This window comes from Propioniciclava sp. MC1683, assembly GCF_014164675.1.
Classification (GTDB): domain Bacteria; phylum Actinomycetota; class Actinomycetes; order Propionibacteriales; family Propionibacteriaceae; genus Propioniciclava.
In genome coordinates, this window is the sequence record NZ_JACJFX010000012.1 from 1 (window position 1) to 56,510 (window position 56,510).

The window sequence follows — 56,510 nt, forward strand, 5'->3', positions numbered from 1 at the left end:
CCGACGGTCCCGTGCTGCGCACGGCTACGGGCCGCTACGCGGCCCGTCTGGACGGTCACCAACGTCGCCTGCGGCGCCGCTAGGTGCCGCAGGCTAGGGGCCTGGCCCTCGCCGGCTCCTCGCGTCCCCGGCTCCCGCAGCCCCTGGTGTGCCCGTTCTGGGCATCCACACTTACGCGCTGTTTACTGTCGGAACATCCCGATACAGTGATCACTGTTAGCAACTGTTTGAAAGGAGCCGCCCCCATGGCCACCCCCTGCCCCACCTGCGTCGAGCTGACGCACGACGCCGAGCTCCCACGCCAGCCCGAGGAGCCCTTCCCCACCCGCTGGTGGCACTGCGACCGCTGCAACAACCATCTGGAGCGCTATCGCGGTGAAGCTGACGTCACCTGCCGCTGCGGGGCCAGCTACAACGCCTTCGGCCAGCGCCTGCGCGACTCCTGGCGGGAGAACCCATCGTGGAACCACCCTGAGGTTGGCCTCGACGACCTCGAGGGCTACGAACGGGCCTGCGTGGCCGCGGAGCGCTACTAGAAGCCCCCGCGCGAGCAGGGGCCGACCGGACCCCGCTCGCGCGACAGCGCCCCTCCTCGAGGTCTCCCCGGATGGGGCCTGAGGAGGGGCGGACAAAGAATCGAAGAGAAGGAGATCAGGATGATCGTGGTCAATCTGAACAAGAGCTACCCGGAGTTCGCGGCCGCCCTGGGTCAGTCAGGGAAGAAGGATCCCAACGAGATCTTGATGCGGGATCTCAGGCCGTTGGCTGCGATCACGGCCGGAGACTGGTTCCGCATCACCGATCTGAGGGCGCGGCAGTACGGCGACGTCCTTGTCGGGTGCTTCGCAGCTCAGGTGGTGTCGATCTACCACATCGTCGGGTGGGAGCAGCAGCCGGATCAGACGATTCGATTCGAGGTGAAGCCGGCGATCGAGTGGGCGGCGATGCTGGGCACTGGGCAGCCTGGAGGCCCGTGGAAGCAAGGCGAGGCGCGAGGGTCTCGGTTCGTCGACAGCGCGAGTTATCGCGAGCGCTACGAGCGCCCCACGACGAAGGGTCGGGACACGGCGTCCTGGAAGCGCCTGACGGGTGAACTGGTGCTGAGGCACCAGGGGCTGATCGAGCGCGAGCCGATTCCGGTGGAGTCGGTGGCTCATCCGGCGCACATGACCGTTGAGTGGCCCGGGATCCCGCCGATCGGATTGCAGTTCACCTCGACGGGGATCCTCGAGATTGAAGTCCCCCAAGGACTGCGGACCAGGGTGGTACACGCCAAGGACATCACGGCATCCGATCAGCAGATCGCGGCCAAGCTAGGGGTCTCGGTCAGCACGGTCCGCCGCTGGAAGCGCCGCTAGGTGACGGGTAGGGCCGGCTGCAGGGGTTCGTCGACGTGGTCGGCGTGTTCCAAGCCAGAGTCGCTGCGTACGACGCTCGCGCCGCGCTGCAGGACGTCTCCACAAGTGCTGCAGGTGCCGACACCGTCGTCCTCGACGGTCTCCAAGGTACGAACGTGTTGGGGTCGTGCTGATGCGCTCATGCCCAGAACAGGTGTGAGCGCGTGACCATCACCCCAGTTCTCGCTCGCGCTGTTTCATCTCATTCATGCGGCGGAAGTCCTGGACGTCCCACCCTTCGTCGCGCAGGGCATTGACCAGGTCGTCGTCCGGTACCCACCGCGAAGTACAGGTGATGACGACGCATGCGTGCGCTCCTTCAGGACGGAAGCTCAGCTCGGGAACGTGTTCGATGTGCTTGATTATCAGAGTCAGCTCAGAGTTCAGTAGTGCGGGGCTGAGGTAGCCGGGCAAGAAGTGGTCGTCCTTGGCGGGGGGGATAGCGAAGAACGCCCCCTTGGTGGAGAACGTGACCTCGAGGTCAGGGTCGTCGTTACCGGGGCGTGTGTAGAAGATGTGTGCGCGGATGTCGGCTTGGTACTTGGCCACCGCTTGGGGGGGGTGTTGTCATGCCATCGATCATGCACCAGGTGGGTGTCCCACTCCATCCCCTCAACTGGAGGTGTCCAGGATGTCCGTCACTTCGGCGTCGGGGGCAGCAGGGCCGAAGTAGTTGAGTTCCAGGTCGCGTGCAAGGAACTCGCTGAGGCCCTCGTCGCCGCCGTTGATCCACGCCAGCTGGGCCTCCCGCATGGCCTCGGGGCCGAACCGGCGGCTGACGACTCGGTTGCGGATGTCGTTGCTGACGCGGGAGTTGAACCGGATCTTCAACGAGGTGGTGCTGTAGGCGCGGTCGAGGGACTCGTCGCTGTTGGCCAGTCGTGTTGCGCGGACCTCGCGGCGGATCTCCTCCTGGTGGGCCTGCTTGGGGCGGGACTGGCCGGTGAGCCAGCGTCCGATCGTGCGCCCGGAGACGCCTAGGGCGCGGCCGGTGGCCTCTCGGTCGATGCCGCCCTTGGCGTTGCGGGCTGCGATGTACTCCAGCTGGCCGCGGAGGTCCCGACTGCCAGGCATGTCGGTGGGGCGCTGCTCGTGGGTGAACAGCGCCCCGATCGATGCACCGGTGTCGTGGCCGCCAACCCATGCCGGCCGGCGGCTCTCGGACCGCTCCGCGGCTTGGAGGGCGTGGAGGCCCTTGGGGCTGTGTTCGCCGGCCAGCATGCGTCGCACGGTGTCGCGGGAGACGCCCAAGCCGCGGGAGGCGCCGTGGATGCTGGCCGTGCCGTCCTCGGTGGTCTTGAACAGCGCATGGATGCGGTCGCTGATCGACGGTGAGTCGGGCATGGCTTAGGCGTCCCAGTTGGTGCCGTGGTCGGTGATGAGGCGCATCACCGAGACCGGGCGGGCGGCGTTCTGGTTGGCGGTCAAGGCGTCGAGCCAGCGGTCGATCGCGATGAAGCCCTTGGGCTTAAACTTGCCCAGCGCACGGCTGGTGAGGGAGTCCTTGTCGGTGCCGGGCCACACGTCGGCGGGGTCGGTGGAGGTGCCGAGGTACACCACGGCGTCGGTGTCGCCGATCGCGACCGGGACCGGCTGGGCCGGGTGGTTGGTGTGGAGGCGTTCGACGGCTCGCAGGGTGTTGGTGGTGTGGTAGCCGACGATCTCGGCGCGCCAGTGCGGGTAGTAGCGCTGGGCGGCTTGGAGGGGGTCGCGTCCGTTGGTCTGGGCGAGTGCTCCGATTCCGCCGGCGTACATGCCCTTGTAGGCCCGGCTGGCCACCAACGCCTGGGCGTGGGGGTCGCCTTCGTGGGCGAGGCGGTCGAGCGCGTCTCCGGCGTCGCGCATGGTTGCCTGCCACTGCTTGAGCTGGGGGCGGCTCTCGGCTTCGGGCCAGGTGTAGGCCTCGAGGATCTCCACGTCGATGTCGTGCTCGAGGAGCCAGCTCAGGCGTGCGTTGCAGGTCCATCCCGAGGTGCCCTCAGGCTGACCGGCCGGGTTGAGCGCGTCGAAGCCACGCAGCCATGGCAGGGGCTGGTCGGTGAGCGGCGCGAGCCGGTAGATGCCGGCGATCTTGCGCTCGAAGGTGGTGCCGTGCGGATGGTGGATCGGATCGCCACTGCCGAGGATCGCGTTGCCGGCCGAGGCGAGGTAGGAGCGCCGGCGGTCGAAGACGTGGGCGAACCCCGAGCCGTGCTCCTCGAGGAATGCTTCGACGGCGTCCTGGTCGAACCATTGCGGGTTGGCGCCGGCGTCGTTCAGCTCGATGTCGGGGATGGTGACCGCGGGCATGCCGTGCGTGGTGGCGTAGGCGATCGACTGCAGCCCGGTCTGGCTCGGAGTCACAGACCAGGGGAACTTCACGGTGCGGCACCACACACCCAAGCGCTGGGCGAGTTCGGCGGGGGTCGGGTCGCCCAGGAGCAGCGCGTCGTAGCGACCGTTGCCCCACGTCATGCCGGTGATCACCGCGCTCTGGTTGCCGCGGTAGAGCTTGATCCAGGGCTTCTCGACGGCCCCAGTGACGTTCCACCCTGCCGCGGTGGCAGCAGTGAAGAACTGCGTCTGGCGCATCGTGCGCAGAGCGTCCTCGGCCTCGTCGATGGACTCGATGGCGACAGACGGCAGACCGAGCTGCTCACACATCGCCGGTGCCAGCCAGACGCGAGCAGCTTCGGGGCGATGGTTGCGGTTCCCGCCCCACCCGATGCGGTTGGTGGCGGCCCACTCGACCAGGTCGCCGGCGTGGGTGATGTGTGCCGGCGGCTGGATGCGCGTGCCGTTGGTGAGCCATCCACCGTCGACGTCGAGCACCACGCTGTCGCTGACGAACCGCTCTCCTGACGGTCCCGGAGGGGTGGTGGGGGCCGGCTTGGCACTGGGCAGGGTCACCGGCTTGGTGCGATTGGCCACCGTCTCGGCGCACTCACCCATGTGCAGTGGCAGCCCGGCCAACGCCTGCCCAGCGGGCTCGGCGCACACCACGCAGGGCTTGTGCTCCGGCAGGTGGGCCCAGGTCTCGGAGGCCGGGGCACTGACCTGCTGGCGGGCACGCTCGGCCCGGGTTGAGGCCTCCCAGCAGTCGGAGTGGATTGGCAATCCGTCCACCTGCAGGCCGGAGGGCTTGCTGCAGATCGTGCACGGCTGGCTGGGGTCCAGCGGGCTGCTCCATCCCTCGTGACCACCGCGGTCGAAGAGTCGGCTCGTGGGCACGTCGGACTCCTTACGCGCGCTATGTGTGATTGCACCTGTTACACCTGTTGCACCTGTTACAGGCGTAGTCACTGGCATATTGGCACCTGTTGCAGGGAGGGGGGTTTCCTGTTGCAGGTGCTGCTCGGGGCCTGTTGCAGGAGGTGTGGGCGGCTCGGCGGTTGGATCGTCGACCATCTCGTCGGGGATGAACAGGCGGTAGCAGCGGATCATCTTGCGGGCAGAACCTCGGCCCAGCTGCAGCAAGGACTGGAAGGTCGTGCCGCGGCCCTTCTTGGCGCTGCTGGAACGCACCAAGATCTCGTCGGCCTCCAGCTGCTTGGCGGCCAGGGACAGGTTGATGCCGGCGTCTTCGCCGAACCGCGTCCAGGTCCCGGGCATGACGCACACCGAGCCGTCCCGGTCGAGGATCCCGTGGATGGTGGCCAGGATGCCGTGGCCGGGGAGGGGTTCGGCGTTGGAGTCCCCGAACGGGCGGGCCTCGGCGTTCTCGAGGTAGTCGTCGATGCGTGGCCACGCAGCGGGCATGGACACCATCGACTCCGAGATCAGGGCCAGCAGCCGCTCTGCCTCGGTCTCGGGTGCTGCCCACTCCGCAAGGTACTCGTCGATTGCGATGAGGGTGGACTGGGTCAGCTGGTCGCCGGTGCCGAGCAGGTCGTCGATCATCAGGCTGCCAGCGAGGTGGGCCAGCAGCATGCGTGCCACGTCGGCAACATCCCCCTCGGGCAGCGGCCGTAGCTCGTGGGCGGCTCGGAGGTAGTGAGATGCCTTGGCGGTGTCGATGGTCTCGGTGATCAGAAGCCCGAGGTGGCCGTAGCAGCCGTTCAGCAGGCCCCGGGGCTTGGTGGGATCGCTGTTGATCAGACGCAGGGCCTGCTCGGCGTCCGCAGTGATCGGGGCGTCCAGCTCCACCACGCGCCGCGGGATGCCCTGGTTCTCGCCGGAGTCGATGCCTTCGGTGAGGCGAGCGTTCGAGGTGGTGAACAGGATCCCGTGCCAGGGCGCCCCGATGGAGGCGCGGCCGGCGCGCAGGTCGGTGCGAGCCCGGCTGACGCCCTCGGAGACGCTGTAGATGATCTGGGCCCACTGCTGCTTGGACATCTTCGCCAAGCCGCCCTCGTCGCGGTAGATGGGCAGCATGCCCAGCTCGCCGAGCAGCTGGGGCAGGGCCATGTGAGAGAGGTTCCACGGACCGAACAGGGACCCGGCGTTGCCCTCCTCGATGGAGTTGCCCCAGATACCGGCAGCGACGCGGAGCCCTTGCGTCTTGCCGCGCTGGGCGGCGCCGGTGACCGAGAAGGTGTGGGACTTCACCCCGAGTGCGTGCACGAACGGGGCGATGGCGGAGGCACCCATCATGTGGGCGAGCTTCGGCGCGGCCGCCGTCTCGGCAACGATGGCCCGCCAGCCCTCCAGACCTTCGGTTCGCTCAACCTGAGGGTGGGTCTCGAAGTACTGGTCCGGCTTCTCGGCGGGGACGTCGATCCGGCCGGTCTCGGGGCTGAGTCGGGGGGTCGACTCGCACTCGGGGGCTTCCTTGGCGTGCACCGTGATCGCGGTCGCGACGGCTTGGATGACCTTGGGGTCATACGACAAGGCGATGCCCAGCGCGTTGGCCCACGACCCTGACCGGAGGGCGTCTGCGTTGAAGGGCACCGGAGTGTCGCCGGCGTTCATGGCCAGCATGTACGACATCGACGTGCGCTGGCCGCGGCCGTCGCGCCGGATGACCCGGGCGGTGACGTGGGGCAGTTCGGCCATCCAGATCCACTCTCCGGGGAGATCTTTGGTGCCGCGGCGGTAGCGGTAGACGCCGCGCTGCGTGTTGGCGCCGTCGTCGTAGCGCCATTCGTCGCGGTCGGTCATCTGGATCCGGTGGGCAGGCACGCGCCGGTGGCTGCTGGTGGGCAGGAGGATAACGTCGGCGTCCGGCTGCTCTTCGTTGTCCTCAGCGATGTTCAGCAGCTCGACGAGGTCGTCGTCGACGGTGGCCTCGCAGGAGCGGTAGATCTCGGCGACCGGGCCGGTGGCGTCGGCGATGATGGCGTCCAGCTCGACGATGTCGTGGGGGCGGGCGCCCACGAGTCCGGTGAGCTTCTCGCGGAGTCCGTGGAGTGCGCGCAGGTGGTCTCCGGCCTCAAGCGCCCAGCGGTGTGCCAGCCTGCGCCCCTCTGCGGCGCGCTTGGGCGCATTGTCCTGGTCGGCCAGCGATCGCTGCCAGTGAGCAGCCGACTCGCGGGCCACCTCGGCAAGATCGCGCATGCGGTGGGTCTTGTTCTTGCCTCCGCGCGCGATCGCGAGGAGTTCCAGCACCTGCAGCTGGGTGACGTCGACGAGGACGAACTGCTCCAGGTCGAAGCCCGCAGCCAGATGGTCGTAGGCGTCGGACTTGGGAGCCAAGGTGGCGGGCAGCCAGTAGGTGACGCTGGCAGCCACACCCTCCAGCAGCGGACCAACGATGAGCGCCCGACGGAAGCCGACGGCGTCGCGGTCGCACACGATGTTCACGTGGGCGTCGCGCAGATCTTCGGCATCGTCGGCGGTGAAGTTGAGGGCCCCGGAGATGTTCGTGGTCGCGGTGCCGCCAGCGGTCTGGATGGCCTTGGCGTCCTTGTGGCCCTCGGTCAGCCACACGGGCAGTTCCTGCAGGACAGCCAGATGGACCTCATGGGGGCACCACAGCGGGACCCGGAGGCCCTCCGGCTTGGTCTTCTGGGTGCCGCCGTGCCCGTCGGTGTACTCCTGGTAGAAGGTCTTGTGGGTAACGGGTGACCCGTCGGCCCCTCGGAGGACCTCCTCGAGCCGGACGCTGGCAGCGACCACCTCGCCATTGCTGTCGATGTGCTCGTAGCGGTCCGTCTCGCGCAGCTTGACCAGGACCTCGAGGGTGGGTTCTTCCGGCTGCGCGATCAGGCGCGGCAGCGGACCCAGCCGGCGCGGCTTCTCCCGCTGCTCCCGCTGGGTGCGCTGCGGCTTCGGCTTCCCCTTGTTCTCAGCGCAGAAGTCGTGGATGTAGCGGCCGTGGTCATCAGGGATGGCGCGCTTGCCGCACACCTCGCACTCGCCGAGCGGCTCGTCGTAGACGTCGTGGGGCTCCAGTCCGAGGGCCGCCGTGATGTCGGCTTCGGTGCACTGCTGGGAGAAGCAGTTGAGCAGGGTGCGGCGCGTGTCGGGCATGTACCGAAGCGACAGGCTGGGGTGGAGGTCCTTGTGGCAAGGGCAAGAAGCTGTCGCGGTGTCCCCCCGCTTCTTGACCCTCTCCAAGCGCGCCAAGATCCGGTCGAACGACCGGTCGTGGGCGGTAGAAGGCGTGCTCATGCAATGCCCCCGGCACGCCGATGTCGGCAGGGGTACTGGACCGCAACCCGATTTCGGGTACGCTGAGCGGCAGTGAAGCCGGTCACGATAGACCTCCACTTTGAGGGACTCCCCTTCCAGCCGCCAAGCATTCGGGGGGGTCCCTCAGTCATTGTCTGAGGGGTGTGCTTACGCGCTGAGCAGGTCCCTCCTCTCGACCAGGACGTCAGCGTCGTCGAAGTGGTGGCGAGCCGCCAGGCGGGCTCGGATGTAGTCACTGAGCGTGCAGCCCAACTGGCCGGCGTTGCGCACGTAGACGGTGTGGTGTTCGACAGGAACCCGGATCGTGGTTCGCTTGCCCAGTCGCGAGTTGGCTTGGACGTCGGGGAGTCGGATGTCGAAGACGGTGATCTCCGGAAGGACCTCGCGGATGTACGAAGGCACGTCGAGGTCGTGATCCCGCGCCAGCTCGGCGCAGAGGTACTCCGAGAGTGCGAGCTGGCGGAGTTCAGCCTGGCGGAGGTACTCCGCCAGGTGCTCAACTGGCAGCGCTGCGATGATCGTCTTGCGATCGCCGCGAGGCGTTCGACCAGTCTTGCGCCCTCCTGCGATGGTTGCCATGGGATATGCCTACCGCAGGCGAGATTCAGAAACCGCGAGCGACACGCCAGATTCTGAAACATCCACCGTGCGCCTCCCCATTCCGTCCGAAACTCACCCATGCTGACAACAGGTGTCTGGCTGTGACCGGAACCGCGCTCCCCTGCCCGAGTGATTGTTTGGCCAGGCACTCCATGCGGTTCCTAGACTCGCCCTCAAGGCGGTCGCAGCGGTGCGACGTGCCCGTAACCGTAGAGAGGATCTGCCTGACGTGTCACGGCTGACTGACCTGATCGCCCAGGCCAAGGCGAAGGATCCGACCCTCGGTGCGGACTTGGAAGCCGAGATCCGGGTGCTGCAGGAGCGCCGGCCGTTCGGACTGAACTTTGAGCGGCACCAGCCGGAGGCCGTCGAGCTACCGGGCAGGGCCGTCCGCAAGGGCGACAAGGTGCGCGTCCTGCCCCCGCGGGGCCAGACCCAGCGCGGGAACCAACGACTGTGGCGGGTCAACCGCATCAACTCTGTGGACGGTGAACGGATCGCTCACCTGGAGCACGCCGGCCCGGCCGACACGGTCGAGACACAGACGGTCCTCGTGGACGACGTGGTGGTCGTTGCCGAGTTCCGCGACCCCATCTACCCCGGCCTCCGGTCTACCGGCCAGGTTGAACGTGGCGGCGCGGACGAACCGTTCCACACCGTCATCAATGCCGAGAACTACCACGCACTCCAAACCCTTCTCTACACCCATCGCGGCCAGGTGGACTGCATCTACATCGACCCGCCCTATGCGACGGGCAAGGACGACTGGATCTACAACGACCGGCACGTAGACGCGGATGATCTGTACAGGCATTCGAAGTGGCTCGCGTTCATGGAACGTCGGCTTCTGTTGGCCCGTGAGCTGCTGAGGGACACAGGCGTCATCATGGTTGCGATCGGGGACGACCAGCACCACAGGTTACGAATGCTCTTGGACCAGACGTTTGATGAGAGCAACTTCATCGCGAACATTACTTGGCAAGGGAGCGGGAAGAACGACTCTCGATTCACTTCGGGCGGGGTCGACTACATGCTCATCTACGCCAACAATGCCTCGGTGCTGCGAGAGGCAAACGTGCGCTGGTCGGAACCTAAGCAAGGAGTCGAGATCCTTCGGCGGTGCGCCGCGGAGGCGTGGGCACAGGCTGAGGGAGACCCGTCCAAGGCCACGGCGGAGTTCCGACGACTTGTTCGCCCCCACCGTTCCGAACTGGAACCCGCCGTCTATCGGTACGACCAGATCGACGCGCGAGGGCGCGTTTTCCAGGCCGACAACCTGACATCCCCCAACCCGCGGGCGAACCTGAGATACACGCTGACCCACCCCATCACAGGGGGCACCATCCCATTCCCAGAGAAGGGTTGGCGCTATTCGCGGGACACGATGGACGCACTCATCGCTGACGACCGAATCCTGTTCGGGCCTGACGAAACCACCAGACCGCGATACAAGCGGCTCCTCGACGAAATGGAGTCGAGGGTGCCGTATGAGACCTTCACACTCAGCCGCATGCCCGCCTCAAACCGGCTTGCAGGGATACTTGGTGAGAAGCGATTCCCGTACCCCAAAGATCACACGGTTCTCATGCGATGGCTGGGCATTGTGGCGGGAGATGACGCGATGATCTTGGACTACTTCGGCGGATCAGGCACCACCCTGGAAGCGGTGGTCCGACTAAACGACATGGATGGGGGGAGTCGCCGGTGTGTGCTCGTCACCAACAACGAGGTCGGCGCCAAGGAGGAGCGGAGTCTCCGCAGGGCTGGCTTCCGTAAGGGCGACCCGGAGTGGGAGGCCAAAGGCGTGTACGAGTACGTCACGAAACCCAGGGTCAGCACCGTGGTGTCGGGCGTGCGGCCCGACGGGTCGACCTACGACGACACCGTGGCCGCGAACGTGGAGTTCTTTGACTTGACGTATGAGTCGCCGTGGCGGGTCGCGCGTAACCGTGACTTCGTGGTGATCGCGCCGTTGCTGTGGCTGCGCGCCGGCTCGCGGGGACGGCGGATCGACACCGTGCCGGAGCAGGGCTGGGACGTGGCCGACACATACGGGGTGCTGGTGAACCTGGACGCGGCCAAGGACTTCACCCGCGCAGTGTCAGACACCGATGGTGTGGGGTTGGTGTTCGTGGTCACCGATGATGACCGTCGGTTCCAGATGGTCGCCAAGTCGTTGCCGGAGACGGTGGAGGTGGTGCGCCTGTACGAGTCGTACCTGCGCAACTTCGAGATCAACACGGGCAGGCGGTGACAACGTGCGGTACACCCTCAAGGACTACCAACAGGACGCGGTGCGCGACATCTTGGGCAACCTGGCCGAGGCGCGGGAGATGTTCCACAACCCGAGGTTGCGGCGCACGTCCCAGTTCGCGCTGACGGCGACGACGGGTGCGGGTAAGACGGTCATGGCCGCGGCGGTGATCGAGGCGCTGTTCTACGGCCACGACGAGTTCGGGTTCGAGCCGGACCCGTCGGCGGTGGTGCTGTGGTTCTCCGACGACCCGAACCTGAACGAGCAGACCCGCTTCCGGCTGCTCGCAGCGTCCGACGAACTGAACCACTCCGACCTGCGCGTGATCGCTCATCCGTTCAGCGAGGAGAAGCTCTCCCCCGGCAAGGTCTACTTCCTGAACACCGACAAGCTCACCCGCACATCTCGACTCACCCGCGGCCACGACGCCGGCGACGAGGACAACCAGATCCCCGATCTGCGCGCGTCCGTTCGTCCGGACCTGCAGGGGTTCACGATCTGGGACACGCTTCGCAACACGATCGAAGACCCAAACCTCACCCTCTACATGGTGCTGGATGAGGCTCACAGGGGGTTCGGGACGAAGGCGTCGGCGGACAAGCCGACCATCGTGCGACGACTCGTGAACGGACACGGCGACGTGCCGCCCGTCCCGGTCGTGTGGGGCATCTCCGCAACAGTGGACCGGTTCGAGCAGGCCATGAAGGCCGCGGAGGTCGCGGAGTCCCGGCGCGGCCTGGACCGGGTGCAGGTGGACCCGGCCAGGGTGCACGCCTCCGGGCTGTTGAAGGACACGATCGTGCTCGACATCCCGGCAGAGACCGGCGTATTCGACACGGTCCTGCTGACCCGCGCCACCCGCAAGATCAAGGACTCCACGAGTGCCTGGGCCGAGTACGCCGCCACGCACGCCGACCAGACCGGAGACGGCACCAAGACCGACCCGGTCGTGCCGCTCATGGTGTTGCAGGTGCCGAACACACCCGACCCCGACATGGTGGCCCGCGCATTGGACGTCGTGTTCGACGAATGGCCTGAGCTCGGTGGGGACGAGGTCGCGCACGTCCTCGGCGACCACACCACCCAGGCGTACGGGCCCTACGCGGTCAGGTACATCTCGCCGGAACGGGTGCAGGACGACACGACCGTGCGAGTCCTCATCGCGAAGGACGGCATCTCGACCGGGTGGGACTGCCCCCGCGCGGAAGTGCTGATGTCGTTCCGGCCGGCGAAGGACGCCACCCACATCACCCAGCTCCTGGGTCGCCTCGTGCGCACTCCACTGGCGATGCGCATCGAGGGCAACGAGGTCCTCAACAGCGTGGAGTGCATCCTGCCGTTCTTCGACCGGAAGACCGCCACCCAAGTCGTGCAGATCCTCACCGGCGAGCTCGACGGGTTCCCCGACCCGACCGGCCGGCGCGTCCTGATCCGCCCCGAGACCATGACCCCCAACCCGGACGTGCCAGAAGCTGTGTGGGATGCGCTCGTCGAACTCCCATCCCAATCGCTGCCACGCAAGGGCGCCAAGCCGGTGAAGCGGCTTACCGCCCTCGCGCACGCCCTGGCCGTCGACGGACTCAAACCCGACGCCGGCGCGGCCGCCCACCAGGAGATGCACGCCGTCCTGAACGGTGCCGCGGCACGACACAAGGACAAGCTCGACACCGCCGTCGCGGAGATCTGGACCGTGCACGGCGAGGAAGTCGCCGGACGCTACGGGCAGACCGGGGTTTCGTTGGACAGGTTCACCGAGGTCGCCGACGACAGGGCGATCCGGGACGCATTCCGACAGGCGGGCCGGGTGTTCTCACCTGACCTGGCCGGCACGTACGTGGACGCCCTCGCCGGACCGGACGACGACCAGGACGATGACGGCCTACGGGATGCGTACGTGACCGTTGCGGCTCTCGCGCTCATCCCCGAGGTCGGCGACGACCTGGACCGGGAAGCGGCCAAGCTCACCACGAAGTGGTTCGACGAGTACCGCGTCGCGATCAAGGACCTCACCCCAGAACGGCAGGCCGTCTACAACGACATCCGCGCCATGGCCGTCGACCCGCAACGCATGGACCTCACCCGGCCCAAGAACGCGCTCGTGGAGACCTCCTACCCCCCGAAGAGCGCAGACGAAGAACCAATCCCCATGCCGTCCCGAAGCCAGCACCTCCTCGCAGACGCCCAGGGCCAGTACCCAGTCGGAACACTCAATGACCTGGAGCTGGAAGTGCTCGACAAGGAGCTGAGCCGCCCAGGCGTCACTGCGTGGTACCGCAACCCCTCGCGGTCTGCACAGGACTCCCTCGGGATCGCGTACAAGGACGCTCGAGGGACGTGGAAGACGATGCGCCCCGACTTCGTCTTCTTCGACCAAGCCGGCCTGGACCAGACGGTCAGGGCCTCAATCGTTGACCCCCACGGCCACCACCTGTCGGATGCCCTGGTCAAACTGCATGGCCTGGCAGCGTTCGCAGCTGAGTACGGCGACGAGTTCCACCGCATCGAAGCCGTCGCCAAGGTGGGTGTCGCCACCCGCGTACTCGACATGAAGAGCGAAGTCGTGAGAACCGCGGTCTTCAACGCCTCCGATGCCCAGACCCTCTACGTCTCACACGTGGCAGGCACCTACTAAGTCAGGCCGCTACCTCACACCGGATGGGGTGTTGCCAGGCTCATCCTCGTGTGGTGGGAGGGCGAGCCGGACGGGGTCAGCCCGGGGTCTCGGGCCTCGGGGGGATGAGCAGGATCTGGTTGTCGTTGACGTAGATCGCCAGCTCGTCGGTGGTCGGGGCGTTGGTGTCGATGTCGATCACGAGTCGCTGGCGGGGGTTGCCGTCGGAGTCGAGGGCTCGGTAGGCGGTGACCTGGGCTGCTGCCAGGGTGAGGGTTGCGTAGTGCTGGTCTGCGTCGCCAGGTCGGATGCTGGCGGTGATGTTGTCGGGCATTCGGTGCTCCTTCTCGCTCGTGGCGGGCCGGTGGGGCGACCTTGGGGCCGCCCCACCGGCGGGGGTTGGGTCACCACCAGTGGTAGTTCGTGGCTTCCGGGAGGGTGACAGGTCGGCAGCACGCCTGGCACATGTCGGTCAGGGTCTCCGGGTCGGGGGTGCCTTCGCCGACGTGGAAGTCGAGGGCACCGTCTGGGGTGGCGATCCGGTAGGGCCGCCAGCGGGTCTCGTGGTCCACCAGGTAGTAGCCGTCTTCCTCCCGGCTGGTGGCTTGGCAGTGGGGGCAGGTGAGCAGGATGCCGTCGTCGTCGAATGAGACCGTCACGGGCGGATGGTCGGCGTCTTGGACTCGGCCGGGGATGAGTTGGTAGATCGCCCACAGCTGCTGGGGGGTCATCTGGTCCAGCAAGCGGGCGACCGTGTCGTAGTCGGCGGCCTCGTAGAACAGGTCGATGGTCTGGGGTTCGGTCATGGCCGTCACTCCCCCGGCTGGAAGCCGGTGATGTATCGCGCGCCGGGCGGGTTGTTGAACGCTGCGGCGATGAGGCGCGCTGCGGCCGGTGATGCGCCCGCGAGGGCTTCATCGCGCGCAGCCTCCCAGTCGGCCACGTCCCAGCCCGCGCCTGCGTCGATGCACACCACTGACGCCTCGGGGGCGGGGTAACCGTCCAGGAGCACGGACACGTCGTCGCTGGCGTCGGGATCCCGAACCACGATCACCTCCACGGGCGGGGCCGGTGCTTCGGTTTGCCCGATCGTCAGTTCGTACTGGGTGGTGTAGCGGCGGTCCCTGGTGCGAAACGTGATGCCAGCGACCGAGTCGGCCAAGGCTTGGTAGAGGCACGACGCCTCGCCTTGGTCGAGGTCGGACGGCTCGGGCAGCGCGTTTCCGGCGGCGTCCTCAACTTCGACGAGGGTCAACCAGTCGCCTTGGTCGCTGTCTTCCAGCACGAGCACAGCCGCGCCAGGGACAAGGGCTCGGGCGCGCTCGGCCAGCAGGTGTGCTGCGGCGTTCATGTGCCCGGCCAAGGCACGGTCATGGACAGCACCCCATTGGCGGCACAGCTCGTCCAGGCGTTCGAGATCAGTCATCGTTCTACCCCTTCTCGGGTTCAGCGGGAGGGGGCTTGAGGTCCCTCCCAGGTACCTCCCACGGTACGGGGTCCGACTGACACTTCACCCGCTTCAACCACCACCCCACTACGGATGGGGTTTGCCGGCTTCGCCCTGGCGCAGCGGTGCCCGCGCCCCGGCGCGAGGCCGGGGCGCGGGCGTCACGGTGGGTGTGTCAGGGCATCCCTTGGGTGGGGCTGATCCCGGCGGCGGCGAGGGTGAGCATCAGGAAGGCCATGGGCTCCATCGGCTGGCGGGTACGCCGGAGCCGGTCCTCGGTGACGTTGAGCAGCGCGCCCATCCCGTTGGCGTAGGCGGTGACCGCGAGGCAGTTCAGGACGGGGGCGGCCTCGGCGTCGGTCAGGCAGGCGGCCAGTTCGGTCAGGCGCTCGATGCGGGAGGCGTCGGCGACCAGCCGGTCGCGCATGCCCTCCACGCAGGGCGTGGGAACGGGGTCGGCGAGCATGATGCGGTCGAACAGCATCGGATCGCTGAGGGCGTGCACGGCGTCGGCCACGTCGTCGTCGCTCATGGCCGACACCGGCTCGGTCAGGAGCCGCTCCCACAAGGTGGCGGCGTTCGGCGCGACCGGCGTGCCCTGCGTGCGTCGGAGGGCCACCAGCGCCGAGATGGAGTCCGCACGCGGCCCGGGTTCGATGCTGCGCTCCACGTCATCGCGGCGGCGGGCGTGTCCGGTCCCGGCCATGGTGAGGATGTCCGACGCGGACGGGGCCGGGTACACCGTCGGGTCCCCGGCGACCGTGAAGACGGCGCTGCCGTCGATCTGGCTGCCCGTCACGGTGATGTTGAGCATCACCGGAATGTGGTCACCCATCAGGTGCATGGCAATGGAGTCACCGACGGCGTCCTCGTCGGTGGTGGTGGTGCAGTAGCGAACCAGCAGCACGGACTCAGGGCGCGCGCGAACCACGGCATCGGCCATGGCCGCGCACTGCTGCTCGGCCACGTCCTCGGGCATGGCGAGATCGAGGCGGCCCGCCATGGCCACGTAGCCGCCGTTGATCGCGGCCACCACCACGGCGTCCTCGGGCACGAAGTCGAACATCGCAGGGATGACACGGAGCAGGTCGAAGGGGCCACTCGCGCGGAAGACAGACATAACGGGGTTCCTCCTCAAGGAGTCAGCGGGAGGGGGATGAAGCCCTCCACTAGGGATGACACCCAATCTAGTGGAGGTGGCCGACACTTTTCGGGGTTCGCTTCACCACCCCACTCCGGATGGGGTGTGGGGTGGTGAAGGCTGGGGTTCCCGCCCTCTCAAGGGAGAGCGGGAACCCCAGCCTCAAGTGGTCAGTCGCGCGGGCTGGAGTTGGGTGTGGCCCGGTGCCCGGAGAGCTTGTGGTAGGCGACCCGGCGTGGCCCGAAGTCCCCGCGCAGCGTCACCGACTTGGCGGAGGCCCGTTCGACGACGTACCAGGCTCGGCCGCACTGGACGATGTCGCCGGCCTTGATCGTGTGGGACCCGAAGTCGCCGGCGGTGCCGTCGGCGAGCTGCTGGCTGCGGATGCCCTGCCAGTAGGCGAGCTGCTCGGCCAACTCGCTGACCTGGCTGGCCCGGCCGGCGCGCTCCGCTCGGCGCAGGTCCGCGGTCAGGCTCTGGATACGGTTCCCGACTGTCGTGACGCTGTAGCGGGCGCCGGTGTGCGCTGCAGCAGCATCGGCGGCGCGGTGGGCGACCTCGGCGTCGTGGGCGAGCTGGAACGACTTGTCGTAGATCGACGAGATCCGATCACGGGTGCGCCGATCGCGGCCGGCCGAATAGTGATCGGCCAGGATCGGCTGGCCGAAGGGGATGTGGGAGGCCATCTCCCGTGCCCTGGCGTAGGTCGCGTCCGCCTGGTCGTCTAGGCGGCTCGCCTTGGCGGCCAGCTCCTGGGCGCGGTCGGCTGCTCGGGTGATCTTGTCGGCCTCCACCTCGGCCGTGGTGCGGGGGGTGGCGTCGATGCTCACCTCCACGGCGAACCCGTCGGCGCGCAGCGCCTGCGCGGTCCTCTCGATCAGGGAGACGTTGGGAGCGGTGTCCCGCGATCGGGGCGCGAACCAACAGCCGATGGATCGGCCCCAGCGCCATCCCAGCCCCTTCAAGATCGGGGCTGAACCGTCCCCGCGGGAGGTCCCCTCCACCAGCGTGCCCGTGGCCGCCGTGTGCTCAATCGTCACGTTCATCGTTCGTTGACCCTTCCGGTCTCAGCGGGCGGGGGATGAGACCCACCCAGGTGCCAACCACGCTAGCTGCCCCCACCGACAAAGACCGACCGCGACTGAAGCCCTCGTGCACAGGAGGAGAGAAGCCGTCACAACGGGCGGCTCTCTAAGGAGGTTTGAACGTGAAAGTTCAGCAGCGCCGGGATGACCGGTGGTGGAAGCGCCCCGAGTGGGTCGAGGTGTGGGTGAAGGCCGCTGTGGCGGTCGCCCGGTTGGTCGTGGACCTGTACCTGGGCTGACGCTGGCGGGCTGGCGGCCCAGGGTTCCGACGGCAACTACCCACCCCCGGGAGACTTCGTCGGAGCTGGGCCACCAGCCCGTGGGCTCACGCTACTGGGAGGGTCCTAGCTCGCTGAGGCTTTCTGGTCTCAGGACCTCGGCGCGGCTGTTGTCGATGTCCCCGTGCCGGTAGAGGCGGTCAGACAAACTCGTGCTGGCCCATAGGTGCTCGATGAGTTCGTCATCGGCCAGGGCGGCCACTTGGTCGATCGACAGGCCGGTGTCCTCGGCGATCTCGGCCAGGTCGAAGGTCCTCTGGTAGGTCAGGGTTTCGGTGACCCTTACCGTCACGCTGTTCACGCGGTGGCCTCCGCCCACTCGATGAGGTCGGCCGGCTCGTCGATGGCGAGCGGCAGCAGCTGGCGGGCGACGTCGCGGACGAGGGTGTCCAGGGTGCGCGCTGTGGCACGGTGCGCATCGTCTTCTGCGCGGAGGGCGGCGTGTGCCTCGGGGCGGGTGTCGCCGTACCCGTTGGGGCTGATCCCGCGGCGGGCCTCCCAGTGGCGGCGCTCTTCGACGCGACAGGCGTCTAGATGCTCACGGAGGCGAGCGATAAGGCTGTCGGGTTGTGCGGCAACGTGACTGCGGAGCTCGGCCCATGTGATCCGGTGTGGCCACTTCCGGATGTCCATCTCGGGGCCGTGTTCCTCGCCAGTAAGCGCCCACGCGATGCCGTTCGTGCAGGTCTGCCAGGCCATCTTGGCGCTGTAAGAACCGGCCCAAGACAGCTTGGCTGAGGCAGGGTCGGCGAACGTTCGCGCTGTGTTCAGGAGTCCGTAGTGATCGGCCAGAAACCGTTGCTGTTCGGCGGTCAGCATGGGTCAGTCCTCGATGTGGGCCGGCGCGGGCGGGCACTGCTCGATCCATGGCTCGGCCAGGACGGTCCGGCGTAGGTGGTCGCCTAGGAGGTGTTGCGAAACTCTCCAGAGTTGTAGCGCGCGTGTGCCACACGTGCAACTGTACCAACCGGTTGGTATAGTAGCTGCATGACCAACTCACGCGACGTGGTGATCGAGCGTTCGCTCGACCTCATCCGGGCCGGAGGCACCGTCTCGCTCGCATCAGCGGCACGGGCCAGCGGTTTGACCAAACCGGGAGTGATCTACCACTTCCCAACGAAGCACGCCCTGATGTGCGGACTCGTCGATGCCGTAGCTGACGACTGGCTCCACGGCATGGCGGCGCGGCTGCCCACAGCACCCGAGTCCGTATCAGTCAGCGAACGGGTCGCCGCGTACTTGGATGAGTGCCTCGACCGGGAAGCCGACCCCTCGGACATCGTGATGCTCAGCGATCCGCGACTTCGCGACGAGCTCACGGCTCGATGGGCGGAACGTCTTCACGCATGGTTCAGTGGATTCGAGGCCTTGCCGGCAGCACAGCGCGGGCACCTGAGCGCAGTCCGGCTCATGGCCGACGGCATCTGGTTCGCCAAGGCCACCGGCATCAACCCGCCCACACTCGAAGAGCGCCCGGCCATTCGCGCCGCGGCGCAAGAACTCCTCGCGAAAGTCGAAGCATGAAGAAGTGGTTGTTCCTCGTCGGCGCCATCCTCAGTGAATCGGCCGGCTCATTGTCGCTGAAGGCCGCACTCGGCCACCCCGCCTGGTACCTGCTCGTCATCGCCGGATTCCTTGCAGCATTCGTGTTCCTCGCTCTCGTGCTTCGCGAAGGGATCGCGCTGGGCGTCGCATACGGGATCTGGGGAGCATCAGGCGTCGCCTTGACCGCCGTGCTGTCAGCACTCATCTTCGGAGAAGCGCTCACACCCCTCATGCTCGTCGGGATCGTGCTCATCATCCTGGGCGTACTCACCATCGAACTCGGCGCTCAACGAGCCGCCACGAAACGAGAGACGAATTGATGGCCTGGCTCTTCCTCATCGGCGCGATCGCATTCGAGGTCGCCGCAACGCTCGCTCTACGCATGGCCACCCACGGTAAGAAGATGTGGTTCGTCGCCGTCGCCGTCGGCTACCTCGCCGCCTTCGGGTTCTTGTCCCTGACCCTGGATGCCGGCATCGGCCTCGGTGTCGCCTACGGCGTCTGGGCGGCCTCGGGCGTTGCACTGACCGCACTACTGAGCAAACTGCTCTTCAAAGAACCTTTCACCTGGATCATGGGCGCCGGCGTGGCACTCGTCGTCGGTGGCGTGCTTCTCGTCGAGCTGGGAGTCACGCACTGACTACTGAAAGCAACCGTTCGCTCGGAGGATGCGGCAGAGTTCGGACCCAGTGGAGAGCGGAAGCGAGGCAGAGCGCGGAGTGGTAGTTGCGGGCGGTCTTGTCGGAGCGCATCGCGATCCCTCGCCACTGCTTGAGCTTGTTGAAGGAGCGCTCTACGACGTTGCGGCCGCGGTAGCGCTGCCGCTGCTCAGGGCCGAACTCGATCGGCCGACCGGGTCGCTTGCGACGGTGAGCGATCTGGTCGGCCCGCTCGGGGATCGTCGCGGCGATACCGCGTTCACGTAGCCACGCCCGGTTCGCCTTGGACGGGTAGCCCTTGTCGGCGATGACCCGGTCCGGGCGGGTCCGTGGCCTGCCGAAGGCGCCGGGGACGCGGATCTGATCGAGCGTCTCGGCCAGCATCGACGTGTCGGCAACTTGACCGCCGGTGATGACGAACCCGAGCGGTCGTCCCTTGCCGTCGCAGACCAGATGCGTCTTGCTCGTGAGCCCGCCGCGGGAACGGCCGATCGCATGGTCAGGAGGCTCGGGGCCGAATTTCTTGTAGTTCGCTTTCGCCCCCTGTGGTGCGCGGAAGGGTCGCGCCGTGCTGATGGACGCGCACGATCGTGGAGTCGATCGAGGCCACCCAGTCCAAGTCCTCGTTCGCCAGCGCGAGTGACTGGACGCGCTCGAGCACGCCCGCCCAGACGCCGGCCTTGGACCAACGGTCGAAGTTCTTGTAGATGGTGTTCCAGTTCCCGAACCGCTCCGGCGTATCCCGCCACGGCGCACCGGTCCGAAAGTGCCAAGCGGTCGCTTCCACGACCAGGCGGCGATCCACCGGAGGACGCCCGGTCTCCGCCGCGGCCGGGAACACTGGACCGATCACGGCCCACACCCCATCCGAGATCACATCGCGAGACACGTCATCAAGGATCGCCGACAAGCACCCTACGAGTTTGGCAACACGTCCTAGTTCGCCTGCGGAGAAGCGATCCACGGCATGCCGCAAGCTCGCGGTATCCACCCAGTCCGACCCGAGATGCCAGGGCAGCACATGGGTGCCCAACGCCGGCGCGAACCGGTGGATCGCCCCCATCGTCGTGGTGGTGCCGTGCTCGACCAGGGTGAACGCCGTCGAGAACCCCCAGCAGGCGAGCTTGTCGGTGATGGCCTCGGTCAGGCCCATCCCGTCACCGTCCGACCCGCGAACGGTCGTCACCATCAGGTACTCCCCCACCAGCTCCTGGGTGTGCTCGCTCGAGTGCTCCTCGCCCCACCCATCGAGCAGGGAGCCCAGCCGTGCGACCAGGTCCGGGTGGACGCCGGCGTCCAACATCAGGGTGTAGCGGCACAGATTCACGATCGTTCCTTCCGTCAGGACTCAGCAGGAGGGGCTACCTCCCAGATGCAGCACACGGTAGAGCCCCGGTCCGACACTTCTGCATCAGAACAGGTCCCCCTGCGTGACCCAACCCACCCAGGATGGGGTCTGTTTGGGCGGGGGTGGAGCCCTAGCGTGGAGGCGTTCCACCCCCCTCCCAAAGCGGTGAGCCTCAATCCCTCACCCAGCGAACGAAAGGCAGCGTCGTGACGACCTCCACCACTCCGGACCGCTTCACCCTCGGCTACCGGTCGGCCGAGCAGTTCTACGGACGGGGCGCCCGGTATGCCCTCGACGAGATCCTCGCCGAGCTCGCGCGGTTCCGAACCGCCTTCCCGAAGCTTCCCGCGCAGGTCGAGCCCTACATCGACCGGATCGAGCGCTTGGCCCGGCAGGACGACCAGCTCCGCGGCGACGCACGCGACCATGGCGCCGTCCCCGCGCCGGCCGATACCCAGCCGGAAGGCCTCGCGTCGATCCGGGCGGCGCTGGAGGCCAACAGCGCCAACTTGTTCGACGCGCTGGCGGCCACCATCGCCTTCCTCGGGGCGCAGCCCGAGTGGAGCATGGACATCAACTTCGACACCACCGAGTGGGTCGCTTCCCTGCCAGCCCGCTACGGGCTGCCGTCGGCATCGGGCCAGACCCCCGAAGCGTTGTCCTTCTACCGGGCCGCAGCCCTCGACGCCGGCTACACCTCCGACGAGTTCGGCCTCGACGAGGAGGCGGACGCCTGATGCTCATCATCAACCCCGCTACGCTGCGACACCTGCACGAGACGGTCCACCGCCTCGCCCGCGGCCTGTGGTTCGCCTACTCGGGCGAGCTGGTCCAAGACGGCACCACCATCGACTCCGACAACCCAGACGCATGGCTGGAGGACGCCGCCAGACTGCTGCTCGGCGGCCAGCTGGACCACGTCACCAACCTCGACGGCGCCGAAGCACTCCACGCACTCAGGACCATCGACGACTGTCCGGGCGGGACGAAAGTGAGAGCGTTCCTGCGCTGGTCGGCGCGATTCTGCGAGCGACGGCGCCCTTGGAAAGTGAGAGTGCCGCGCGCTGACGGCGGCAGATGCGGGCGTTCATAGCTGGCGCCTGCCGGTCTCGTACGGTTTAGTCATGTTCAACGAGTCCTGGCCATGGAAGCGTGACCTTGCTAGTGCTGCTGAGCGTATCGACGGGGCCCGGCTCGGCTTATCAGACACCCTTGACCAAGAGGCCACTAGCGGCGACGGCTTGGATCTGTACGACGCCGAGACGGAAGCGCTCTACCGGCTTGAGCGAGACGTTATGAGCGCGGCCTTTGCCGTTCGACGGCTCATCGGGATGCCCTCCAAGGTGACCAAGGCAACGAGGGAGGCCAAAGCGACGGTGATCCGTTACCCACTGCGCCCCGGCGCCAAAGCGCCGGACATCTGGGATGCCCTTGGGGACCTCGAGATGTATCAGATGGGTGCACCCTTCTGCCACCGTTGTCGCCGCGAATGAGTTCTGTAACCTGTTCGTCCACAGTCTGATTCTGCGCTTTGCGTGGACCCTCGAAGGCATGCCCTTCAGCGATTGGTGGGCACGTAGACGAGAGTGACCCTCGCGCCGAGATGACGCCCACGGAACTTGCTGGGTGGCTCGTCGCTTCCGATAAATCCAGCGGACAACACCTGACCCTGGTCCCACTCTCCGAGTTCGTTCGAGTCATGCGCGTCTTCGCCAGTGATGAGGTTACGCAGCTGCGGAGCTACCGGGATCGTCGTGGTCGTATGCACTTCACAGCGATGTGATGCTGGGCACGGTCGGCGGCCAAGAGCGGGCGTTCGGAAACCCATGGTGTGGAAGAATCTGTAGCGTGACGTACTCGACCTACAAGCGATGGATCCTGAACTCTGGCATCTCTACCCATGAAGTCGGCGCCTTCGTTCGGCAGGAGATCACCCCTCACTACGCGCGCCTCAGCCCAGCCGTTGTGCTACACCTCGAAGCCGTGGATGGCGATCCCAGCGTCTTGGCGATTCAGCGCTGGCCCGACCGGCGAACCTTCGATGCGGCCTTCTCTGACCCGTCCTTCCAAACCTGGTGGAAAGAGTACGAACCCATCCTGCACCGCTGGGATGCCCTCGTTTCGTTCGACGCCGAGTGGTCGACCGAAACCATTATCTGATTGCGGCTACTAGTTTCATTGACCTCAGATCGGGCCTTGGCCGAGGCTCGGTTCAGGTGTCCGGGGTGGTCGCTCTCGTTCGCGGCTGTCCTGGCGGGCTGGTGGCCTGTGACTCTCAATTGGCGTGCGCTGCCCCGGGCACCGATCCGGGGCGGGAGAGGCTGAAGAAGGGAATGCTCTGCCAGTAGTAGCGGTGCCCTCCCGGCTCCCCATCCGTGCGAGCGAAGGAGGATTACCGTGGAGAAGCAACCGCGAGTTGTGATCGGGATGGACCCTCATAAGCGGTCGGTGACCGTCGAGGTGATGACCGCCGATGAGCACATCGTCGGGCATGGCAGGTTCGGCACCGACGTGGCTGGGTTCGCCCAGCTGGTCGACTTCGCCGCCCAGTGGCCGGGCCGGGTGTGGGCGATCGAGGGCTGTGCCGGGATCGGCCGCCACGTCGCCCAACGCTTGTTGGCCGCCGGGGAGCCGGTGGTCGATGTGCCGGCGAAGCTGTCAGCCCGGATGCGGATGTTCGCCACCGGCCAAGGCCGCAAGACCGACGACACCGACGCCCACTCGATCGCCCTGGTCGGGGTCCGGATCAGTGGCCTCCGACCGGTCGTCTCCGATGAGAAGTTGGAGATGCTGCGGCTGCTGGTCGACCGCCGCCGCCGGATCGGTGAGGACCACACCAGGATGATCTGCCAGCTCCACAGCCTGCTGTTGGAGCTTGTCGCGGGCGGAGCGAAGCGGAACTTGTCCGCCGCCCAGGCCCGAAAGATCCTCGCTGGCGTGCGACCCACTGATGAGGTTGGGAAGCTCCGCAAGCGGGTCGCGCTCGAGCTCGTCTCGGATCTTGAGCGGGTCTACCTGCGCAAGAAGCAGGCCAACAAGGAACTCGTGGCGTTGCTGAAAACCACCGACACCGGGCTGCTCGACCTGCACGGCATCGGACCCACCGGTGCCGCGAAGCTGCTCGTCGAGGTCGGCGACATCACCCGTTTCCCCGACCGGGGACACTTCGCGTCCTGGACCGGCACCGCCCCGATCGACGTGTCTTCGGGCGACCGGCAACACCACCGGCTGTCCCGCGGCGGCAACCGACAGATCAACCGGGTCCTCCACATCATGGCCGTCGTCCAACTCCGCAACCCCACCGAAGGCCGCGCCTACTACGACCGCAAAGTCGCCGGCGGCAAGTCCCCCAACGAAGCCATGCGGTGCCTGAAACGACGCCTCTCCGACATCGTCTATCGGGCCATGCTCGACGACTACGTCACAGCCAAGGCGACAGGCCCGGGAGGACACCGGGGAGCGTCACTTCAATCCAGCGCGGCCGGCTCACATCCCCACACCGACACTTCGGATCAGTCACTTCCCGGACCCGTCACCACCAAGCCTACGACCACCCTCCCCAAGGCGTCTTGACACAGAAGGGTGCCAGTTGCGGACGTTCGCCCGAGGCCCCTGTCAAGATAGGACGTCTCTCCCTTGCACGGCCGAGAGGAGGGTGCATGGCGAGCTTTAGCCGACGAGCCGGCTGAACCTAGTGCGGATAGCCTCCTCGCCGCCCTCAAGGATCAGACAGACGCTAGACCGCACGGCCTCAGTCTGAAGAGTCCCGGACGCCTCGATAGCAGGTAGATGCTCCCCATGCTGAATCACTAGGACGTGCTCCGCGCCGGACGTGACGACAATGTTCGCGTTGTGGGTCGAGATCACTAGCTGGCGGTTCCGCTTGATGCGCTTGAGGGTTTCTACTGCCAAGTGCTTGATCAGCTTGTTCTCGAGATCGTCCTCTGGTTGGTCAAGTAGAAGCGGCTCGTCGCCCATCTGCAAAATCACCGCGAGCAGTGCGGCGGTCTTCTGGCCGGGGGAGCCTTGATCGACGGGGGTGAAGTTGTTGCTTCCCTCAGGCTTGTACTCAACCGTGACTAGGTCTTCCGGAAACCAGAGCAGAATGCTCGTCTCGAGGTCAAAAGTCTGGTTGTCACCGGACCGTCGATGAAAACGTGCGTCGATGCGGACGCGCTTCGCAATGTCCGACTCGGCGCCGCGGTTGACCAAATCTATCAAGGACGCCTTGAACGCAGGAATACTTGAGGTCGGGAACGTGGGGCTCTTGGGTTGGTCGTCGAATAGTGGTTTTGGGATCCCTTGGTCTTCAAAGGCGGAGTCGAACGAGTCTGGGCGATTCAGAATCCTCCGCAGCTCTTCTCCCACATTGGCGATGGCGCCCTGATGGAACACGCGCACGCGAGTACGTTCTGCGCCGGCAGTAAGCCCTGCAACGTAGTCGAACCGCCGCTGATGAAGCTCCTTGCGCTTTGACGCGAGTTGAGAAAGTAGATCGCAGAGCACATGCTCTTGGGTGGAGAGCCTGGCGGCGATGTTCTCAAACTCAAGCAGTTCAGCCTGCAGGTCCTTCTCTTGCTTGCGGTAGGCAGTGACCTGATCAGCGGACAGGCGATGCGGCTGATCGGTCTGTGAGGTAAGCCAGTCACTGAGTTCCTCAATGCGCGCAACCCACTGCGGCTGGGCGGAGCCCTGTTGCCATTCGAGCGCCGAGCCGTCCAGCTGGGCGACTGCCTGGTCGATGAGTCCTGCCGCCGCTGTGAAGCTGTCGATGCGCGCTCCATAGCCCGGAAGGTCCCCTTGGGTGCTGGCAAGCGAACGAAGGGCAGTCGCCTGCTCCTTCAGCCGTTCAGCAAGACCTTGGGCTTCCTCCTCCGTGCTAGTCGCGCGGCGCACTTGGGACTCGTTCGCTTCGAGTTCCAAGTAGCGCGGGTCGGCCCTCAACTCCGCCAGATGACGCAGCCGCCCCTGCACCTCCTCGAGCCGTCCCTTGAGTCGATCGGCTCGGTCTGTCTCTGTCAGCAATTCCCGAAGGTGCTCACGGGCCTTGCGAAACTGGCTCTCAATCGCCAAGTACTCCTCGGTCCATTCGGCCTTTCGGATCTCTTCCATGCGATCGACGATGGATAGAAAGCTCTGAGGCTGCCGAGCGAGTTCATATATCTGCTTCTGGCTGAAAACCTGGATTGGAGCGCGGTCTGAGGCGAAGCCCGCCTGCGACTCCCAGCCCGACTCGGTCTTGGCCTCCACTCTTGGTTCCTCTGGATCGGCGCCCGACCAGACGATTCGAAGGGGCCGACCGTCCTTTACGTACCGCACCTCGATCGCGGATGAAGCGCTCCACCATTGCTGTGCACGTTCACCACCTGGGATGAACCGCTGGAGTTCAGAATTCAAGGCCGTATCGAGGAGATCCCCGCTACGACCCATGGCCAAGCGTATCAGTTCCAGAATCGTCGACTTGCCGACGCCGCGTCCCCCGATCAAGCAGTTCATCCAGGGGTTCAATCGGAAGGTTCGAGTGGTGCCCTTGTGGGTTATCAGCACACGATCTATGTAACCGTGCAGCACCTCATTCGGGTCCGCGTTTCCGCGTCGTCCTCGCGTCACCGACTCCTTCGCGTCAGTCAGGGCGAGGCTGAGGCCCTTGAGGTCGACTCGCTCCGCCTTGATCCAGGTGAAGTGAGACCCGGGAAACTTCGCATCTTGACCGGGGGGACATCCATCCGGGGTCAAATGATGCGCATCAGAACCTAGCAATGCAACCCATCCGTTGGCCTTCGCCTTGGGCACATTATCATCGTCAACTACCTCAACTGCAGCGATTCCCGACTGCTTGATCGTGGGTAGGTCGAGCTCGGATCGAGTGAAGATTCCGGCATTCTTGTCGCTGTGTGCAGGTACGCAAATACCTCCAGCTTGCTGGATATGTCTCGCGGCATCTGAAACTGTTGCATTCGCGGTTTGGGTGCTAGCCCCCCTCGTGCCAAGATAGTTGCATCGAGCTATCACGTCGCTTATTATTTCGGCGGGCGTCTCTGGGTCAAAGATGCCGAGCACATGCACACCTCCGGCGACGGTCAGTTCAACACCTGGGAATAGGACGAGTTTGGGAAACGACGGGTCCTCCGACTGCAACTCTGCGAGCGCCCTGCGCGCCGGCTCGATTCCCTCGTGGGTATTGTGGTCGGAGATGACAGCGCCGTCGACGCCTGCCTCGACATACGCCTTCACCCATTCTCTAAAAGAGGGCTTATCGCCTTCAGTGTCATGGCCCTCGGCTCCGCCATAATCCCTCGACGCTGGCGAGTGAGCGTGAACATCTACTTGCCACCACCGAGCACCTGGGCTCTCGCCAGCCTCTTGGGATCCGGATGAGGCGAGGTCTGGGGTATCGACCAGTGAAGTCATACCCCAGATGTTGGCACATGAGGCTGTGTCGACAACGCTCGAATATGAGGCCGATCCGACGTTCGAAATTGAGGCCACCGGTTCGTCGAGTCCTAGTCTGCCGCGTCTTGGGTTCTGATGCTGGGCAGGGTGTCGATCCCGCGGTTGCGTAGCCGGTAGCTGGCGCCCTTCAGGGTGAGGACGTCGGCGTGGTGGACGACCCTGTCGATCATCGCGGCGGCGACGGCCTGGTCGCCGAATACGCCGCCCCAGCCGCTGAAGGGCAAGTTGGACGTGAGGATGAGTGAGGCGTGTTCGTAGCGGCTGGACACGAGCTGGAAGAACAGGTTCGCGGCGTCTTGCTCGAAGGGCAGGTAGCCGACCTCGTCGACGATGATCAGCCCGTAGCGCCGCAGCCGGGTGAGTTCCTGGGGTAGTCGTCCGGCGCGGTGGGCGTCGGTGAGTCGGGTGACCCACTCGGTCGCGGTCGCGAACAGCACCCGGTGGCCGTGATTCGCGGCCGCGATGCCAAGGCCGGTGGCCAGGTGGGTTTTCCCGGTGCCCGGCGGGCCGAGCAGCACGACGTTGCGGGCTTCGGTGAGGAACCCGCCGGATGCCAGCGCGGCGACCTGCTGGCGGACGGCGGGCTGGGCGTCCCAGTCGAACTCCTCGATTGTCTTGCGTGCGGCGAACCCGGCGGCGCGGATCCGCAGTTGGGCGCCGGATGCGTTGCGGGCGGCGACCTCGCGGTCGAGGATCGCGGCGAGGTACTCCTCGTGTGTCCAGCCGGCATCCCTGGCGTGGTCGGCCAATCTCGCGGCGGCTTCGGTGATCCGGGGGGCCTTCAACGCTGATGCCAGGTAGGTGACCTGCTTGAGAGCCTCGGTCGCATCGGTCTTCGTCTTGCCCGCCATCAGGCCACTTCCTCGCCGTCGACAGGGCCGTCGATGAGGCCGAAGGCGCGGTCGTAGTCGGCCAGGTCCCGCACCAGCTCCGTGTGCGGATCTGGTGCCGGCCGGGGTCGCTGGAACTGCTCGCGCAGGACCTTCGCGGCCGCAACGTGGGCGGGGTCGGTGATCGTCATGCCGCGGGCCCAGACCCGGTCATGGGCAGCGACCAGGCGTCCCTCGTGGCGGACCTCGACGCGGGTCAGGTCGGCGGTGACATCGACGAACCGGCCGATCACGCCGGGGTCGACGGAGTAGTCGTTGCTGTCGATGCGGACGTAGTAGTCGCGTCCCAGCCGGACCCGGTTGACCCAGCCCACCGCCGGTGGCACCGGCGGCAGCGGCAGCATCGCCGCCCGATCGGCGTCGAGCAGCTCGATCGGCCGTGCCTTGATCGTGCGCACGATCCGGGCGTTGGCGATGGTGAGCCACTCGCCGAACTGGGCGTCGAAGTCAGCCGGGGACTCGAACTCGCGGCCCGGCATGAAGGACGTCTCGAAGTAGCCGTTCCTGCGTTCCACCACACCCTTCGATTCAGGGTCGTTCGGCTTGAGTCGCTGCAACGTCGTGGCCAGCGTCCCGGTGAACGCACCCACGCCTTCGGCATGCCACTTCCCGCGGCCGATGCCTGACTCGTTGTCCCAGATCAGCCGCCGTGGAACCCGTCCGAGCAGCTGCAGCAGCATCCACATCCCCAGCAGCAGATCGGCCGTGGTCCGGGTCGGGATCATCCGCCCAACCATGAACCTGGAGTGCGCAGCGGTGATCACCAGAACCGGCAGCAGCGTCCTGGTGCCGTCCTCGAGCGGGATCTTCTTCGGCGGGAACCACAGGTCGCACTGCGCCGCATCACCAGGCAGCCAGATCAACCGGTCCGATGGGTCGACCGGCCGGTGATCAGGCCGCAGCCGTCGGACGTTGTCGCGGAACCAGCTGATCGATCCGGTCCAGCCGACCCGCTCGGCGATCACCGTCGCCGGCATGTCCGGCGTCGTGACCAGCAACTGCCGCACCGCCGGCTCGAACGGCGTGAACGATGTCGACACCGCCGGCCGCTCGTACTTCGGCGGCCCGTCCGAGGCCACCGCCCGCGCCACCGTCGACCGCCCAATGCCCAGGTCCCGCGCCACCTGCCGCTGCGGAACACCGTCCGCGACCAGCCGCCGGATCAAAGCCCAATCCTCCACAGAGATCACCCATCCAATCTGTCTGGGTGGCCTCGTTTTCGACCGGGTGGTTTCCAGTGGTGGTTGCAATGGAGCTGACCAAGGGAGGTTCTGTTGTCGACTCGTCGGATCAAGAAGGGCCCGGGCCGGCGGCCGTTGTCGTTGGCGCGTCGTCGGTTCATGGAGTTGCTGGCCCAGGGGTGGGCGTTGCGCGCCGCATGCCGTGAGGTCGGGGTCAGCCGCAGCACGGGCAACAACTGGAAGCACGGCAGCAAGGTGAAGCTGAAGGATGGCACGGTGAAGTTCGTGCCGCCCTTGGAGCCGTTGTCGACCCGGGTCATCTCGCCACGGTTCCTGTCGGAGGCGGAGCGGATCACGATCGCTGACCTGGCCAGCCAGGGTCTGGGGCCGACGGCGATCGCCGAGCTGATGGGACGCTCACCCTCGACGATCAGCCGGGAGTTGCGCCGCAACCTGCATCCCAGTGGCCAGTACCGGCCCTTCCACGCCCACGCGGCGGCAGCGAGCCGTCGCCGTCGGGTGCGGACCACGAAGCTGGAAGCAGACACCGAGCTGCACGCGTTCGTGTCGGACAAGCTCCAGCAGAAGTGGAGTCCCCAGCAGATCAGCCGCGCGTTACGGCTCGCACATCCTCACGATCCCGGACGGCGGATCAGCACCGAATCGATCTATCTGGCCTTGTACCGGCCCGGTGTCGGCTTGATGACCGCGCCCTCGCCGTTGCGGACCGGCCGGGACCAGCGTCGTGCCCACTGCCGTCAGGTCCGGTCCCGTCGCCGGTTCGCCCAGCCGATGATCAGCATCCACGAGCGCGGCTTTGACCCCACCGACAGGGGTGAGCCGGGCCACTGGGAGGGCGACCTGATCGTGGGCCCGCACCACCGCTCAGCGATCGGCACCCTGGTCGAGCGCCAGACCCGCTACGTCAAGCTGCTGCACCTGGCGAGCCAGGACTCCCTCACCCTGTGCGCCTCACTGGCCGCGGCCCTGGGGCCGTTGCCGGCGGGACTGCGGAACAGCCTGACCTGGGACCAAGGCACCGAGATGGCCCGCCACCTTGAACTCACCCGAGACACCGGAATCCGGGTCTACTTCTGCGATGCCGCGAGCCCGTGGCAGCGGGGCAGCAACGAGAACACCAACGGGCTCCTGCGCCAGTACTTTCCCAAGTCCACTGACCTGTCCCAGCACAGTGCTGGCGACCTCGCCCGCGTCGAAGCCGAACTCAACCAGCGCCCCCGACGGATCCTGGAAGACCGCACCCCAGCCGAGCTGTTCAAGGCTCTGCTAGCCTCCCAGAATCACCCTCCTCCATTGCGATGACTGCTGGAAACCACCCCGTCACTATGGCCTCATTTTCAAGCGTCGTCGACAGGCTGATGCCCGTGCGATATTCAATAGGGCCAAGCCGCGCTCGACTTGACTGGAACGAGTAGCACTCGCCGTCATCGTTCAGCGCGATCATCGGCAAAGTAGTGATGACATGCCCGTCTGGCAGCAGCCCGCTCCTAGCGCCTCCACAGGTCAGTGGGGGAGTTGGTCGGTTGGCACGGTGTGGGCAGGGGAGCCGCAGTACCTACAGACTGGTGTAGCTGGTCGCGGCGTCATCGACGGCTCCACCCTTGGGATGCCCTCGGATTGTTGGAGCTAGTCTTGCGATGCAGGCTGGCGACCACTCATCCAGCCCATGGGGGACGCGCAATGGCCTCTGGCAAGGCATCTCGTGCGTGTTTCCATCGGCATAGGTGGGATGCAGCGGACTCCCAGCGCGGAGTGGGGCCCAATAGCGTTCACAAAGAGCACCCCGGTCGCGTACGGCACCGGGTGCGCGGCGAGCGTGGACCAGCACCCCATTCATGCGGCCTTATGGCCCAACCGCGATCGAGAACATGCTTGGCCGGCCGCGGCGGCTCCTAGCTCTGCTGCCCTGCCGGGAGTTGGGGACAGCGGGGTCGATAGTGACCGGGTTCGCGACAGTAGCCGCACCGCCGCGAACGACCAGCAGCATCCGTGGCGGGTGAGGAATCGGGAGTGGATGACGACAATTCCGCCTTCGCCGGCGTTGGGAAGAGATCGTCAAAGTAGTCGGCACTGCCCAGCGCCGCCGCAGCCCGGTTGAGCGAGATGAGTTCGTCAGGTGTCAAGATGTCGTCCGCGAAGGAAGCTTCCCGAAGCCCTTCCAGGAATCGCTCATTGAGGAAGCGCACCTGGGTGGCCCCAAGACCCCCTTGACCGGCGATTCTCGCCAGCTGCTTAGCTTCGTCGCCGACGATCTTGCCGTCGGACAGCGCGATGCTGAGGGCCTCAAGGTAATGATCGGCGACGTCATCGACGATGTCGTCTGCGCTGATAGGGAGCCGATCCAACAACGTGTTCATCCAGCCAACTTCGCCCTTGCGCAGGGTTGCGGCTCGCGTCACAACCCTAGGAGCGGCCACGCCGCTCCGCTGGTGCTGGTAAGGCCGGACCGGATAGGCCAAGGGGCGGTCCTGCTTGTCCAACATGATGGGCAGCAGCCGGGCGATCGTTCGAACGTCACCCAGGGCTGTGTGTGCGTCAACGGACCCGACCTTGTATTGGTGACCCAAAGAGCCGAGCTTGTAATTGGGCGCCTCCAACGTGCTGCGGCTCAGCCACAGGGAACAGAGCGCTGGAGCCTGCAGACCTTGGTAACCAGCTCGGCCCAGTTCGGCCCGAAGAAACCTTTCGTCAAAGCTGGCGTTGTGGGCGACGACGACCGACCCCTCGAGTCGAGCAAGAAGCTCGTCGGCAACCTGTTCGAACCTCGGCGCTTTAGCGACCGCCTCATTCGTGATGTGATGGACGAACACTGGTCCCGTGTCACGGTCGGGGTTTATCAAGGTGGTCCACTCATCTTCAATCCGACCCTGCCCATCGGTGCGCACCACCGCCACCTCGATAACTCGGTCATCACCGTCTGCCGCGAACCCGGTGGTCTCAACATCCACGATGGCAAAGGGACCGGAGTGCTCGAACGCCCCGCCGTGGTCGGCATAGCCAAACGAGATCCCCGACGGACTGTAGGTGGCTCGTGACCCCCGTTTGTGCTTGCCGGCAGGCGCTCGCCCAGACGCTGGTGAGCGGTCCTGGACAATCACCCGTACGGGAGGCTCAGCGTCGGGATCCGGCAAGGACGGGCGGCTCTGCAGGTCTGGCTCGCCCTTGCGTTGTGAAACACCCAAGAGCGACCGCAGGTTCTTCACGGCGATCCACAGCGAGAAAGCGGCCAGGACCGCACCAAAGATCGCGGCGGGTGTTTCCTGACCAAGGAGGAGGACTGCCATAACGATCACCATGAACACGCCCACGCCGCCGGCAAGAACAACCACGATCCACCCAATGGTGCGACGCATGCGCTACGACTCCTTCATGCAGAGGTGAACTCACTCGCCTGATTCTTGGTCAAGCTTAAGCTTGTGGCCGCCTCAGGCGGAATTCATCGTAAATGAGTGACGACCGCCGCCGCCTCCGGCCTCTGTCGATGACACGCACATCGGCGGACGCGCGACTCTGGGCATGACAGCGATGTCACGCACATCGGCATGTGCGTTATGTCGCACCCTTGCCAGAGCTGACCTCACGGTGCGCTGTGCAGCACGCGAGTTGAGATTCGTTGAGCCGACTCGGCTCACTCTCACTTTCCGACCGGAAACCGGTTTCTACTCTCATCGACTCTCAGTTTCCGGTCGTTACTCTCACTTTCGCACCTACCGGACAACGATGTCCGGGCGGGACGAAAGTGAGAGCGTTCCTGCGCTGGTCGGCGCGATTCTGCGAGCGACGGCGCCCTTGGAAAGTGAGAGTGCCGCGCGCTGACGGCGGCATGAGCGCGAGCTGCGCACGGCGAACTCGCCGACCTGACAAGACCGGCAAGGCCCGCTCGGCAGGGGACGCTGCCCGGCGCCGGCAAAGCGGTCAGCTTTGATGACGACGGTCGTCGACAAGCTCGACGCCAGACAACGACTGTTCTACCCCGGGATGTTGCGAGGATCGTTGCCGGGCGAAATCGTGTCCTTCGCGCGGATCGATCCGTCGCGCCCGTGGATGTTCAACTCCCCGCCTCCCTGGTTCCCCAGGTAGTCGCGAGCAGCATCGATTGCCTCCCGTTGCGTGCTGTGCACGGAGGAGGCCCGACTGGCGCCTTCCTTGCCAGCCGCCCATCCATCGGGACGCGGTGTGATGTGGTAGTTCGGCATCTGGATTCAGCCTTTCGTCGAGTTGGAACAACAGTTGAGGGGAGTCCGCCTGGACCGCCCGGAAGTTGCACTTCGGACGGTTCAGGCTGCTGTCAACGCCCCTGCCTTACCTCAGGTTGAACGTCTTCCCGCACTTGCCACACCCGATGAGTCCGGGGCTGTACCCCCCGATCAGGAACTTGGTGTGGCAGTAGGGGCAAGTGACGGTGTAGCCGCCGGGCCTGCTCTTCATATCGGATTCCTAACTGGGCCGAGGCCCGCTCATGGAACCTGTACGAAGCCTCCCCGGCTAGCGCAGTTGCTGCTACCCTCGCGCTTGTCACCCTGCAAAGTGAGCACGAGAGCCCGGATCGGCGATGAGCCCGATCGCGGGCTCTTCGTGTTCCACCGTCCATTGTCGCGTACGCGCCGACAAACGACAAGGCTGTAACTACTACATGTGGTGCCAATGTTAGGTTTCTGTCACCACATGTAGTGGTTCAGATGACATGGCTGAGTCAGCCCTCCGTTGGACTGGGAACGCGGCGGCGTTCGAATAGCATCGCATGCTGAGGCCATTGCCATGTCCTCAGTGGCCATCCTAATATTCGAACAGATCGAAGGCAAGCATCTCCCGCTCCCGGCATGTCGCAGCCGCTGGCGGCGGGATCGCACGAAGAGCTAAGGCGCTGTCCCGCATCCGCTCCTCGGCAGGACCGCCCGCCCCTGGTGCGGCAGATCCGTGCGGACATCGGGTATCTCGGCCAGGACTACGACGAGCCCGCACTGAGTATGTCAACTCGACTTGGCCCCATCGGGACGGTTTGATTTGGCCCCACTCGTGACGGTTCGTGTGTGGGCGAGTCGGTAGCTGGTGGTGCCTGTTTCGATGATGGTGCCGTCGTAGGTGAGGCGGTCGACGATGGCGGCGCAGAGGCGGGGGTCGGTGAAGGTCTTGGTCCAGCCGCTGAAGGGCTCGTTGGACGCGATCGCGATCGAGTTCTTCTCTTCGCGTTCGGTGAGGACCTGGAAGAGGAGTTCGGCGCCGCGGCGGTCGAGTTCGAGGTAGCCGAGTTCGTCCAGACAGAGCAGATCGACCCGGCCGTAGCGGGCGATGACTTTGGTCAGGGCGCGGTCGTTGTCGGCTTCGGCGAGCTCGTTCACGAGCCGGGAGGCGAGCACGTAGCGGACCCGGTAGCCGGCTTCGGCGGCGGCGGTGCCGATCCCGATGAGCAGGTGGGTCTTCCCGGTGCCGGAGTCACCGATGAGGCATAGCGGGCGGCCCTTGGCGATCCAGTCGCCCTTGGCGAGGGTGTTGATGACGGCCGGGTTCAGGTTCGGGTTGGCGGTGTAGTCGAGGTCGTCGAGCCGCTTGGCGCGGGGGAAGCCGGCCTCGGCGACGCGGCGGATGCGGCGGCGCTCGTCGCGGTCGTCGCACTCGGCGAGGAGTAGTTCGGCCAGGAAGGCTTGGTAGGAGTGTTGCTCGCGGACGGCGACCTGGGCGGCTTGGGCGGCCCGGTCGCGGATGGTGGGTAGCCGTAGGGTGCGGCAGGCGGTGTCGATCGCAACGTCGACGGCCTGGCTGGTCATGGTGGTCATCGGGTTCCTTGGGTGAGTAGCTGGTCGTAGACGGCAACATCGGGAAGGGGTCGGGTGTCGGCGGGGTAGGCGATCCGGCCGTCATCGCCGACCAGACCCAACTGCGGGCGGACCGGGTCGGTTTCGCCGGCGCGGCGGACCTCGACGGCGACGGCTTCGGGGGCGAGCGCCCCTGCAGCGAGGGCGGCCTCGAGGCCGGCCAGGACCTGGGCGTGCGGGTAGGTGCGGTGCAGCAGCAGCGCCTCGACGAGGGCTTGGGTGCCGGTCTTGTCGCCGTACCTGGCCTTGGCCGCGGTCCAGTACCGGTCATGGGTGGTGGTGAACACGCCGGCCTTGCGGGCCTGGACGAGGGCGGTCGCGCCGGGCAGCGCTCCGGGCTTGTAGGCGAGCACCTCCAGGTAGTGGTCCAGCACCAAGGTGACGCTGCCACGCACGGTGGACCGCTCGTGTTCGGCCACCTGGCGGGGTCCGTCGTAGACGAGCACCTGGGTGGCGCGCAGCAGCACCCGCAGTTGTCGGCCGACGTAGCGGACCGGCACCGAGTACTGGCACTGCCGGACCGTGACCCGGGCGTGGCGGTCCACTCGCGGACGCAGGCTCAGCCCGGTTTCGAACGGCTCGACCGGCAGCGCTCGCAACAAGGCCTGTTCGACGGCGAAGTCGTCGGCGACCGTGGTGGTGCGTTGTCCGACTCGGCGGTGGTCGTCCTTGCGGTCGCACCGGGCGAAGTAGGCGTTCAGCTCGGCGAGGGTGTCGACCTTGGGCATGGGCACGGTGTGGGTGCGGCGGAACCGGCCGCCCTCGCCCGGGGTTCTCGCCTTCGACCAGATCAAGATCCTCACCAATGGTGGCCCCGGAACGGCATCAGAGGTGGTCGCTATCTACGTCTACCGGCAAGCCTTCGTTCTCCGCGAACGCGAGTTGGCCTCAGCCGCGACCTTGGTTGCTTGGGCCATCACCGGTCCCATCATGGTCGTCCTCGTTCTGTGGCAGCGCGCCAGGGAGCATGAGCCGGAGGGCGAAGCGGTGGGGATGCGGATGGGTGAGTCACGCTCGGTGGCGCGCCTGCTGCCAGGGTCACTGATGACACGGCCCTTGTCGACTGGCGCCTTACTCGGATGGCTCGTGCTCTCTGTTGGGCCTCTTGCTATCATCTGCCTTGGGGCGGCTAGTGAGCGTGGCTCGCTAGTCTGGGGAACGAAGGTTGGCTGGGTGCAACTCCAAGAGAATCTGGCCTTGGCGTTTCGGGGTCCACCCTTCGGCGAGGGCTTCTGGAAGTACGCGACGAACAGCTTGTTGATCGCACTAGCGGCTGCCGCGATATCGCTGACCTTGGGTTTCATGGCAGCATATTGGCTCAGATACGTGACTGGTGTTCGACGCCGGCTAGTTTTGGGCGTCGTAATTATGGCATTTGCAATCCCGGGGATCATGGCTTGGATTCCTGCCCATGAACTTGCTTCCCGGATTGGCGTCTTAAGCCAATCGTGGGTCTTGACTATTCTTTATGCTGCCGGGCTCGCTCCAATGAGTGTCATTTTGGCAGACGCCGCTCTCCGGAGCATCCCTCGGGGCGTCCTGGAGTCAGCCAGTCTTGATGGGGCATCCGTGGGACGGAGTTTTCGCCTGATAGTGATCCCTGGCGTGCGCTGGCAGGCCATCGCCGTTGGCACGATTTTGCTCCTGCAGTGCTGGAGCGAGTTCGGCCTTGCTTCTGTATTGCTCCGAAGGCAAGAAGTCCAGACGCTACCTGTTGCAATAAGTCAGTTTCGAGGTCAGTTCCAAACGAATCAGGGGGGGGAAGCGGCTAGCATCGTTCTCTCGGTAGTATGCGTGCTGGTACCGGCTTTAGCCGTGTCGTTGATCGCATGGGGTCGGTCAACTTACGACGGATGGGAGGAGCGGAGGCGTGCGGAAGGGTAGGCTGCCACCTGTGCACGGTGTTCGAGGGCGTGGCCAACGCAGGCGAGTTTACTCTCAGAACTTCCTCCCCGAAGGAAGCCATGTCATAGATGACTTGATCTCACTGTCGGAGGTCCCCGAGCATGCCTTGATTGTGGAAATCGGGGCTGGGCGTGGCGTGATCACAAAGAAGCTCGCGGAGTCCGGTTACCAAGTGCTCGCGTATGAAATTGATGACACGCAGGAGAAGGTTCTCGAATCCTCGCTGAAGGGGATGAAGGACGTGCGGGTCGTGTATCGCGACGTCTTGGGGTGTAGTCCGCCGCGCCAACCGTTCCACGTTGTGGGGAACATTCCTTTCGGGGTGACATCAGGAATCCTTGATTGGTGCCTTCGCAGTAAGTTTTTCGTGAGTGCCACCGTACTGGTTCAATTGGAGTACGCGAGGAAGCGGTCGGGTTACGCCGGACGCTGGAGCAAGCGGACGGTTGAGACTTGGCCCTGGTACTCATGGACGCAGTTGGGGACTGTCCCTAGGAAGGAGTTCCAGCCCGTGCCAAGCGTTGACGCTGGAGTCTTGCGGATCGCTCGCCGGGACGAGGCACTGGTCCCAGCTCCGAGCCGCCCGCACTACCAGCGACTCGTAGCGCTCGGGTTCAGTGGGAAGGGGGGAACGCTTTACCACTCACTCGCCACCCAATACCCGCGGGATCGTGTCTTGACGGCGCTGCAGCGCGCTGGCGTCAGGCGAGGGGTTGTCGTAGCGTTTGTTTCGCCTGAGCAGTGGATCTCTATCTATTGGTCTCTAGTCGGAGAGCGGACCGGCAGGGCGCCCCGTGCCACTCGGTCCCCCGGTCACAAGCCGAGTTAGTGATGTTGACGCGGTGGAGTTCTCAGCCAACCATGGTCAGTGTCGCTTGCCAGCGTGATGGAATGACATGGTCGCGGTCCTCAACGGCAGAGAGTGTGGCAACTCCTGATCCTGAGGGCCTCGACCCCTACCTCAGCAGATCATCCCCACCCGGCGTGTCGGCACCCACCCCCACCGCAAGTACGAAGAGCCGGTTTGGTGATAGCCCGCAATATTCGGCATGACTGCGGCGTCACGCTCATCGGCATGTGGGTGAGCTCACGACCATCAACCTCGACGACCGCTACTGGGCATGACAGCGATGTCACGCACATCGGCATGTGCGTTATGTCGCACCCTTGCCAGAGCTGACCTCACGGTGCGCTGTGCAGCACGCGAGTTGAGATTCGTTGAGCCGACTCGGCTCACTCTCACTTTCCGACCGGAAACCGGTTTCTACTCTCATCGACTCTCAGTTTCCGGTCGTTACTCTCACTTTCGCACCTACCGGACAAACGACGCCACCGCCCTCAAGATCCTGGTCACTCCGGATGGGGTGATGGGGGGCGAGGCCGGCTCCCTAGTGTTGGTGTCACCACCCAGCGGTGAGTCCCCCTCACCCATTGAGACCAAGGAGGTCTAGGCCCATGGCCCGCACGCTCACCATCACCACCGACGGACAGGTCCGCATCAACGACTGGCCCGGCGACGGCCAGCTGCTGGATCACCTGTACGCCGAGATCGAGACCGATCTCGTCACCACCGTCCCCCTCCCCGACGGCAAGACGATGTGGGCCGACGACGAGGCCCTGTTCAAGCCGGACCCCCAGATCAACACGCTCGGGGTCAAGCTGCTGGGCACGTGGGGCGAACTCGTCAACTACGTCTACGGCACCGTCGTCATCGACGGCGGCGTCACCGAGGAGGGCGAGTCGATCCCCCTGACCGACGAGGAGGCCGAAGCCCTCCGCGCCCGGCTCGCCGAGCTCGCCCTCCAGCCCCTGCCCGAGCTGGTCGCCCCCAGCTGGTTCTGAGGCCCGCACAGAGGTCCCGCGCCCCCGGCAGGCCATGAGCCCCGGGGGCGCGGTTGCGCGCAAACCACCACCCGCCGCCCCCTGGTGGTGGTCCTCCCTGCCAGATCGCCCGGGATGGGGTGATCTGGCAGGGAGAGGACCTGACACTGTGGGGGCATCCCTGGGGACGCTCACATCCCGTCCCCGCTGACTCCCGAAGGAGAACATCGTGACCACGACCGTCACCGCCGGCGTCCAGACGCTGGCCACCTGCACCCTCGGTGCAATGCGGACCGCCCTGACCGCGGCCGGCCTGTCGATCGACACCCGCCCCGCCGCCCCGATCCTGGCCCACGTGCACATCGCCACCGCTGGCGGGCGACTCCGCGTCTCGGGCACCAACTTCGACACCACGGTCACCGCCAACGTCGCCGACGCCGTCGTCGTCGACGACGTCGACCAGGTGTTCGTGGTGAACCACGCCGAACTCCTGGGCAACCTCGTCGCAGCAGCCAAGGGCGACACCAAGCGCGTGGCCGACGCCCAGCAGGTCTCCCTGTCCCGCCTCGAGGACGGCACCATCGCCCTGGGCGTGGCCGGCTTCCAGCTCCCCCTCACCGCGGGTCGACTCGACGACTACCCGAACCTCCCGACGATGCCTGACCCGGCACGCTTCTGCGAGGTCGACCTCGACCTGCTGCGCGACCTGACCGCACGCTCGGCCGTGGCCGTCGGCAAGGACCAGCTGCTGCCGATCTTCACCGCCCTCAAGGTCACCCTCGACCAGGCGGGGCTCCACATGGAGGCCACCGACCGCTACCGGATCACGCGCGGCACCATCCCGATCACGACGGGGCAGGCGACCAGCACCACCCTGGTGCCGGCCAAGCCCTTCGCGGCTGCGCTGAGCAAGATCACCGGCTCCAGCGCCTTCATCGCGGTCCTCGACGACGCCACCCTCGTGCTGACCATCGGTCACGCCACGATCTGGCTCCGAGCCCAGGACGGCGAGTTCCCCAACCTCGACAAGGTCCAGGCCGTGGGCGACAAGGTCACCTTCCAGCGTGACGCCCTGGTCAAGATCCTCACCAAGGCAGCCCACTTGTCCCTCAAGGGGGACCCGCGAGCCGCCCTGCGCCTGGAGATCCACCCCGACCACATCACCCTCTACCCGAGGACCCGGGACGCCGAGGCCATCGCCGGCGTCGACGTGCCGGCCCACGCGGAGATCTCCGAGCCGTTCTCGATCGGCTTCAACCCCGCCTACCTGCTCGACATGCTCGGCAGCCTGCCCGACGGCGACCAGGTCACCCTCGTCGCCACCCCCGGCGGCCGCCCCGGCGCCTGGCACACCGAGGAAGCCAACCACTTCCACCACATCATCATGGGCATGCGACTGCCGAAGCCCTGACCCTCACCCCAAGGCCGGGCGCTCGAACCAACGGGCGCCCGGCCTTGGCCGTCCCCAGGCGCGCCCAGCAGCCACCCGGCGGCGCGCCGCGGAGTTGGCGCGCCCACAGCTGTCAGGTGATTTGCGAGTTCCTCTGTGAGCTTCGTCAGGTTGTGGCCGATCTTGGCCGGGTTGCGAAGGCGTTCATCCACTTTGGCGGGGAGGAGGTCAGGCAGCATGTCGCCCTGCTGCCGACGGAGTGCGCAAAGGTCCCTCCGAACGAACGAGACCATGGCGGACTCGGCGACACCGCGGCACCCCGCGTCGTCGGAGACGACCTTGGCTGCCAGGTCCCACGGGCACCGGATTCCCGGCACATCCGGCAGCAACGACACGAAGGATGCGCCGCGACGGGGACTCCTGACACGGCCATCAACTGACATGTCGAGGCCACTCTGGGCAGCACAAAGTTGTGGCCGTAGACTCGGCCATAAGGATCGTCCCTTCGAGCTAGAGCACTGCGAATCAGGGACCGGGTCCTCAGGGTGACGTCGTCCGGCATGGCGGCGTCACTCGTCTTTGTGGGCCCAACCCCTTGATCGACGCCGTGACCAACGCGCGTTCCCTCCACCGGTGGTGCCAGGACCACCCAGGATGGGGTGTCCTGGCACGCGAGGTGCACGTGTGGGTGGTGGGAACGCTGCTGCGCTCCCACCACCCACGTCCCCACCCCGGGACTATTCCTCCTCCTCCACCTCCCAATCAGGCGTGTAGTTGCTGATGGCGGAGAAGATGTCGGACCACTCGATGCTGTCCTCGGCGGCGTCCTGCGAGCGGGCGCTGATCGTGACGGTGGCCCGGATCACGACCGACACATCGAAGTCCTCATCGCGGAGGATCGGCAGCCCGAACTCCTCCATGAGGTCGTCATACACCCCGCAGAAGCCGTGCTCGTTGGCCACCTCGCCGGCTCGTTCGGCGATGGCCCGCTTCCACGACTCGAACTCGCCTGCCTGCGTCCGCTGCATGCTGACGGTGAGAGCCAGCGCGTTCAACGCCTTGGCCTCCTTCTCGGACGGGCCGTCGCCCTCGGGCAGCGACAGGTTGGCAGGGTGGAAGGTCACCTGCTGCACCCCCCGCACGTCATCCAGCACGGTCGCCGTCACCAACGGATTCTGGGGCAACTGCGTGTCCAGCGTCAGCCAGACACCAACGACCGGCTCGGGGCGGCCACCGATGTGGACCCGCTGGCCCAGCTTCACCAGCGTGTTCATGCCTCCCGCCGTGATGCGGGACTGGGGAAGGGTCATCGTCGTCATTTCGGGGTTCTCCTTCGGGAGTCAGAGGGACCGGGTTCTGAGTCGGCCCCAAGTGGGTAAACCCATCCTCTCAAGGCCATTGGCCCCTCCCTCACCCCGGATGGGGAGAGGGAGGGGCCAACCGGTCACACCCAAGCACCTGTTCTTGGTCAAGGGAACGTCGACCGAAAGGAGGTGAGCGGGTTGGATCCGGTGAAGGCGGCCTACGACGCCCACGTTGGGGGTTCCTGCGAGGGCGCCGGCGGACGGTGTGCGCGATGCGCGACACCCAGTTCGGCGGTGGTCCACGTCCGTGACGTCGTGTCGCCCACCTTCACCGGATTCGACTCGTGGCGGGACCCCCGCGGCACGCTGCTGTGCGCCCCTTGCGCGTGGGCCTACCGGACACCCCAGCTGCGAACCCATTCCCACCGGATCACCACGACCCCGAGCTGCACCCAGCTGACAGCCCTCCAGGTGTGCCAGGTTCTGGTCGCCGGCGCTCTCCCCGCGGACACCGCGCTCTCGGTACCCCTGCATCCCGGACGCAAACACCTGGTCCCCGGCCTGCAGTGGGGCACGGTCCGGATCGACGACACCAACCTGTCCTGGACGGCCGCGGACGCTGAGCGCCTCGTGGTGATGAGGGATCTCCGCCGGCGAGGATTCGGCGCCCGTGCCCTCACACAGCCCAGCCCGGCCTGGGACATCTTGCGTCGTCGTCCCGCCGACGAATGGCAGGGCATCCAAGACCAGTTCGCCCAACTGCACCCCTGGCGAGTAGCCCGAGCATGGCTCGCTCTCGGAGTCGCGATCACGAAGGAGAACACGTGAACCTGACCATCACCGCGGCGTTGCGGCCGTCGCGAACCACCACCGGAGCAACCCACCTGGTTGTCTCCAGTCCCGCCGTGCCCGGTTCCTCCCCCGATACCGCCTCGGGGGAGGCGCTCTGCGGCCAGACCACGGTCGCTGCGGCGTCCGAGGTCGAGGTTTGGGATGTCGACTGCTGCGAGTGTGTGCAGCTCGTCGGCCCCTACCTCGAGCTGCCCGGATGGGAGTCGCCATGGATCCGGTGATGCTGCTGGCCACCGCCGTCGTTGTGGCCGCAGGAATGGGCCTCATGCAGTGGACGTACGCCCACCAGGTCCGCGCGCTGCGCGAGCTCCTCGCCTGCACCAACAACGACCCCGTCCTCCTCACCGACCCGCACGTCCGTGACGCTGCGCGCGAGGCCAGGCGCCTCCTGTCCATGCCCTCCCCGGCGGTACCGAATCAGTCGGAGCAGAAGCATCTCAACACGTTGATCCTCGGCCTCAAGGCAGCCATGGAGGAGGCCCGCTCCACCATCCGAGGCTGGCAGGACGCAGACAGGGCAGCGCTCACTGAGGAGATCGCCAACGCCGTGTTCTCCGGCAACGTCGACGCCTTGGATCCCGACTTCTGGCGAGCGATCCAAGCGGTAGACGACACGGCGCTCACCCTCTCTGAACGTGATGCTGCGCTCGACCGCGCCTTCGCGTCCCTCGCCCACTCCCAGGGCGGTGCCGAGTGAGCAGCGTGGAGACGAGAACCCCGCGACCCACCGACAGGTGGCTCGCCACGACCTCGGGGATCATGCCCCCGCTGGAGGGCCCCGAAGGCACAGCAGAACGGCTGCTGCTGCTGTTGCACTACGGCATCGACTGGGAGAACGGGTGGGTGGGCAACTACCGAACGACGTACTGGGACCGCATCCTGCCCGACCGCGTCGTCGTCGCCACCTACTTGGCGCCGAGCCTGCGCACTTGGTGGGACCAGGTCGCCAACGATCTGCTCTCGGCGCCGCGAACAGCCCACGAGCGGGCCGAACTCGCCAGTCTCCTGGGGGAACCGTCCCTGCCCGTCATGAAGGCTCTGCGTGAACAGACCACCGCCCTGCTCCTCCGCACGCGCATCGTCGCCGAGACCGTCAGGTCGACCCGCGCACCTCGAGAAGGAAACACCCCATGAGTTCCATCACGTGGACGGGCACGGCAACGGCCCGCACCTCCATCAGCCACGGCGGTGAAACCCGAGGCCTCATCTCGATGCTGCGCCGGGAAGCGATCATCCAGCCGGACGGCACCACCGCCATGGTGCCGATCATCTCGGGCAACAGCCTCCGCGGCCGCTTACGCCGCACCGGGGAAGAACTCCTGCGGGACGTCCTGCACTACGAAGGCCGGCTCTCGCCCGCAGCAGCCCACGCACTCCGCTCCGGCGGCGCCCTCGCCAAGACCGCAGGCGAGCCCCTGTCCGGCTCGCGCCTGGCAACCCTTCGGGCACTGATCCCCCACGTCGGCGTGTTCGGCGCCGCGGGTGGCGGCCGGATCATCGACGGCTGCCTCCAGGTCGGCAAGCTCATCCCTCACGTCATCGAGACAGCGCACCTCACCGGACATCACGCCACGGCCACCGCCTTCGACGTGATCCAGGTCGAGACCTACACCCACGGCGACGAAGCCAACGACCACGACGCCGTCACCGCCGCCACCGAGGAACCAGACAGCCAGCAGATGATGTTCCGCGTCGAGACCTTCCGGGCTGGCCTCACCTTCGACGCCCAGATCCACCTGCAGCGGCCCACCGACCTCGAGGCCGCCTTCTTCGCTGACGTCCTGGCCACCTACCGCCGACGCGCCCTCATCGGCGGGCGAGCCGCCATCGGCCACGGCCACCTGCACCTGACCCTGGAACCCAGCCGACCCGCGCCGAGCGCCGACTGGCGCAACCACTTGGCCAATCACGCTGACGAAGCCCTCAGCGCCTTGGAGTCGTTGCGATGATCCCCCTCGTCGTCACCGCGCGCATGGCCACCGGCATCGCCCATGCCTCCCCCTGGACGCCGGCGCTCGACGGGATCCTCGCCGCCGAACTGTGGCACGAGACGAAGCGCCACAACCCCCCAGCCACCCCAGCACTGGACGCCGACGATCCCCCAGACATCGACCTCCCCCTGGCGCGCTGCACCCCGACCCACGGCCCCTGGCACTGGGCGGCAACATGCGCGTGGCCAGACCCCGTGCCAGCCACCCCCGAGATCCACACGTGGACCGGCCGGGTCGACCACCGCGCCCTCGAGCACCTGGCCACCACCCTCCCCAAGATCATCTCCGACAGGCAGGGCCGCTATCGGGCCCGCTGCATGCCCTTGATGGTCACCACCTGCCGAACCCTCACCTGGCACGCCATCGGAGATCCCGAGGCGGTCAGCGAGATCCTGAGCGGCGTCCGCGCGATCGGGAAGAAGCGATCCCAGGGAGAGGGCGTCGTCCTGGAATGGAACGTCGCCCCGTCGGACCTGGACGCCTTCACTGCGGCCCACCTGTACCCGACCGGCCGGCTCGGACGACCCACGCCACCGGGCTGCCTCACCACCCGCCCCGACCTCAAGGAAGCCTCAGCCCTCGGGTACGCCGGCGTCCGACCGCCCCATATGCACCCCAGCCGGTTCCACGACCTCCACCTGCCCGCCCCGATCACCGTCGACGACCGATGACCAACAACCCAGGGTTGGACCTCGCACAACTGCAGGCCCTACGCACCCTCCCCCACAACCTGGACCAGATCCGCGATCGGATCGCTGACCACCTGGCCACACACGACGGCTACGTGGCCCTGTCCGGCGGCAAGGACAGCCTCGTCGTCCTGCATCTGGCACTCCAGGTCGACCCCAACGTGCCGGTCTGCTTCTTCGACTCCGGCCTGGAGTACCCAGAGACCTACACCTTCCTGGCTGACCTCGCCGACGCCTGGTCGGTGAAACTCCAGCTGATCCCCGCCCGGATCAACGCCCTGCAGCTCCTGGTCGACGACGGATCCTGGGACCACCGCGCCCCCGACCATCCCGGTGGACCCAGCCTCGGCACCGTGCACATCACCGAACCGGCGCGCATCGCCCACGAACGCCACGGCGACGGCGAACTGTGGGGTGTCCGAGCCGAAGAGTCCCGCGGCCGCGCGATCGCCTACGCGCGAGCCCTGGCGGCCGAGACAGCGCGGTCCTGCGCCGGTACCTGCCAGAACCGAAGGTCCACCCACGGGGGTGTCATCCGGCGCGTCGATGGGACCGTGGCCTACGGGCCGATCTGGAACTGGAAGACCCATGAGGTCTGGGCGTACCTCGCCCGCCACCACGTCCCCAGCAATCCCGTCTATCGCAAGCTGCAGGACCTCGGTGCGCCGGAGCACTTCCAGCGGATCTCGAACGTGTTGGACGCCAACCGCCTCGAGGAAGGCCGCGCAGCGTGGCTCAAGCGAGGCTGGCCCGACCTGTTCGAGCGGCTGCGTAGCGTGCTGCCCCGTCTCGGCGAGTACGTGTGAGGGACTGCCCGCTCACGATCCAGACGGCCGGCGGGGACGTCGCTTGAGAGCACGCATCAGCCGCTCAGCAGAGTTGCGGGCCCGCCCCCACAGCTCGACGTCCACGTCACGGGCCACCAGACCTGCCTCGTTCGAGGCTGTCTCGTGCTCATAGATCGCCCGGATCAGGCGTCCGGTCACGGAATCGACCAGGTCATCGTTGCCGAGCTGCTCAACGCCGCGGTCAATCCGCTGGAGCGCGTGTTCCGCTCGTCGACGGAAGTCCTTGGCCTCGGCATCGTCGGGGTTCGTCCTCAAGAAGGAGTCGACCTCATCGAGCCATCCCTCGACCAAGTCCCCCACACGGTCGGCCAGATCGCCAGCCAAGGAGAGGGTCCGCCACAGGTTGGCCCAGGTCGCCCGTCCGAGGGGCGAATCGTCGTGCCGGATCAGGTTGCCGCGCACCAGCTGGGCGAACTCGTCATCGGGCAGGGCGCGCAGCCACTCGGTCAAGGGTGCCGGCGCAGCAGTGTGCGCCTCTGCGAACCCGGACCACGGGTGCTTGGCTGAGCTCACGGCACGTGCGCCTTTCGTTGGATGTCAGCCCTCATTATCGCGGAGTCGGTGCAGATGTCCGAGCCGGCAGAGTCTCGTCCTGGCGTGTGTCAGCCCTGAACGATGATGCGCGGCTGCGCACCGGGCGGATAGACATCCGCCGAGGTGGCCTCGTCCCCGCGGGCGATGCCGACCGACGTGGGGTGGATGACCAGGCTTGCGTCCTGATGACGGCACAGGAGTCCGGCGATCTGCTCGGCCGCCACCGTCAGGTCGCGGTGTGGAACGGAGGTGACGTCACCGTCGGCGAACTGGAAGCCCTGGTTGCCCATGGCGGCCCAGGCAACGGTTCCCGCTGCGGTGAGGAAGCTGATCCGGTCTGCCAAGCGCCCGCTGCTGCCGTCGAGCGGCCGAATGTTGAACTTCATGCGAGGGGGTCCTTCGAGGTGGGGGGTGAGGCGATTCTAGGGCGGGCCGGCGCTACACGGACGTGCTGGCCGAGGCCCGCTGCTTGGCACGCCTGGCTGCTGATGCCGCGAGGCACTCATCGCAGCGGCAGCCCCGCTTCCGGTACCACTGCGCGCTCCCCCAGCCTGGGGCGTGGAGGGGCTCGGCTCGGCGAGCCCGCTCGGCAGCCTGCAGGACATCGGCGTACTCGAGGCTGGTGTTGCCGGCAGCCGTCATGGCCTCTCGGTCGGCGCTGGTCGTCCCGGCCCAGTAGCCGGAGCTGCCCGACACGATCGCCCAAGCGAGGCACTCAGCCCGTCCGGGGCAGGATTCGCACAGGGCAGCGAGCCGCGGGGGAACCACAGGCCGCTCTCGGTCCTCGGGAACCCACTCGTCGGGGTCGGTATCGGCGCACGCCGGCGAGGTGATCCGGCGCCAGAATGAGGAAGACCCGGAGGCGGCCGTCAAGGAAGGCGCCTCCAGGTCACCCTGGATGTTCTCAGTGGGGCCAGTGTATCGGTCGGGGGTCGAGTTCGTCATGATTCTGCCCTTCAAGGGATCTCCGGGCGGGGGGTTGAAGTCCCGCTATGCCTGACAGTATCGGAAATCCATCACGATTTGGCAACCCTTAGGGTGGGTGGTCATGCGCACGTACACCTACGCGGAGGTCGCAGCGCGCCTGGCGCAGGCGTTCCCTGAACGCCCCGCCCCCGCGGTCAACACACTGCGCAACGCCGTCGCCCGCGGAGCGACCCGAGGTGTGGCCGGCGGTATACCGCAGCGCCTCAACGGGCCCGACGCACCGGAGGCCCTGTTCGACGCTGACCAGGTCGACGAGTGGATCGAGCACACCCATCCGTGGTCGGTCCGGCGGCAGGTCGTTGCCCTGTGGGAGCGGGGTGCCCAGGAAGAGGCGCTCCGGCTCGGCCGCCGAAGCGGTCTGTCCTGGGACGACCTAGCTGCCGCGCGAGCAGCCGCAGGTGACGCTGCGGTGTCTGGTGAAGCGCTACGGAAATCGTGGGTGCGGCGCTCCCAGGAGAGGTGCTCGGCGGGGTCAGAAGACCACTAGGACGCTGCGGTGGCGCGACACTGGAAAGCGACGTCATCGGAGAGGTGTCGGCACTGCAGTGGGCCCTGTTGCGGCACATGCTGCGCTCGCGTGAGCATCATCGTGACTACCCCGTTGGTACCGGTCACCAGGTAGCACCGATAGCCGACCAAGGCGAACAACGCATTCAGGTGGAACAGGCCGCCCCTCAAGTGCAACATCACCAACAGGGCGGTCAGCCCCAGGGACACGACTGATGCGGACCCCGCGTTGTCGATGAGTAGAGCCGGGGCAATGGGCAAGAGGCTGGCGAAGGTGAAGGCGTAGACCTCCGTATCCCGCCGGCGGACCGAGGTGCTCTCGATCGGGGTGGCCTGTCGACGGCCCAGCGATGCGACAGAAGCAACCGTCAGAGTGACCGATACGGCGCCGCAACCTGCGAGCACCCAAGACCAGAGCCCGAGCTGGGGGTGCAGGATCAGGGCGAGCAAGAGCAAGGTGGGGGGTGAAGGCCGACAGAGACAGCCAGGTGCTGGACAGGAATCGCATGTCAGATCAGCACTGCGACCAGCGCGCCGACGACCATGGCGGGAGCGTAGGGCATGTGCTGGGAACGGTCGCGGCCACGCGCCAGCAGGACGATCGCCCCCACCGCAGCCAGGATCACGATCCCGAGCAGGCCGCGAACCGCGACCCAAGGCCCGAACCAGCCCAGCAGCAGGCCGACCGTGGGGGCGAACTTGACGTCACCCATGCCCATGCCGGCAAACAGACCCAAGACGCCGAAGAACAGGCTCAGGCCCAGGGCCCCCAAGGCTGCGACGCCCAGGCGATCCCATTGGTCTGAGGTGGCCGCGGCGAGACCGAGGATTCCCACCATGCCCAGGAGAGCCAGCGCGTTGAGGCGGTTGGGTACGCGCTGGACGTCGACGTCGATCCACAGCGCCACCAGCCCGACGAGGGCGAACCACCCCACAGCCAAGCCATCCCAGCCGCTGGGCAACAGCAAGCCCACCGCTCCCCCGCCGACGGCAGCAGCCAACGGCCACCACCTGGACGGCAGGGGGCGTTGTTCGTCCTCGTGCCGGTACGCGCCGCGCCGCAGCCACGACGCTGTCAGCCCAGCAGCCAGGGCAAGGCCCAGGGCGGCCGCCCACTCCTCCGGGGTCACTGCGCGGTGGGCGCGGGATCAACCTTTCGCGGCTGTGCCGTTCCCAGCTTGATCCAGTCGGGCAGCGTGATGTCGACCCGCCCGCTGGGCAGGTCGAGCTTCGTCGTCTGGTCCTTGTTGGTGTTGTCGGTCATCGTTCTTCTCCTGGTGTGATGTCTTCCATCTGGATGACGACGCGCTCGCCCCGTCGTCCGGTTCGGTCGGTGTAGGCGACCTTGGTTGTTCCGGTTACACGCCACAGCATGCCCCGCGGCAACAGGTGGCCGGTGTCGTCAGCTCCTTCCGACTTGCCCAGGTAGATCCCCCTTCGGGTCTTGAGCTCGAAGCAGGCGACCCTTCCCGCGGGATCTGGGAGCTGACTGGTCTCGTGGAGCTGGTGGCTCGCGCCGGTGTAGCGGTCGAAGGCGACTTCGTCTCCCGGCTGGAACTGCGACTGGGCGAACGGAACCAAGCTCGAGCGGTTGATGTAGGCGGGCATCTCGACGTTGGCGTAGAGGACGTGTCCTCGGTCGTTGTTCGACTCGTACGCCTGGATGGCGCGATCGACCCGTTTGACGAAGGCCCTGTCGCCTTCGGTCATGCTGTCGATGTCGGACGTGTTCTCGGAGAGTTGGTCGTTGATCTGCTTCCATGACTGGGGCGAGCTGGTGATCCTGTCCAGCGCGTGGAGCTGCGCCTTGGGCAACGACTGCAGGGTCGCATGCTTGGTCCGTGACCTGGCCTTCATCTGCCGACCGGACACCGGAACGCGAATGGCATCAAGCGAAGCCAGCTGGCGCTCCTTGAGAGGGTGGCCCAACGCAGCGTTGCTCTCTCGTGGGAAGATCCTGGCACGGTCCCGTTGAGCCCGGGTCAGGCCGGACATCGCTTCGGTCATCGTGTCCAGCTCGCGCAGGCCTTGACGGGCATCCTCCCTCGCAGCCAACTCCCCCACCTCGACAGCGACAGCACGCTTTGCGGCCACGCTCGACTGCCCGCGATCAGCCTCCAGAGCTCCTGGTAGGCCCTTGCGACCCTTCTTGCTCATGGATGTCCCTCCTCCAATCTCCCTGTCTGTTGGCGACCCAACGGGTGGGCACCGCTTCACCTCAGAACAGGTGAGGAACTGTGACCACCCCCACCCATTGAGGTAGTTGGGCGCAATAGTGGCCCGCAGTAGTAGCCCCCAATAGTAGGGCCAAATAGTGAGTCCCAATAGTGTGTGCAAACTACTAGGGGCAAGTAGTGGGGCAACGTAGTGCGGCGCAATATGCGGGGACGTAGTGGGGCCCAATAGTGGGGGCGTGCCAAAGTAGTGGGGCGCAGTAGTGGGGGGCAGTAGTTGGGCGTTCCTCGGTGGGGCAGGGCCGTGATCCACCCCGACTTGTCCTAACGTCTTGCCACGAAGGTGTCACAACAGCGTCACAGCGCGACACCTGTTCTTGACCAGAGCACAACGGATCATCCTGAAAGAGGCGACATGAGCGAGGCGAAGCCGGACCCTCGACTCGACCGAGTCATGGCATTGGCCAACTGGAAGGGCGGGGTCGGCAAGACGACCCTGACCGCGAACATGGGGCACACCCTGGCGAACGGCGGTGCGCGCATCCTGCTGGTCGACCTCGACCTGTCGGGCAACCTCGCTCTTGATCTGGGCCTCATCCAGCACCCCGAGCAGGACGCCGGAGCCGGCCTGATGGCCGCGATCCGCGACGGCGAGGCCCTGCACCCGATCAAGGGTGTGCGTCCCGGCCTGGATTGGATACCTGGGGGGATGGAGCTCCGCGGGATCGGCCGTCTGGATCCTGAGGTGGCGATCGCCAACTTCCGGGAACAGATCGCTGCTGCGGCCCAGGCGGGCGACTACGACCTAGTGATGCTGGATTGCCCGCCCAACCACCCGGAGATCATCGAGATGGCGTTCGGGGCAGCGCGCTACATCTTGGTGCCGTCCAAGAGCGACCCGGCGAGCTGGGACGGCATCGCCAAGCTCGGCCCGTTCGTGCACCAAGCCAGGGCGATCAATCCGAAGCTCACCTGGTTGGGCATCGTGATCTTCGACGTGGACACCCAAGCGACCAGCGTTCTAGCCAGCGTGCGGTCGAGCCTGAGCCACTACGGTATGCCGATCCTCACCGCGCCGGTCCGTCACTCGGCCCGCGGGGCGCATTTCACCCGGGCGCGTGGCCAGCTACTGGGGGAGTTCGCCAACGGGAGCAAGGACACGATCAGGGCGCTTCGGATGCGTCGGAGCGACCCGACCGTGGAGATCCCCGTCAGCGGGGGCGAGACGGCCAAGTCCCTGCAGGAGGACTACGAGCACATCGCGGGTGAGGTCATCCAACTCATCACCCAGCATGAGGATCGGGAGGCGATGGCATGAGCACCCAGCCGCAGCCGTACGCCTTCCCGTCAGGAGTCCTAGGGCTTGAACCCGAGCCTCCCACCACGAGCCCTGTGGCGCCTGTCGAGGCCGCAGAGAGGCCCAAGTTCCGGCCTCGACGGACAACCCAGGACACAGCGCCGGTCGGGACCATCGCCGCGGTCCCGGCGCAAGCCATGCCCTCCGGCAAGCGATTGCCGACCAGCACGTGGTTGCCCTCAAGGCTGGCCTCGCAGGTGCGCGAGGAGTACGAGAGCCGGGGGATCGGCGCCGGCCAGCTGTTCAAGGAAGCCATCGAGTTCGGCAAGGACAAGATTCCGGGCCTCCTGAAGAAGTCGAAGCGCCGCCAACAGCAGACCACCGAGGATTCGGGCGGCCTGTTCGCTGCTGCCACACCAGTACCCGCGCGGCCACGGGCTTTCGACGAACCGACCGAGACGCTCACATACCGGATGTCCAAGGCCGATCAGCAGATCCTCGATGAGCTTGTCTCCAAGTGGGGGGCGATATCTCGAGGGCACCTGATCGGGTGCGCATTGGATCATTACTTCACCCACCGCCCAGACAAGTCCAAGGAGTAGACCCCAAGATGGCCCAACCCACCCCCACCGCAACGACGAACGACCAGCAGGCTTCCCAGACGGCACCGCCGGCAGATTCGGCCAGTGTGCACGTCCCGGCGCCCCCCAAGACGCGCCGTCGGCCGCTGCTGATCGTTCTCTCCGTCGTCCTGATCGCTCTCGGATCGCTCTTGGCCGCGTTCTTGGTGACGTTGAACCAGCGGACCGTCAGCGTGGTTGCGGTGAGCCAGGACATCATCCGCGGCGACGTCATCAGCGCCAACGTGCTGCAGGCGGTCGAAGTCCCTCCGAACTCCGCCCTGCAGACCATCCCGGCCTCCGACATCCAGCAGCTGGTCGGCAAGCGAGCTGCTCTGGACATCCATGCCGGCGGCCTGGTGTCCCCGGGATCTGTCGCCGAGGTTCCCTTCCCCGGCGACGGGCGCTCGGTGGTGGGCATGAGCCTCAAGGCAGGCCAGCTGCCGACCGTGCGCAGCCTTAAGGCAGGCGACAAGGTCCTGGTCGTCTACACCCCTCGGGCCCAGGACGAGCTGGGGGAGAGCACGGGCGGTCGCCAGATCCAGGCCGAGGTGGTCGGGATCCGTGAGGTGCCGGACACCAGCGATGTCGTGCTCGACGTGACCGTGGCCTCCAACCAAGCCGCAGAGTTGGCCGACATCATCGCCACCCAGCGGGTCGCGGTCATCCTCCAGGGGGCGTGAGCATGTTGATCTCCCTCGTCTCCGCCGCAGGCGCCCCTGGTGTCAGCACCACTGCCTTGGCCATGGCATTTGCCTGGTCCCGTCCCACCCTGCTCATCGACGCCGATCCCAGCGGAGCTACGACCTTCCAGGCGGGATACCTGCGAGGACAAGTGACCCGTGACAAGTCGATCTTGGACTTGGCCATCGCCCATCGCCAGCATCGGCTGGATGAGGTGCTGTTCGGGATCAGCATCGACCTGCCCGACAGCACGGTGAAGCTCATCCCCGGTATCCACACGCCGGCACAGGCCCGATCTCTCGGGCCTGTGTGGCCCGATCTGGCCCGTCACCTGCAGGACCTCGAGTCCAAGGGCATGGACGTCATCGTCGACGCGGGCCGGCTCGGCATGGCCGAGCATCCCCACCCCCTCATCGCAGCCTCAGACCTGGTCCTGCTTGTCACGCGCAGCCACCTGCCGGGGCTGTCTGCTGGCGCGGCGTGGGCCGGCGTCTTGCGCGAGGAGTTCACCCAGCGGGGGATCACCGACCGTGTCGGAGTGCTGATCGTTGGGCCGGACCGTCCCTACACCGCTCGGGAGATCGAGTCCGCGTTCGGGCTGCCCGTCGTGTCCACCATGGCCTGGGACCCGGTCAACGCCGAGGTGTTCTCTCTGGGCAACCCGCCCTCGCGGAAGTTCGACAAGAGCCTGATCAACCAGAGCGCCCGCGCGGCAAGCCAGACCATCTCCAACCGGATCATGACGTCGAGGTCTGCCCTCGACACGAACACCCCCCTGGGAGCACTGTGACCACCACCCCCCGCCCCGATCTCAACTCTCTGCCGCTGCTGCGCAAGCCCGAGGTATCCCCGGTGATGGCTCGGCTTGCAGGGATGTCGACCGATGCGCCACCCAGCAGGGACGTCCCCGCGGCCAGCTGGGTTCCGCGAGCTGTCGAGCACCTGACCACCAGCCCCTCGCGTCGGCGTCACAGTGACGACTATGGCGGTGAGATCGATTGGACCGTCGTGGCCCAGTTCCGTGGCCAGGTGTCAGCTCGGCTCACCGAGATCTCCGCCGCCGAGAACCTCACGGCCGCAGAGCAGCGTGAACGTGGCGCCCAGATCATCAAGGACCTGCTCGACGAAGACGCGCGTGTAGCGCTGAACGCCGGAACCTCCGTGCGTGATGTCGACCAGGAAGAGCGCATGGCTGAGGCCATCTTCGATGCGGTGTTCCGGCTCGGCCGGTTCCAGCCCTTCCTCGAGGACGAGCGCGTCGAGAACATCGAGGTGTACGGCTGCGACAGCGTGCTCCTGGAGGATCAGGACGGCCGCCTGCGTGAGGGTCCGCCGGTTGCCGAGACCGATCGTGAGCTGGAGGAGTTTCTGGCCTTCATCGGGTCCCGCTCCGAGGCCAATGCGCGCGCGTTCAGCGAGGCCAACCCCCGGCTGCACCTGCGCCTCGACAGCGGCGAGCGGTTGGCCGCGGTGTCCTGGGTCACTCCCCGCCCACAGGTCGTCATCCGTCGTCATCGGCTGCGCGAGGTCACGTTGGCTGACCTCATCGAGCGGGGCACGGTGTCCCCGGTGCAAGCCAACTTCCTGGCAGCCGCCATCCGCGCGCAGAAGTCCATCGTCGTGGTGGGGGAGCAGGGAGCCGGCAAGACCACCCTCGTTCGGGCCTTGTGCGCAGAGATCCCTCCTCTGGAACGCATCGCCACGTTCGAGACCGAGTACGAGCTGCACCTGCACGAGCTCACCAATCGACACAAGCGCGTCCTGGCGTTCGAGTCCAGGCCGGGGACGGGCGAGCGAGGCATCGACGGTCGGCAGGCTGGCGAGATCACCCTGTCGGACCTCATCATCGACAGCTTCCGGTTCAACATCAGCCGCCTCATCGTGGGTGAGGTGCGAGGACCGGAGGTCTTCGCCATGGTCAAGGCGATGCAGTCCGGAACAGGCTCCATCTCCACCACCCACGCGAAGAACGCACGCATGGGGATCGAGAAGCTGGTCACCTGCGCCATGGAGGCAGGAAGCCACGTCACCCACGACTACGCCGTGCGTGCTGTCGCCAGCGGCATCGACCTGATCGTCTACGTCGAGCTCGAGACCTCCTCGAAGACCTCCGAGGCCAGCGAGGAGATCTACCGCCGTCGGTACGTCTCCGAGATCATGGGGGTCGAGCTGGGCGGCGACAGCAGCGGCGGCTACCAGGTCACCGACATCTTCGTCCCGAACCCCGAAGGTGGGCCCGGGCGAGCGACGAACCTGCCACACGACCATGCAGCTCTGGAGCGCTACGGGTTCAACGCCGCCGCATTCAACAGGGAGGCCGGCAAGTGAGCCCCGCAGTGCTCGCGGCGCTGGCGACCGCACTCGTCCTCTCTGGGATCCTCGTTGCCATCTTGGGCTTCCGGCGCGTCCCCGTCGACGAGACCTCTCCCCGGAATCGTCCAGCACGCCAACGTACCGCCGCCCAGAACCGCCGCTTGGTCACCCTGGCGGTGGGTGCCGGGGTTGGTGTCCTGCTGGCCATCCTGACGGGGTGGATCGTCTCGATCATCATCGTGCCGATCGCAGCTGTCGGGATCCCGTACCTGCTGGGCTCTGGTGATGCTGAGCAGAGCATCGACCGCCTCGAGGCCATGGAGGAGTGGACGCGCAGTCTCGCCGGCGTCCTGGTGGCCGGCGTCAGCTTGGAGCAGGCCATGATCAGCACCTTGAAGTCCACCAAGGCGCCCATCAGGCCTGAGGTCCAAAAGCTCGTCGCCCGACTGAACAGTCGCATGCCCACCGAGCAGGCCCTGCTCCTGTTCGCAGACGAACTCAACGACGTCACCGGCGACAAGATCTGCGCTGCCCTCATCCTCGGGGCCCAGCGCCGCACTGGCATCGCCACCCTGCTCGAGGACCTCGCCAAGTCCGTGGCCGAGGAGGTGCGCGGCCGCCGCGTCATCGAAGCCGATCGAGCCAAGCCCCGCACCACGGCGCGCTGGGTCACCATCGTCACCTTGGTGATGCTCACAGCGCTCTTCTTCTCAGGCAGCTACGTGGCCCCATACGGAACCCCTCTGGGGCAGGCCGTGCTCGTCAGCCTGCTGGCCGCCTTCGCTGGTGTCCTCCTCTGGATGAAGCGCATGACCGTTGCCAAGCCCATGCCCAGGTTCCTGGGCGCAACCGCGAGGAGCCGTTGATCGTATGACCATCCTGCAGCTCGCGATCCTCGCCGGCGCCCTCGTCGGCCTGGGTGTCTCCTTGGCAATCGTCCGGCTCGTGCCCGCCCGGCCCGACCTGGCCGCCTACCTCAAGACCTACTCCCCGACGGTCACCGCCAACGCTGAGGCCACAACCCGCGTCGACGGAACCGGCGACCTCCGCGACCGCCTCGGCTGGTGGGTGATGAACCAAGTTCCTCTCAGCATCTTCAAGGTGCCCACCAAGGAACTGGCCATCCTTCGCATGCCCGTGCACCGCTTCTTCGCCGACAAGGTCCTGTTCGGTCTCCTGGGCATGGTCTTCCCCACGGTGATGTACGCGGTCGTCTACGTGATCGGTGTCCAACTTCCCTTCTACATCCCCATCGGAGCGTCCCTGCTGGCGGGTGCGGTGACCAGCTTCCTTCCCGACATCAACGTCCGCCAGGACGC

Annotated in this window: 58 protein-coding genes and 1 pseudogene (1 of these 59 running past the window's edge); 32 read left to right on the forward strand and 27 right to left on the reverse strand. The window is 66.4% G+C overall.

What is annotated here, in order from left to right; genetic code table 11:
* Positions 1-245: 245 nt before the first annotated feature.
* Positions 246-536 carry a hypothetical protein gene (locus H5397_RS08955; protein WP_182816725.1) on the forward strand — a complete coding sequence of 97 codons (291 nt, stop codon included), beginning with the start codon at positions 246-248 and terminating at the stop codon, positions 534-536.
* 120 nt (positions 537-656) lie between these two features.
* Positions 657-1,358 (forward strand): helix-turn-helix domain-containing protein, encoded by a 702-nt coding sequence (locus H5397_RS08960; RefSeq protein ID WP_182816727.1) that lies wholly within the window; start codon positions 657-659, stop codon positions 1,356-1,358.
* A gap of 210 nt (positions 1,359-1,568) precedes the next feature.
* On the opposite strand, the gene H5397_RS08965 is transcribed toward H5397_RS08960, so the two are convergent.
* The 4 genes from H5397_RS08965 to H5397_RS08980 form a co-directional block, all read right to left on the reverse strand.
* Positions 1,569-1,946, reverse strand: coding sequence for a hypothetical protein (locus tag H5397_RS08965; protein ID WP_182816729.1), 378 nt, complete (start codon positions 1,944-1,946; stop codon positions 1,569-1,571).
* Between the two features lie 63 nt (positions 1,947-2,009).
* Positions 2,010-2,741: a hypothetical protein gene (locus H5397_RS08970; RefSeq protein ID WP_182816731.1), complete on the reverse strand. Its 732-nt coding sequence runs from the start codon at positions 2,739-2,741 to the stop codon at positions 2,010-2,012.
* Between the two features lie 3 nt (positions 2,742-2,744).
* Positions 2,745-7,787, reverse strand: a complete 5,043-nt coding sequence (locus H5397_RS08975; RefSeq protein ID WP_182816732.1) for a DUF927 domain-containing protein — start codon at positions 7,785-7,787, stop codon at positions 2,745-2,747.
* 309 nt (positions 7,788-8,096) lie between these two features.
* Positions 8,097-8,528 (reverse strand): hypothetical protein, encoded by a 432-nt coding sequence (locus H5397_RS08980; RefSeq protein ID WP_182816734.1) that lies wholly within the window; start codon positions 8,526-8,528, stop codon positions 8,097-8,099.
* Positions 8,529-8,778: 250 nt separating this feature from the next.
* Between H5397_RS08980 and H5397_RS18210 the strand changes: the two genes are divergently transcribed.
* Both H5397_RS18210 and H5397_RS08990 read left to right on the forward strand, forming a co-directional pair.
* A complete protein-coding gene (locus H5397_RS18210; protein WP_182816736.1) occupies positions 8,779-10,803 on the forward strand; it encodes a site-specific DNA-methyltransferase in 2,025 nt (674 codons plus the stop codon).
* Positions 10,804-10,807: 4 nt separating this feature from the next.
* Complete coding sequence (locus tag H5397_RS08990; protein ID WP_182816738.1) at positions 10,808-13,435, forward strand: DEAD/DEAH box helicase family protein; 2,628 nt, start codon at positions 10,808-10,810, stop codon at positions 13,433-13,435.
* Between the two features lie 76 nt (positions 13,436-13,511).
* Here the strand turns inward: H5397_RS08990 and H5397_RS08995 are convergent, their stop codons facing one another.
* The 7 genes from H5397_RS08995 to H5397_RS09025 all read right to left on the reverse strand — a co-directional run bounded on the left by H5397_RS08995 (position 13,512) and on the right by H5397_RS09025 (position 18,184).
* Positions 13,512-13,748: a hypothetical protein gene (locus H5397_RS08995; protein ID WP_182816740.1), complete on the reverse strand. Its 237-nt coding sequence runs from the start codon at positions 13,746-13,748 to the stop codon at positions 13,512-13,514.
* Positions 13,749-13,818: 70 nt separating this feature from the next.
* Positions 13,819-14,220 (reverse strand): hypothetical protein, encoded by a 402-nt coding sequence (locus H5397_RS09000; RefSeq protein WP_182816742.1) that lies wholly within the window; start codon positions 14,218-14,220, stop codon positions 13,819-13,821.
* A 5-nt stretch (positions 14,221-14,225) separates the two neighbouring features.
* Positions 14,226-14,840 carry a hypothetical protein gene (locus tag H5397_RS09005; RefSeq protein WP_182816744.1) on the reverse strand — a complete coding sequence of 205 codons (615 nt, stop codon included), beginning with the start codon at positions 14,838-14,840 and terminating at the stop codon, positions 14,226-14,228.
* A gap of 196 nt (positions 14,841-15,036) precedes the next feature.
* Positions 15,037-15,981, reverse strand: a complete 945-nt coding sequence (locus tag H5397_RS09010; RefSeq protein WP_182816746.1) for a DUF4192 family protein — start codon at positions 15,979-15,981, stop codon at positions 15,037-15,039.
* 191 nt (positions 15,982-16,172) lie between these two features.
* Complete coding sequence (locus H5397_RS09015; RefSeq protein ID WP_182816748.1) at positions 16,173-17,048, reverse strand: DUF3560 domain-containing protein; 876 nt, start codon at positions 17,046-17,048, stop codon at positions 16,173-16,175.
* Positions 17,049-17,417: 369 nt separating this feature from the next.
* Complete coding sequence (locus H5397_RS09020) at positions 17,418-17,666, reverse strand: hypothetical protein (RefSeq protein ID WP_182816750.1); 249 nt, start codon at positions 17,664-17,666, stop codon at positions 17,418-17,420.
* The gene (locus H5397_RS09025; protein WP_182816751.1) at positions 17,663-18,184 is read right to left on the reverse strand and encodes a hypothetical protein; all 522 of its coding nucleotides are present in this window, start codon (positions 18,182-18,184) and stop codon (positions 17,663-17,665) included. Before H5397_RS09025 ends, H5397_RS09020 begins: the two co-directional genes overlap by 4 nt.
* A 168-nt stretch (positions 18,185-18,352) precedes the next feature.
* On the opposite strand from H5397_RS09025, the gene H5397_RS09030 reads away from it, so the two are divergent.
* From H5397_RS09030 to H5397_RS09040, 3 genes are read left to right on the forward strand one after another with little or no spacing between them, the layout of a single operon-like run.
* Positions 18,353-18,889, forward strand: coding sequence for a TetR/AcrR family transcriptional regulator (locus H5397_RS09030; protein WP_182816753.1), 537 nt, complete (start codon positions 18,353-18,355; stop codon positions 18,887-18,889).
* Positions 18,886-19,230, forward strand: coding sequence for a multidrug efflux SMR transporter (locus H5397_RS09035; RefSeq protein ID WP_182816755.1), 345 nt, complete (start codon positions 18,886-18,888; stop codon positions 19,228-19,230). The genes H5397_RS09030 and H5397_RS09035 overlap by 4 nt, the downstream gene beginning before the upstream one ends.
* Positions 19,230-19,550 (forward strand): multidrug efflux SMR transporter, encoded by a 321-nt coding sequence (locus H5397_RS09040; protein ID WP_182816757.1) that lies wholly within the window; start codon positions 19,230-19,232, stop codon positions 19,548-19,550. The genes H5397_RS09035 and H5397_RS09040 overlap by 1 nt, the downstream gene beginning before the upstream one ends.
* On the opposite strand, the pseudogene H5397_RS09045 reads toward H5397_RS09040, so the two are convergent.
* Positions 19,540-20,479 (reverse strand): annotated as a pseudogene (locus tag H5397_RS09045) (IS5 family transposase). The gene H5397_RS09040 and the pseudogene H5397_RS09045 overlap by 11 nt on opposite strands.
* Before the next feature lie 644 nt (positions 20,480-21,123).
* Between H5397_RS09045 and H5397_RS09050 the strand changes: the two are divergent.
* From H5397_RS09050 to H5397_RS09070, 5 genes are all read left to right on the forward strand, one after another.
* Positions 21,124-21,654 carry a hypothetical protein gene (locus H5397_RS09050; RefSeq protein WP_182816759.1) on the forward strand — a complete coding sequence of 177 codons (531 nt, stop codon included), beginning with the start codon at positions 21,124-21,126 and terminating at the stop codon, positions 21,652-21,654.
* A complete protein-coding gene (locus H5397_RS09055) occupies positions 21,654-22,010 on the forward strand; it encodes a hypothetical protein (protein ID WP_182816761.1) in 357 nt (118 codons plus the stop codon). Before H5397_RS09050 ends, H5397_RS09055 begins: the two co-directional genes overlap by 1 nt.
* Before the next feature lie 31 nt (positions 22,011-22,041).
* Entirely contained in the window at positions 22,042-22,410 is a 369-nt protein-coding gene (locus H5397_RS09060; RefSeq protein WP_182816763.1) for a hypothetical protein, read from the forward strand.
* A 355-nt stretch (positions 22,411-22,765) separates the two neighbouring features.
* Positions 22,766-23,077: a hypothetical protein gene (locus H5397_RS09065; RefSeq protein ID WP_182816765.1), complete on the forward strand. Its 312-nt coding sequence runs from the start codon at positions 22,766-22,768 to the stop codon at positions 23,075-23,077.
* A 237-nt stretch (positions 23,078-23,314) separates the two neighbouring features.
* On the forward strand, positions 23,315-24,490 hold the full coding sequence (locus H5397_RS09070) for an IS110 family transposase (RefSeq protein WP_220492148.1): 1,176 nt from the start codon (positions 23,315-23,317) through the stop codon (positions 24,488-24,490).
* A gap of 96 nt (positions 24,491-24,586) precedes the next feature.
* Here the strand turns inward: H5397_RS09070 and H5397_RS18835 are convergent, their stop codons facing one another.
* From H5397_RS18835 to istA, 3 genes are all read right to left on the reverse strand, one after another.
* Entirely contained in the window at positions 24,587-27,328 is a 2,742-nt protein-coding gene (locus H5397_RS18835) for a TrlF family AAA-like ATPase (RefSeq protein WP_182816767.1), read from the reverse strand.
* A gap of 92 nt (positions 27,329-27,420) precedes the next feature.
* Positions 27,421-28,221: an IS21-like element helper ATPase IstB gene (gene istB / locus H5397_RS09080; protein WP_182816769.1), complete on the reverse strand. Its 801-nt coding sequence runs from the start codon at positions 28,219-28,221 to the stop codon at positions 27,421-27,423.
* On the reverse strand, positions 28,221-29,450 hold the full coding sequence (gene istA / locus H5397_RS09085; RefSeq protein WP_182816889.1) for an IS21 family transposase: 1,230 nt from the start codon (positions 29,448-29,450) through the stop codon (positions 28,221-28,223). Before istA ends, istB (H5397_RS09080) begins: the two co-directional genes overlap by 1 nt.
* 132 nt (positions 29,451-29,582) lie before the next feature.
* Here istA and H5397_RS09090 point away from each other — a divergent pair, with 132 nt between their 5' ends.
* Positions 29,583-30,764 carry an IS30 family transposase gene (locus H5397_RS09090; RefSeq protein ID WP_375539427.1) on the forward strand — a complete coding sequence of 394 codons (1,182 nt, stop codon included), beginning with the start codon at positions 29,583-29,585 and terminating at the stop codon, positions 30,762-30,764.
* 590 nt (positions 30,765-31,354) lie between these two features.
* Here H5397_RS09090 and H5397_RS09095 read toward each other — a convergent pair.
* The 4 genes from H5397_RS09095 to H5397_RS09110 all read right to left on the reverse strand — a co-directional run bounded on the left by H5397_RS09095 (position 31,355) and on the right by H5397_RS09110 (position 36,069).
* Positions 31,355-32,815: a PolC-type DNA polymerase III gene (locus tag H5397_RS09095; RefSeq protein ID WP_182816771.1), complete on the reverse strand. Its 1,461-nt coding sequence runs from the start codon at positions 32,813-32,815 to the stop codon at positions 31,355-31,357.
* 615 nt (positions 32,816-33,430) lie between these two features.
* Complete coding sequence (locus H5397_RS09100) at positions 33,431-33,658, reverse strand: DUF2188 domain-containing protein (RefSeq protein ID WP_182816772.1); 228 nt, start codon at positions 33,656-33,658, stop codon at positions 33,431-33,433.
* Between the two features lie 774 nt (positions 33,659-34,432).
* Complete coding sequence (gene istB, locus H5397_RS09105) at positions 34,433-35,236, reverse strand: IS21-like element helper ATPase IstB (RefSeq protein ID WP_182816774.1); 804 nt, start codon at positions 35,234-35,236, stop codon at positions 34,433-34,435.
* Positions 35,233-36,069, reverse strand: coding sequence for a hypothetical protein (locus H5397_RS09110; RefSeq protein ID WP_182816893.1), 837 nt, complete (start codon positions 36,067-36,069; stop codon positions 35,233-35,235). The genes istB (H5397_RS09105) and H5397_RS09110 overlap by 4 nt, the downstream gene beginning before the upstream one ends.
* Positions 36,070-36,319: 250 nt before the next feature.
* Between H5397_RS09110 and H5397_RS19115 the strand changes: the two genes are divergently transcribed.
* From H5397_RS19115 to H5397_RS18840, 4 genes are all read left to right on the forward strand, one after another.
* Entirely contained in the window at positions 36,320-37,159 is an 840-nt protein-coding gene (locus H5397_RS19115) for an ABC transporter permease subunit (RefSeq protein WP_375539428.1), read from the forward strand.
* A 10-nt stretch (positions 37,160-37,169) separates the two neighbouring features.
* Positions 37,170-38,009 carry a 23S ribosomal RNA methyltransferase Erm gene (gene erm, locus H5397_RS19120; protein WP_375539429.1) on the forward strand — a complete coding sequence of 280 codons (840 nt, stop codon included), beginning with the start codon at positions 37,170-37,172 and terminating at the stop codon, positions 38,007-38,009.
* 626 nt (positions 38,010-38,635) lie between these two features.
* A complete protein-coding gene (locus tag H5397_RS09125; protein ID WP_182816780.1) occupies positions 38,636-39,022 on the forward strand; it encodes a DUF3846 domain-containing protein in 387 nt (128 codons plus the stop codon).
* A 208-nt stretch (positions 39,023-39,230) separates the two neighbouring features.
* Complete coding sequence (locus H5397_RS18840) at positions 39,231-40,412, forward strand: DNA polymerase III subunit beta (RefSeq protein WP_182816782.1); 1,182 nt, start codon at positions 39,231-39,233, stop codon at positions 40,410-40,412.
* A gap of 716 nt (positions 40,413-41,128) precedes the next feature.
* Here the strand turns inward: H5397_RS18840 and H5397_RS09135 are convergent.
* A complete protein-coding gene (locus H5397_RS09135; RefSeq protein ID WP_182816784.1) occupies positions 41,129-41,710 on the reverse strand; it encodes a hypothetical protein in 582 nt (193 codons plus the stop codon).
* Between the two features lie 279 nt (positions 41,711-41,989).
* On the opposite strand from H5397_RS09135, the gene H5397_RS09140 reads away from it, so the two are divergent.
* The 7 genes from H5397_RS09140 (at position 41,990) to H5397_RS09170 (ending at position 46,033) form a co-directional block, all read left to right on the forward strand.
* On the forward strand, positions 41,990-42,523 hold the full coding sequence (locus tag H5397_RS09140) for a hypothetical protein (RefSeq protein WP_182816786.1): 534 nt from the start codon (positions 41,990-41,992) through the stop codon (positions 42,521-42,523).
* On the forward strand, positions 42,520-42,768 hold the full coding sequence (locus H5397_RS09145) for a hypothetical protein (RefSeq protein ID WP_182816788.1): 249 nt from the start codon (positions 42,520-42,522) through the stop codon (positions 42,766-42,768). The genes H5397_RS09140 and H5397_RS09145 overlap by 4 nt, the downstream gene beginning before the upstream one ends.
* On the forward strand, positions 42,756-43,244 hold the full coding sequence (locus tag H5397_RS09150) for a hypothetical protein (RefSeq protein ID WP_182816790.1): 489 nt from the start codon (positions 42,756-42,758) through the stop codon (positions 43,242-43,244). The genes H5397_RS09145 and H5397_RS09150 overlap by 13 nt, the downstream gene beginning before the upstream one ends.
* 62 nt (positions 43,245-43,306) lie before the next feature.
* Positions 43,307-43,681: a hypothetical protein gene (locus H5397_RS09155; RefSeq protein WP_182816791.1), complete on the forward strand. Its 375-nt coding sequence runs from the start codon at positions 43,307-43,309 to the stop codon at positions 43,679-43,681.
* Positions 43,678-44,496, forward strand: a complete 819-nt coding sequence (locus H5397_RS09160; RefSeq protein ID WP_182816793.1) for a hypothetical protein — start codon at positions 43,678-43,680, stop codon at positions 44,494-44,496. The genes H5397_RS09155 and H5397_RS09160 overlap by 4 nt, the downstream gene beginning before the upstream one ends.
* Positions 44,493-45,209, forward strand: a complete 717-nt coding sequence (locus H5397_RS09165) for a hypothetical protein (RefSeq protein ID WP_182816795.1) — start codon at positions 44,493-44,495, stop codon at positions 45,207-45,209. The genes H5397_RS09160 and H5397_RS09165 overlap by 4 nt, the downstream gene beginning before the upstream one ends.
* On the forward strand, positions 45,206-46,033 hold the full coding sequence (locus H5397_RS09170; RefSeq protein WP_182816797.1) for a phosphoadenosine phosphosulfate reductase family protein: 828 nt from the start codon (positions 45,206-45,208) through the stop codon (positions 46,031-46,033). Before H5397_RS09165 ends, H5397_RS09170 begins: the two co-directional genes overlap by 4 nt.
* A 12-nt stretch (positions 46,034-46,045) precedes the next feature.
* Here the strand turns inward: H5397_RS09170 and H5397_RS09175 are convergent, their stop codons facing one another.
* The 3 genes from H5397_RS09175 to H5397_RS19125 all read right to left on the reverse strand — a co-directional run bounded on the left by H5397_RS09175 (position 46,046) and on the right by H5397_RS19125 (position 47,554).
* Positions 46,046-46,525 carry a hypothetical protein gene (locus H5397_RS09175; protein WP_182816799.1) on the reverse strand — a complete coding sequence of 160 codons (480 nt, stop codon included), beginning with the start codon at positions 46,523-46,525 and terminating at the stop codon, positions 46,046-46,048.
* Positions 46,526-46,677: 152 nt separating this feature from the next.
* Positions 46,678-46,995, reverse strand: coding sequence for a hypothetical protein (locus H5397_RS09180; protein WP_182816801.1), 318 nt, complete (start codon positions 46,993-46,995; stop codon positions 46,678-46,680).
* Between the two features lie 52 nt (positions 46,996-47,047).
* A complete protein-coding gene (locus H5397_RS19125; RefSeq protein ID WP_182816803.1) occupies positions 47,048-47,554 on the reverse strand; it encodes a WhiB family transcriptional regulator in 507 nt (168 codons plus the stop codon).
* Positions 47,555-47,657: 103 nt separating this feature from the next.
* Here H5397_RS19125 and H5397_RS09190 point away from each other — a divergent pair, with 103 nt between their 5' ends.
* Positions 47,658-48,083 (forward strand): hypothetical protein, encoded by a 426-nt coding sequence (locus H5397_RS09190; protein WP_182816804.1) that lies wholly within the window; start codon positions 47,658-47,660, stop codon positions 48,081-48,083.
* Here H5397_RS09190 and H5397_RS09195 read toward each other — a convergent pair.
* From H5397_RS09195 to H5397_RS09210, 4 genes are all read right to left on the reverse strand, one after another.
* Positions 48,080-48,559 (reverse strand): hypothetical protein, encoded by a 480-nt coding sequence (locus tag H5397_RS09195; RefSeq protein WP_182816806.1) that lies wholly within the window; start codon positions 48,557-48,559, stop codon positions 48,080-48,082. The genes H5397_RS09190 and H5397_RS09195 overlap by 4 nt on opposite strands.
* Positions 48,560-48,612: 53 nt before the next feature.
* Positions 48,613-49,104, reverse strand: a complete 492-nt coding sequence (locus H5397_RS09200) for an A24 family peptidase (RefSeq protein WP_182816807.1) — start codon at positions 49,102-49,104, stop codon at positions 48,613-48,615.
* A 125-nt stretch (positions 49,105-49,229) separates the two neighbouring features.
* A complete protein-coding gene (locus tag H5397_RS09205) occupies positions 49,230-49,367 on the reverse strand; it encodes a hypothetical protein (protein WP_182816809.1) in 138 nt (45 codons plus the stop codon).
* Complete coding sequence (locus tag H5397_RS09210; protein WP_182816811.1) at positions 49,364-50,260, reverse strand: hypothetical protein; 897 nt, start codon at positions 50,258-50,260, stop codon at positions 49,364-49,366. Before H5397_RS09210 ends, H5397_RS09205 begins: the two co-directional genes overlap by 4 nt.
* A gap of 360 nt (positions 50,261-50,620) precedes the next feature.
* Between H5397_RS09210 and H5397_RS09215 the strand changes: the two genes are divergently transcribed.
* The 7 genes from H5397_RS09215 to H5397_RS09245 all read left to right on the forward strand — a co-directional run.
* On the forward strand, positions 50,621-51,595 hold the full coding sequence (locus tag H5397_RS09215; RefSeq protein ID WP_182816813.1) for a ParA family protein: 975 nt from the start codon (positions 50,621-50,623) through the stop codon (positions 51,593-51,595).
* Positions 51,596-51,831: 236 nt separating this feature from the next.
* Positions 51,832-52,176 (forward strand): hypothetical protein, encoded by a 345-nt coding sequence (locus H5397_RS09220; RefSeq protein ID WP_182816815.1) that lies wholly within the window; start codon positions 51,832-51,834, stop codon positions 52,174-52,176.
* A gap of 221 nt (positions 52,177-52,397) precedes the next feature.
* Positions 52,398-52,877 carry an SAF domain-containing protein gene (locus H5397_RS09225; RefSeq protein WP_182816817.1) on the forward strand — a complete coding sequence of 160 codons (480 nt, stop codon included), beginning with the start codon at positions 52,398-52,400 and terminating at the stop codon, positions 52,875-52,877.
* A 2-nt stretch (positions 52,878-52,879) separates the two neighbouring features.
* Positions 52,880-53,668, forward strand: a complete 789-nt coding sequence (locus H5397_RS09230) for a hypothetical protein (RefSeq protein WP_182816819.1) — start codon at positions 52,880-52,882, stop codon at positions 53,666-53,668.
* Positions 53,669-53,907: 239 nt separating this feature from the next.
* Positions 53,908-55,206 (forward strand): CpaF family protein, encoded by a 1,299-nt coding sequence (locus H5397_RS09235; protein ID WP_220492151.1) that lies wholly within the window; start codon positions 53,908-53,910, stop codon positions 55,204-55,206.
* The gene (locus H5397_RS09240) at positions 55,203-56,057 is read left to right on the forward strand and encodes a type II secretion system F family protein (RefSeq protein WP_182816823.1); all 855 of its coding nucleotides are present in this window, start codon (positions 55,203-55,205) and stop codon (positions 56,055-56,057) included. Before H5397_RS09235 ends, H5397_RS09240 begins: the two co-directional genes overlap by 4 nt.
* A gap of 4 nt (positions 56,058-56,061) precedes the next feature.
* On the forward strand, positions 56,062-56,510 hold the start of the coding sequence (locus tag H5397_RS09245; protein ID WP_182816824.1) for a type II secretion system F family protein. 457 nt of this gene lie beyond the right edge of the window; the window shows 449 of its 906 coding nt (coding positions 1-449); it begins with the start codon at positions 56,062-56,064; the stop codon falls past the right edge of the window.

Bases quoted from the DNA above. Each gene is read 5' to 3' on its own strand.
- H5397_RS08955 (WP_182816725.1), top strand. From the start codon at position 246: ATGGCCACCCCCTGCCCCACCTGCGTCGAGCTGACGCACGACGCCGAG.
- H5397_RS08960 (WP_182816727.1), top strand. From the start codon at position 657: ATGATCGTGGTCAATCTGAACAAGAGCTACCCGGAGTTCGCGGCCGCC.
- H5397_RS08970 (WP_182816731.1), bottom strand. From the start codon at position 2,741: ATGCCCGACTCACCGTCGATCAGCGACCGCATCCATGCGCTGTTCAAG.
- H5397_RS08975 (WP_182816732.1), bottom strand. From the start codon at position 7,787: ATGCCCGACACGCGCCGCACCCTGCTCAACTGCTTCTCCCAGCAGTGC.
- H5397_RS08980 (WP_182816734.1), bottom strand. From the start codon at position 8,528: ATGGCAACCATCGCAGGAGGGCGCAAGACTGGTCGAACGCCTCGCGGC.
- H5397_RS08995 (WP_182816740.1), bottom strand. From the start codon at position 13,748: ATGCCCGACAACATCACCGCCAGCATCCGACCTGGCGACGCAGACCAG.
- H5397_RS09000 (WP_182816742.1), bottom strand. From the start codon at position 14,220: ATGACCGAACCCCAGACCATCGACCTGTTCTACGAGGCCGCCGACTAC.
- H5397_RS09005 (WP_182816744.1), bottom strand. From the start codon at position 14,840: ATGACTGATCTCGAACGCCTGGACGAGCTGTGCCGCCAATGGGGTGCT.
- H5397_RS09010 (WP_182816746.1), bottom strand. From the start codon at position 15,981: ATGTCTGTCTTCCGCGCGAGTGGCCCCTTCGACCTGCTCCGTGTCATC.
- H5397_RS09015 (WP_182816748.1), bottom strand. From the start codon at position 17,048: ATGAACGTGACGATTGAGCACACGGCGGCCACGGGCACGCTGGTGGAG.
- H5397_RS09025 (WP_182816751.1), bottom strand. From the start codon at position 18,184: ATGCTGACCGCCGAACAGCAACGGTTTCTGGCCGATCACTACGGACTC.
- H5397_RS09030 (WP_182816753.1), top strand. From the start codon at position 18,353: ATGACCAACTCACGCGACGTGGTGATCGAGCGTTCGCTCGACCTCATC.
- H5397_RS09035 (WP_182816755.1), top strand. From the start codon at position 18,886: ATGAAGAAGTGGTTGTTCCTCGTCGGCGCCATCCTCAGTGAATCGGCC.
- H5397_RS09040 (WP_182816757.1), top strand. From the start codon at position 19,230: ATGGCCTGGCTCTTCCTCATCGGCGCGATCGCATTCGAGGTCGCCGCA.
- H5397_RS09055 (WP_182816761.1), top strand. From the start codon at position 21,654: ATGCTCATCATCAACCCCGCTACGCTGCGACACCTGCACGAGACGGTC.
- H5397_RS09060 (WP_182816763.1), top strand. From the start codon at position 22,042: ATGTTCAACGAGTCCTGGCCATGGAAGCGTGACCTTGCTAGTGCTGCT.
- H5397_RS18835 (WP_182816767.1), bottom strand. From the start codon at position 27,328: ATGACTTCACTGGTCGATACCCCAGACCTCGCCTCATCCGGATCCCAA.
- istB (WP_182816769.1), bottom strand. From the start codon at position 28,221: ATGGCGGGCAAGACGAAGACCGATGCGACCGAGGCTCTCAAGCAGGTC.
- H5397_RS09095 (WP_182816771.1), bottom strand. From the start codon at position 32,815: ATGCGTCGCACCATTGGGTGGATCGTGGTTGTTCTTGCCGGCGGCGTG.
- H5397_RS09100 (WP_182816772.1), bottom strand. From the start codon at position 33,658: ATGCCGAACTACCACATCACACCGCGTCCCGATGGATGGGCGGCTGGC.
- istB (WP_182816774.1), bottom strand. From the start codon at position 35,236: ATGACCACCATGACCAGCCAGGCCGTCGACGTTGCGATCGACACCGCC.
- H5397_RS19115 (WP_375539428.1), top strand. From the start codon at position 36,320: ATGACACGGCCCTTGTCGACTGGCGCCTTACTCGGATGGCTCGTGCTC.
- H5397_RS09125 (WP_182816780.1), top strand. From the start codon at position 38,636: ATGGCCCGCACGCTCACCATCACCACCGACGGACAGGTCCGCATCAAC.
- H5397_RS09135 (WP_182816784.1), bottom strand. From the start codon at position 41,710: ATGACGACGATGACCCTTCCCCAGTCCCGCATCACGGCGGGAGGCATG.
- H5397_RS09150 (WP_182816790.1), top strand. From the start codon at position 42,756: ATGGATCCGGTGATGCTGCTGGCCACCGCCGTCGTTGTGGCCGCAGGA.
- H5397_RS09155 (WP_182816791.1), top strand. From the start codon at position 43,307: ATGCCCCCGCTGGAGGGCCCCGAAGGCACAGCAGAACGGCTGCTGCTG.
- H5397_RS09160 (WP_182816793.1), top strand. From the start codon at position 43,678: ATGAGTTCCATCACGTGGACGGGCACGGCAACGGCCCGCACCTCCATC.
- H5397_RS09165 (WP_182816795.1), top strand. From the start codon at position 44,493: ATGATCCCCCTCGTCGTCACCGCGCGCATGGCCACCGGCATCGCCCAT.
- H5397_RS09170 (WP_182816797.1), top strand. From the start codon at position 45,206: ATGACCAACAACCCAGGGTTGGACCTCGCACAACTGCAGGCCCTACGC.
- H5397_RS09180 (WP_182816801.1), bottom strand. From the start codon at position 46,995: ATGAAGTTCAACATTCGGCCGCTCGACGGCAGCAGCGGGCGCTTGGCA.
- H5397_RS19125 (WP_182816803.1), bottom strand. From the start codon at position 47,554: ATGACGAACTCGACCCCCGACCGATACACTGGCCCCACTGAGAACATC.
- H5397_RS09190 (WP_182816804.1), top strand. From the start codon at position 47,658: ATGCGCACGTACACCTACGCGGAGGTCGCAGCGCGCCTGGCGCAGGCG.
- H5397_RS09205 (WP_182816809.1), bottom strand. From the start codon at position 49,367: ATGACCGACAACACCAACAAGGACCAGACGACGAAGCTCGACCTGCCC.
- H5397_RS09210 (WP_182816811.1), bottom strand. From the start codon at position 50,260: ATGAGCAAGAAGGGTCGCAAGGGCCTACCAGGAGCTCTGGAGGCTGAT.
- H5397_RS09230 (WP_182816819.1), top strand. From the start codon at position 52,880: ATGTTGATCTCCCTCGTCTCCGCCGCAGGCGCCCCTGGTGTCAGCACC.